At 44.3% G+C, this 57,671-nt stretch carries 30 protein-coding genes (1 of these 30 running past the window's edge); 18 read left to right on the top strand and 12 right to left on the bottom strand.

Annotated elements, in window-relative coordinates; all coding sequences use genetic code 11:
• The 7 genes from AAEO56_RS05895 to AAEO56_RS05865 all read right to left on the bottom strand — a co-directional run.
• Positions 1-4,132 carry the 5' portion of a T9SS type B sorting domain-containing protein gene (locus AAEO56_RS05895; protein WP_341696107.1) on the bottom strand. The gene continues 1,130 nt to the left of window position 1, outside the view, so 4,132 of the gene's 5,262 nt are visible here — the first part of the coding sequence; its start codon is at positions 4,130-4,132; its stop codon lies off the left edge, out of view.
• Between the two features lie 171 nt (positions 4,133-4,303).
• Entirely contained in the window at positions 4,304-10,036 is a 5,733-nt protein-coding gene (locus tag AAEO56_RS05890) for a T9SS sorting signal type C domain-containing protein (RefSeq protein ID WP_341696106.1), read from the bottom strand.
• A gap of 271 nt (positions 10,037-10,307) precedes the next feature.
• Positions 10,308-15,500 (bottom strand): GEVED domain-containing protein, encoded by a 5,193-nt coding sequence (locus AAEO56_RS05885; protein WP_341696105.1) that lies wholly within the window; start codon positions 15,498-15,500, stop codon positions 10,308-10,310.
• A 449-nt stretch (positions 15,501-15,949) separates the two neighbouring features.
• Positions 15,950-18,967, bottom strand: a complete 3,018-nt coding sequence (locus AAEO56_RS05880) for a T9SS sorting signal type C domain-containing protein (RefSeq protein ID WP_341696104.1) — start codon at positions 18,965-18,967, stop codon at positions 15,950-15,952.
• A gap of 315 nt (positions 18,968-19,282) precedes the next feature.
• On the bottom strand, positions 19,283-33,208 hold the full coding sequence (locus AAEO56_RS05875; protein ID WP_341696103.1) for a GEVED domain-containing protein: 13,926 nt from the start codon (positions 33,206-33,208) through the stop codon (positions 19,283-19,285).
• A gap of 341 nt (positions 33,209-33,549) precedes the next feature.
• Positions 33,550-34,041: a 6,7-dimethyl-8-ribityllumazine synthase gene (gene ribH / locus AAEO56_RS05870; protein ID WP_341696102.1), complete on the bottom strand. Its 492-nt coding sequence runs from the start codon at positions 34,039-34,041 to the stop codon at positions 33,550-33,552.
• A gap of 1 nt (position 34,042) precedes the next feature.
• Positions 34,043-34,825, bottom strand: a complete 783-nt coding sequence (locus tag AAEO56_RS05865) for a tetratricopeptide repeat protein (RefSeq protein ID WP_341696101.1) — start codon at positions 34,823-34,825, stop codon at positions 34,043-34,045.
• A 146-nt stretch (positions 34,826-34,971) separates the two neighbouring features.
• Here AAEO56_RS05865 and recF point away from each other — a divergent pair, with 146 nt between their 5' ends.
• The 8 genes from recF to AAEO56_RS05825 all read left to right on the top strand — a co-directional run bounded on the left by recF (position 34,972) and on the right by AAEO56_RS05825 (position 43,093).
• Positions 34,972-36,051 carry a DNA replication/repair protein RecF gene (gene recF / locus AAEO56_RS05860; protein ID WP_341696100.1) on the top strand — a complete coding sequence of 360 codons (1,080 nt, stop codon included), beginning with the start codon at positions 34,972-34,974 and terminating at the stop codon, positions 36,049-36,051.
• Between the two features lie 62 nt (positions 36,052-36,113).
• Positions 36,114-36,779: a DUF2461 domain-containing protein gene (locus AAEO56_RS05855; protein ID WP_341696099.1), complete on the top strand. Its 666-nt coding sequence runs from the start codon at positions 36,114-36,116 to the stop codon at positions 36,777-36,779.
• Positions 36,780-36,910: 131 nt separating this feature from the next.
• Positions 36,911-37,924, top strand: a complete 1,014-nt coding sequence (gene murB / locus AAEO56_RS05850) for a UDP-N-acetylmuramate dehydrogenase (RefSeq protein WP_341696098.1) — start codon at positions 36,911-36,913, stop codon at positions 37,922-37,924.
• 264 nt (positions 37,925-38,188) lie between these two features.
• Positions 38,189-38,860, top strand: coding sequence for a hypothetical protein (locus tag AAEO56_RS05845; protein ID WP_341696097.1), 672 nt, complete (start codon positions 38,189-38,191; stop codon positions 38,858-38,860).
• Positions 38,857-40,326 carry a LytTR family transcriptional regulator DNA-binding domain-containing protein gene (locus tag AAEO56_RS05840; protein ID WP_341696096.1) on the top strand — a complete coding sequence of 490 codons (1,470 nt, stop codon included), beginning with the start codon at positions 38,857-38,859 and terminating at the stop codon, positions 40,324-40,326. The genes AAEO56_RS05845 and AAEO56_RS05840 overlap by 4 nt, the downstream gene beginning before the upstream one ends.
• Before the next feature lie 115 nt (positions 40,327-40,441).
• The gene (locus AAEO56_RS05835; RefSeq protein WP_341696524.1) at positions 40,442-41,548 is read left to right on the top strand and encodes a glycosyltransferase; all 1,107 of its coding nucleotides are present in this window, start codon (positions 40,442-40,444) and stop codon (positions 41,546-41,548) included.
• A complete protein-coding gene (locus AAEO56_RS05830) occupies positions 41,539-42,102 on the top strand; it encodes an RNA polymerase sigma factor (protein WP_341696095.1) in 564 nt (187 codons plus the stop codon). Before AAEO56_RS05835 ends, AAEO56_RS05830 begins: the two co-directional genes overlap by 10 nt.
• A gap of 154 nt (positions 42,103-42,256) precedes the next feature.
• Positions 42,257-43,093 (top strand): energy transducer TonB, encoded by an 837-nt coding sequence (locus tag AAEO56_RS05825; RefSeq protein ID WP_341696094.1) that lies wholly within the window; start codon positions 42,257-42,259, stop codon positions 43,091-43,093.
• Positions 43,094-43,124: 31 nt separating this feature from the next.
• Here AAEO56_RS05825 and AAEO56_RS05820 read toward each other — a convergent pair whose 3' ends face one another.
• Positions 43,125-43,595: a protease complex subunit PrcB family protein gene (locus AAEO56_RS05820; protein ID WP_341696093.1), complete on the bottom strand. Its 471-nt coding sequence runs from the start codon at positions 43,593-43,595 to the stop codon at positions 43,125-43,127.
• A gap of 145 nt (positions 43,596-43,740) precedes the next feature.
• Between AAEO56_RS05820 and lipA the strand changes: the two genes are divergently transcribed.
• Positions 43,741-44,631 (top strand): lipoyl synthase, encoded by an 891-nt coding sequence (lipA, locus tag AAEO56_RS05815; protein WP_341696092.1) that lies wholly within the window; start codon positions 43,741-43,743, stop codon positions 44,629-44,631.
• A gap of 151 nt (positions 44,632-44,782) precedes the next feature.
• Here lipA and AAEO56_RS05810 read toward each other — a convergent pair whose 3' ends face one another.
• The gene (locus AAEO56_RS05810; RefSeq protein ID WP_341696091.1) at positions 44,783-45,304 is read right to left on the bottom strand and encodes an ankyrin repeat domain-containing protein; all 522 of its coding nucleotides are present in this window, start codon (positions 45,302-45,304) and stop codon (positions 44,783-44,785) included.
• Between the two features lie 176 nt (positions 45,305-45,480).
• On the opposite strand from AAEO56_RS05810, the gene gap reads away from it, so the two are divergent.
• Entirely contained in the window at positions 45,481-46,479 is a 999-nt protein-coding gene (gap, locus tag AAEO56_RS05805) for a type I glyceraldehyde-3-phosphate dehydrogenase (protein ID WP_341696090.1), read from the top strand.
• A gap of 171 nt (positions 46,480-46,650) precedes the next feature.
• On the opposite strand, the gene AAEO56_RS05800 is transcribed toward gap, so the two are convergent.
• A complete protein-coding gene (locus AAEO56_RS05800) occupies positions 46,651-47,463 on the bottom strand; it encodes a purine-nucleoside phosphorylase (RefSeq protein WP_341696089.1) in 813 nt (270 codons plus the stop codon).
• Positions 47,435-48,460 carry a tetraacyldisaccharide 4'-kinase gene (lpxK, locus tag AAEO56_RS05795; protein ID WP_341696088.1) on the bottom strand — a complete coding sequence of 342 codons (1,026 nt, stop codon included), beginning with the start codon at positions 48,458-48,460 and terminating at the stop codon, positions 47,435-47,437. Before lpxK ends, AAEO56_RS05800 begins: the two co-directional genes overlap by 29 nt.
• 216 nt (positions 48,461-48,676) lie before the next feature.
• Between lpxK and AAEO56_RS05790 the strand changes: the two genes are divergently transcribed.
• The 4 genes from AAEO56_RS05790 to AAEO56_RS05775 all read left to right on the top strand — a co-directional run bounded on the left by AAEO56_RS05790 (position 48,677) and on the right by AAEO56_RS05775 (position 52,268).
• Positions 48,677-49,279 (top strand): hypothetical protein, encoded by a 603-nt coding sequence (locus AAEO56_RS05790; RefSeq protein WP_341696087.1) that lies wholly within the window; start codon positions 48,677-48,679, stop codon positions 49,277-49,279.
• 81 nt (positions 49,280-49,360) lie between these two features.
• The gene (locus AAEO56_RS05785; protein ID WP_341696086.1) at positions 49,361-50,455 is read left to right on the top strand and encodes a Nif3-like dinuclear metal center hexameric protein; all 1,095 of its coding nucleotides are present in this window, start codon (positions 49,361-49,363) and stop codon (positions 50,453-50,455) included.
• A 147-nt stretch (positions 50,456-50,602) separates the two neighbouring features.
• The gene (locus AAEO56_RS05780; RefSeq protein ID WP_341696085.1) at positions 50,603-51,382 is read left to right on the top strand and encodes a zinc ribbon domain-containing protein; all 780 of its coding nucleotides are present in this window, start codon (positions 50,603-50,605) and stop codon (positions 51,380-51,382) included.
• A 40-nt stretch (positions 51,383-51,422) separates the two neighbouring features.
• A complete protein-coding gene (locus AAEO56_RS05775; RefSeq protein WP_341696084.1) occupies positions 51,423-52,268 on the top strand; it encodes an alpha/beta fold hydrolase in 846 nt (281 codons plus the stop codon).
• Positions 52,269-52,377: 109 nt separating this feature from the next.
• Here the strand turns inward: AAEO56_RS05775 and AAEO56_RS05770 are convergent, their stop codons facing one another.
• Positions 52,378-54,042 (bottom strand): S8 family peptidase, encoded by a 1,665-nt coding sequence (locus AAEO56_RS05770; protein WP_341696083.1) that lies wholly within the window; start codon positions 54,040-54,042, stop codon positions 52,378-52,380.
• A gap of 103 nt (positions 54,043-54,145) precedes the next feature.
• On the opposite strand from AAEO56_RS05770, the gene rluF reads away from it, so the two are divergent.
• The 4 genes from rluF to AAEO56_RS05750 all read left to right on the top strand — a co-directional run bounded on the left by rluF (position 54,146) and on the right by AAEO56_RS05750 (position 57,402).
• Positions 54,146-55,006, top strand: a complete 861-nt coding sequence (gene rluF / locus AAEO56_RS05765; protein ID WP_341696082.1) for a 23S rRNA pseudouridine(2604) synthase RluF — start codon at positions 54,146-54,148, stop codon at positions 55,004-55,006.
• A gap of 2 nt (positions 55,007-55,008) precedes the next feature.
• The gene (locus tag AAEO56_RS05760) at positions 55,009-55,509 is read left to right on the top strand and encodes a hypothetical protein (protein WP_341696081.1); all 501 of its coding nucleotides are present in this window, start codon (positions 55,009-55,011) and stop codon (positions 55,507-55,509) included.
• Between the two features lie 74 nt (positions 55,510-55,583).
• Positions 55,584-56,474 (top strand): AraC family transcriptional regulator, encoded by an 891-nt coding sequence (locus AAEO56_RS05755; protein ID WP_341696080.1) that lies wholly within the window; start codon positions 55,584-55,586, stop codon positions 56,472-56,474.
• An 85-nt stretch (positions 56,475-56,559) separates the two neighbouring features.
• The gene (locus tag AAEO56_RS05750; RefSeq protein WP_341696079.1) at positions 56,560-57,402 is read left to right on the top strand and encodes an SDR family NAD(P)-dependent oxidoreductase; all 843 of its coding nucleotides are present in this window, start codon (positions 56,560-56,562) and stop codon (positions 57,400-57,402) included.
• The last annotated feature ends 269 nt before the right edge of the window (positions 57,403-57,671 follow it).

Raw genomic sequence — 57,671 nt, 5'->3', positions numbered from 1 at the left:
TTATCGTGCCTTTAGGATGGTCGCAATCGGGATTGACTACCGTTACCGATGCTACTGCCGGTATTGCCTGCGCAGGGTTAATAGTTACGCTTTTATTAGAAGTGCATCCATCGGCATTTTGTGCCGTAAGTACATAGGTTCCCGGGGCCACATTGGTAAATATATTGCTTGCCTGGAAGCCCGTACCGATACTATATGTCATCCCGGGAGTTGCCGGGGAGTTGACTGTTATCGTTCCCGTAGTCACAGAACAGAAAGGCTGCGTGATGCTCACCACCGGCATTGACGGTATTGCAGGTGAAGGATTAACTGTGTAAGGGCCGGATACTGATGTACAGCCCTCTGAAGTTTTAACTGTAACAGTATATGTGCCTGGCGAAACATTGGCAAAAGTAGCTGAAGACTGGAATGATGTTCCGTTGATGCTGTAGGTAAGCCCCGCGCCTAATGGAGACGTTATTACAATATTCGGCGGGGTAGTACAGCCTGCAGGGTTTACAAGTACTGCGGCAAGAAGAGGTGTTACAGGCTGGGTATTTATTGTGGCCATCTGCATATTGATACACCCATTGGGAGATTGCACGTATACCGTGTAGTTTCCGGCAGGCAGGTTTAAAAAATCACTGCCGGGGCCGAATGTCGTACCATCAATACTATAGGTCAGGGCATTCGCTATTGGTGATACTACCGAGATACTCCCGGTTGCCGAAGCACATGTGGTCTGGGTAACCGAAAGCACAGGCGCGCCCGGGCCTGCAAGTCCCGGTGTAATAGAATATGGCCCAGATGTAGCGGTACATCCACCCGAACTTTTTACCGTGAGTGTGTACGTGCCCGATGCCGGATTTGAAAAGACAGGGTTCGCCTGGAAATTTGTCCCGTTGAGGCTATACGTAAAACCTGTTCCTAATGGGGAAGTAACCGTTATAGTTCCCGGATCGCCGCATGATGGCTGCACCACTGTAGCAGTTGGTGCGGTTGGTATTACCGGCGCGGTATGGATGGCAACAGGCACTGTAATTGACGTACAGCCCAAAACATTCTTAACCGTCACACTATACGCAAAACCTCCGTTCAGCCCACTGAAAACCGTACCCTGCTGGAAATTGACACCGTCTATACTATAGGTATATTGCGATCCAAGAGGCGCAAGTACCGTAAGAGTGCCGGTGCTGGTGGTACAGTCCGGATGATGATCCTGAAGGGTAGCAACAGGTGGCGCAGCTGCAGCCGAACTTATTGTTGCAGGATATAGCTGCGAAACGCACCCGCCGACATTCTTAACATATACCGTATAATCGGCAGGTGCAAGGTTTGCAAATTCTGTCGATGCCTGGTAAGACGTGCCATTGATGCTATAGGTATAGCCGTTCCCGACAGGTGAGTTGATGCTTATGCTTCCGGTAGGTATTTCGCACACCGGCTGCACTATGGTTACATCTGCAACTTCGGGGATAGCCGGTTGGGCATTAATAGCTATCGGGTTAGTAGATGAAATACACCCGGCTGCATTTTTTGTCGTGATTGTATAAGCAGTATTGTCCGCCAAATTATTAAAAGCAACTGCCTGTTGGAAATTCGTACCGTCAATACTATAAGTGTAACTTCCTCCCAAAGGTGCCGTTACTGTAATTGTACCCGTAGCCGATGTACAATTGGGCTGTACAACGGTATAAGTTGCTACTGCCGGTGTAAATGGCGATGCATCGATCACAACATTGCTTAACGTAGCAACACAGCCGGAAGGGCTTTTTACACTTATAGTATAATTGCCCGCGCTGACTCCTGTAAACGCTGTGCCCGTTTGGTAATTGGCCCCATCGATGCTATAGGTAAATCCGGGATCGGTCGGGGATTCTACAGTAATAGACCCCATAGGTGTAGTGCAATCAGGCTGCTCTGTGCTTACATTTGGCACGTCCGGTATAACCGGTGCGGCATTGATGGTTACCGGGTTTGTTACTGAGGTACATCCTGAGGTGTTTTGTACCGTTATAATATAATCTGTCCCTCCGGCAAGGCCTGCAAAAGTAGTTCCCTGCTGGAAAGTTATACCATCTGTACTATAGGTATACTGTGCTCCTATTGGCGCTGTTATCGTTATCGTACCTGTAGATGAAGAACAGCTGGGCTGCACAACGCTGTAGGCTGCAACTGCCGGGGTAGTCATCGAGGCGTTTACAACGACATTATTATGCACAGCAGTACACCCTGCTGCATTTTGTATATATATATTATAATTGCCACCAACAAGGCCTGAAAAAATGGTTCCCGGCTGGTAATTCGAGCCATCAAGGCTATATAATAATCCTGTACCAACAGGCGCATCAACCGTAATACTGCCCGACGGGGTGCCGCACGTCGGCTGCGTTACCGTGATATCCGGTACTGCCGGCGTGTCATTAATAATGATATCAGCAGTACTGCTCCCCCCTATCCTACAGGTAGAAAGGTCTTCAATAATTTCATAGGTTACAGTATAGTTGCCCGGCGTACTTGCAGCCACATTGATCTCCCCGGTGGCAGGATCTATAGTAAGTCCCGCCGTGGAACTGAATTGCCCACCGCCGGTAAACCCTGCCGAAGTTGTTGGTATGATATTATCTGCGTCGTGACAGGTATCCGCAGGCAAGCTAAAGCCCGTTACAGGTGCTGTGGCCGTGTTTACGGTAACCGTAAGAGGCTCGGCTATACTTTCACAGCCATCCGCCGAGGTTTGGCTTACATAATATGTTGTAGTTCCCGTTGCTGCTGTTGATGGTGTTGGCGGGCCTCCTGCCCCGTCATCAGGGTACCAGTTGAGGGTATTGCCCGGCAATGCGTCCGCGGTTAACGGGTCGGCCTGCTGCCCCTGGCAATACGTTACATTAGCTATAACCGGAGACGGTGGCTCCTGTCCGGCAAAATTTATGGTGAGCGTACTCGTGCAGTAAGCCGTGTTCCAGTCGAAATGGTAAACACCCTGTGCCCCAAAGCCGGTAATGGTCGTATTGTTGCCCGATGCGTTCCCTATTACAGTTGATGTAGGGTTGTCGGCATGGGCTGTCCATGTACCGGTGCCGGCCGCCGCAATGTTTGCCGTCCCTGTGCCACATCCCATATTGAATGGATTTGACGAAAGGATGCCGTTATTTGCCGTAAATGATATCGCATCAAGATAGTTCCCCACGCTTGCTCCACCCACACTGGAAACCGACTGGAATATAAAACGTGTGGTTGTTTGGCCTGCCGGTACAGTATAGCTTCCGGTATAGTAGCCCCATGCCGTGTTTCCCGTTGTTGCGGTTTGTACCGAGGTGTACGGCCCGCCCGGAGGCCCTGCAAGCAGCTGGCAGGTATCGGTTCCCTGCCGTCCCCTGTGTGCAAAGCCATAATTAAATATCGTAGGCTGCGGGGTGGCATAGTCCTGGTAAACGCCCGATACAAGATTGGCATTCAGTTCTATGAATTGTGTACCATCATACGAAGGCACATTCTCATAGTTTGGCACTACCCAAAATTCCATCATCTGGTCAGAGGCGGTCGTTCTCCATCCCTGTACGGCATTGTGGTTTACAAATACCGGAAATGTTGTTGGCGCAGGGGGCGGTGGCGATTCAAAGCTATAATTTATAGTGGTTATAAGACAGTCGGTCTGGTTGCTGCTGGATGGTGCCGGCAGTGTATTCACACATATTGAAAATCCCGAATTATTGTTGGGTGAAGCCAGATTATAATAGGTTCGCAGCTTGTAGGTAATCCCGGGAACAAGCCCGTTAGCATTTATAACATTATTCACACTGCAATACAACTGGGTCAGTGTGGTACAGTCCCCTTCGTATAGAACGAGTACAGCAGGTTGGGCGGTTCCCGTAAAATTAGAAAGCGAAATACTATGTGCCGATGAGGTTGCTGTAAACTGGAACCATATATCACCGCCATTTTGTGCGGTACAGGTACTGCCCTGCGACGACACCGTAGCGGTAGCAAATGATGCTGGTGTTGAAGAGGTACATGACTGACCGGTATTGACCGTCAGCCATGCCGCGGAAGCACATTCATCATTTACAGGAGGGGCCGTTAAACCGGGAGAAGCATAGGATATAGTATAATGAAGGAACAATGAAATACAAAGCAGGGTAATGTTTTTCATAAGCTGGATTTTTTGCAGTTTAAAAATATGTTAATTTTTTGTAAAAAACAAACCCTATTTTGTGACAATTTTATGAATTACACACCGAAAATACAGTTTTACCAGTTATATTTAAAACAAAAACCCCTGCAACAATTAAGCTGCAGGGGTTTGTTATTTTGGATATTTCGCTTAGAAAATGATCTTTTTGCTTACATCGCCTTTAGTGGTTGCAATATTGATGATCAGCACCTGTTTCTCTGCCTGAAGGCCATTGATAACTGTGGTGGTGGCATTGATATCTTTTCCGCTGTAAAGCAGCCTGCCCCGTGTATCGTATACCGATACGCCTGTCATATCCACAGTACCGGAGTTGATGTTGATGCTGTTGCCTTCTTTATAAACAATTACGCTGTTGCTGTCCAGTACCGGGTTATCGGTACTAAGCGGCTGGGCATAAAGTATATTGAACCTGCCTGTGGTAATGCCTGCTTCTGTGGTAAATGCATACCCGCCCTGTTTCAGGTCGTGCGTGATGTTGAGCAGGTTATCCTGAAGGTAGATGTCCTGGCCCGCTTCAAACACACCATCCATGTGGTCAAGTGCGATGGTGTAGCTTCCTGCCGTTGTGGCCTGGTAGCCCATCGGTACAACATCAGACGCATCAAACGATGGCCTTGCCTGTATGCCCAGTGTCTCTTCTCCTGCAAGGGAGAACAGCGTCAGGTCGCCGTCGTTTACAAAGGCTTTTCCATCCCATCCGTAGTCAAGGCTTAAGGTGGTCATATCTGTATAGCCGATAGCTGCCTGAGAGAAGCTGTCCTGGCCTGAAAGGTTCAGCCAAAGCCTCGAAACAGCGATCTGGCTTTCATCCTGCGCTGTGCGGAAGATCTGACCATTGTTAACCGCAGTACGCATGCCGTTATTGAAATGTACTGTGCTGCCTGTAGCCTGCACAATAAAGCCCTGGCCCGGGTTGATCACCCATGTGTTGGGTGCGCCGTTAAAGGCGTTACCACCGGCATCGCCCCATGCATTGCCTGTATTGGCGGTATAGGCCAGCTTGGTTACCCTTGCATAGTAGCTTGTAGAGGCATCGTTTTTCTTTCTCCAGAAGTAGAGCGCCGAACCGTCTGCTATTGTGCCTGTATTGGCAGCATAGAAAGCAAAGATATTGATTGGTGATGGGTAAGGGTTACCTACCGCGTTATAGCCCTGGCTTACCCCCGACTGCTGCGGTGTAACGGCAACATCTACATCACCATTATTAGGTGTACCTGTAAAAGTACCCTGCCATGGGGTTCCCGGTGTCTGTGCATTTACAAAGGCCGGGTGGGTATTGGCAACACGTATAAGGTAGCCTGCGCCTTCGGCAAAGGTTGTTGTGCCTGGCATTGTAGCATACTCGTCACTTAGCGGGTTGTAACGGTAAAAACGGTTAGAGAGCGTTTGCGGTGATAAGCCGGCAAGCGTCTCCCCGCCTACTGGTGATGACCACATGGCATAGTCCAGCCTGAATAGCGGCGCACTGTTTTTCGCTACGGTTATCGCACCTGTATTGTCTACATCGTTTACCTGGAGTAGGTTTCCGTTGTTTTCTATTACAAAATTAGCTGCTCCTGCGTTGTTTACCACTTCGTTTTGAACGGTAAGGTTAGTACCCGATGCTATGGTAAAGATTCCTGAATTTAATACTAACTGGTTTGCGTTGAAAGTACCATTGGCTGAAGTATTGTAATTGCCTTGTATAATTGCATTATGGTTACTTGTCGGAGGCGTTCCGGCAGTCCATACCGTACCATTCCATACATTGGAAAGCTTTGCTATAGCGGTAATCACGTTTGAATTAGCCGATGTACTGTTAGGCCCTTTTGCCCTTACCCTATAGTAGTAGGTTGTCCCTGCAGTAAGGCCTGTAACATTTTTAGAAGTCGTATTCCCAACCGAAAGGTTATCGTAACCGGTAACAAAGGTTGAATAAGCGATCTTAAAGTTGTCCAGGTAAAAACGGTTGCTGTTTGTAGTCTGTATCCTAATCTTCGAGCTGGCTGTACCTCCGGTAATAGCAACTGTTTTTGAGCCACCTGTACCAACACTTATGTTTGATCCTACCTGCGTAAAAGTTGTACCGTTTGGAGCATGCAGCACCTGGATCGATGTATTATCTGTACCAAACTGTGATACATCGAAAGTTAAGGTCGCAGTGCCCCCATTACCTGAAAGGTCAATAGTAGGGGTAGTGATAACTCCGGCAGTTGAGCTAGCTGAAAGTTTCACGTTGCCCGGCCCTTCCCAAACAGAAGTACCCGTCCATCCGGCATTTTGCAGGTAGTTATTAAGGCTGCCTGCTATATTGGTACTCGTACCATTACCGTTACATCCTGAAAAATCTTCAGAGATCACAACTGCGCCAAAAGCTGTTGTTGTGGCCACATCCAGGAAATATTCTGTTGCAGCGGTACTTGCATTCCAGTTGGCTATAAATCCTGTTGTACCCGCAGTACCATCATAGGTAGCTGCTGTTGCAACCGGTGCGTTTACGGAATTTGTCGTAAATGTCACCTCATTGCCATAAGCAGTAGTTGTACCATTGGTAGCATATGCCCTTACATAATACGTTTTGTTATCAATAAGGCCCGTCATATTGGCAACAAAAGTTCCCGAACCTGTGCCTGCAGATACAACTGTATTGGCAAGTGTAGGGCTGGCTGTCGTTGCATAAACAACACCACGTGCTATAATTGCCGAACCTCCGTCATTGGTTATAGTACCTCCGGATGTCGCAGCATTATAAGTAAGGTTTGAGATCGCAGCCGTTGTTAGCACAGGCCTGGCACTTGCAACAATGACAATATTGTCTATTGCAAGTGGTATCCCGGAACCTGTGCTGGTATCGTTAACCCACCTGAATCGTAATTTCCTGATACCTCCTACGTATGGCGTAAGAAGTATCTCTTTATTCTGGAAAGCAGAAGAAGATCCAAAAAATTCTTTTGTCGAACTGATCAGAATATCCGCCCCTCCTGTATTTATATATACTTCGCCATAGTCATATATACTACCGCCCACAGTACCTTCCCCACCGCTCTTCCAGTCAAATGTAAGCGTAGCAGCAGTTGCAGATGTCAGGTCAACATAAATATCGGCATACGTATCAGCGGCCGAACCTGTAGTATAAGCATATGTTGAACCGTTACTTGAGATATATAACGACTTCGTACCGCCATTTTGGGTAGCTGTACCTATTACCCATTTGTTAGTACCGGCAGCACCAAAAGCAAAGTCAGTAGTAGCGGTTTCAAAGTTTTGGTTGTAAGGTAAAGTCACAGGAACGGTAGTGGTTGTAAAAGTACCCTGTGGTGAAGAATAAGTAGTACCTGCAGTATTAGTAGCATACGTCCTATAGTAATACGTAGTATTGATAGCCAATGATGACATCGTTACCGAAAAATTCCCTCCTGATATATTATTACCGGGATATTGTACGCCGGAACCCGGAGTAAAATTAAGTGTCTGGCTTATTTCTACCCCATATGCCGTAATAGCACCGCTGCATGCAGCTACTGATGCACTACCCGTAATTGTAGCTCCCTGCTGGGATACACCTGTAGCAGAGGCACCTGCACTTACGGTTGGGGCAAAGGAATTTACTACCTGGATGTTAAAGGCAGTTTCATCGGCAGTAGTAGCTGTGTATACGCGAATATAATAGGTAGTACCAGAAGTTAATGATGCAGCATTAAGTGTTTCACTACTTGAATTTACAGTAACAGCAGTACCTACGGTTGTGCTGTTTGTAGGGCAGGCATCCGCATATAATCCCATATCTATATCCTTAGTAGTACCTGTAACATTGATGGTATACGGACCTGTACAAGCTGCAACAAAAGTGTACCAAACATCTTTTTTGCTTGTAACTCCTGTAATGGTAGTATAAGTGGCCCCTACATTCGTTCCTGCTATTGCGGCTGCATTTACAGTCAGAGCTGTTGCGTTGCCACAAAGGTCATTTACCGGCGGTATAGAGAATGTATTCGAAGTTACACTTGTAAGTCCCGGCGATGTAAATTGTATCGTAGCTCCTGTAAGGCTTGTAGGTGTACTGGCTGTAAGCCCGCTGAAAGTTGCAGTACCTGCCGTGGCGCTTATTGTAACAGTACCGCCAAGTGTCCATGTGGCCGCAGTGGCCGTGGCAGTGATCGATGCCGTACTTGTGGTAGGGTTACCATACTGATCCCTTACTACAACTACAGGCTGTGCCGTTAGTGTACCTCCGTTAACAGAAGGCGCTGTAGGCTGTGTTGTAAGCGCAAGCCTTGCAGCTGCACCTGCACCAATAGCCTGAGACAGGGCCGGTGTAGCGGTATAATTCGTTGAATTTATAATGATAGATCTCGTTGCTGCGGTTTGCAGCAATGCCGCCGGACTGGATGCCGAAGGCGTGAATGTAATTTGCCCTGCAACTGTTTTATCATAAGCACCAGCTGCAAGCGTAGTACCATCAATGGTTATGCTTGTAATACCATTCCTCCACGCTGCATTTTCCGTAAAAGTAATTACAAACGGTGCATCAACAGTTGCGCCCACAGCTGCTGTAAGTGCAGGAGGTGTACCTGTTGTGGTAAATGTGGAAAGATTACTGTACGTATACGTCGTTCCATCATAAAAATAAGACTTATAGTTGTAGGTTGTTTCAGCAGTAAGGCTGGACACCGGAAGCGAGAAATCGCCGATAGTGGTTACACCTGCAACAGCTGTTTTGGTTACACCTGTACCGCCAACGGCAGGATTATTATTATCTGAAGCCTTTGCAAAAACAAAGCCTTTCTCTATAGTTGTAGGACAAACGCCAAATTTATATACATATGATTTTATTGTCGCAGAAGATGCAGTTTTATCTTGTGCAGCTAAAACCTGGAAATCGGCGGCTACAGGCGTAGTTCCCGTACCTGTAAGGTTGATAGTTCCCGAAACCGCATTGGTTGTTGTGCTCGAAGCCGTAAAGGTTGCCGTTTTAGAGCCTGATGTTGCCGGTGAGAAAGTTCCTGTAAAGGTAGCCGTACCGCCATTAGCCGCTATAGTTGTAGAAGAAAGCCCGGTTACTACAAAATCAGCATTGTTCGTACCACTTGATACAACGCTCACTCCTGAGGCCGCAACCGTGCCGCTGTTCGTTATCGTATATGTTATAGGTGTTGCAGCAACAGTTGGACAGGTAGAACCATGTCCGGATGTACCGGTAATCGCAAGGATCGGCGCACTGGATACAGTACCTGTTACTTTGAAATCGTCAACCACCCATCTTTCACTTGTTGCATTATTCAGCAACGTTATCCTTACCCTTAGGCTGCTTACAGCAGGAAGCCCGGTCACTTTGACTGTGGAATATCCATTCGTTGTCTGTGCTCCGGTAGTTGTAGGTGCAAAATCTACCGGTGTAGCATTACCATCATAAGCAGTACTTGCGATCCCTGTACCTGAAGCAAAACCCCAATAGCTATTCGGCCCAGAACCTCCGCCTACACGTACTGTACTCCACCAGTTGGTCCCTCCATCAGGGCTCACTTCTACAGTTACAAAGTCGTTAGAATCAAGACCATTAGTAGTGCTGCCTATACTGAAGGCCGCAAGCCTGAAAGACATCTCGATCCCAGCATAAGCTGAAGTATTGATGTTCCCAGATGTAAGCGTCGCAGTGGCGTTGCTTACACCATATGCTGCTGTTCCTTCAGAATACTGAGCGACAGAAGAAGGACGGTCGCTTGTAGTTGTACTGGTATTATAAAAAGCTCCTCCGGCTACTGTTAGCAGCGTACCAGAGCCGTTCAATCCATCGGAAGCTATCTGCCCCCATGAGTTTAATCCCACCAGCATGGCTGCGAAGAGCAGCACTTTCGTAAAATGTGATAGTAGCAATTTTTGCATAATTTAGATAATCGTAGTTAAATTTTGATTTTTTTAGCCTGCAAAGATATATTAATTTTTCATTAATGAATTGTAAATAAATAGCAGATATATGATAATTATACTTTTAGACTCACAAAACACATCACAACGCCACTAGTTAAAAATTATTTTAAAGTAATTCAAAAAGCGAATAATTTAGCATGTACGAGTCGATTTGCAGAATTATAAAACAAAAAAATCCCCGGCCTTAACGACCGGGGATTCTCACAAATTGTATTATTGAACTGTTTTAGAAAATGATCTTTTTGCTTACATCGCCTTTAGTGGTTGCAATATTGATGATCAGCACCTGTTTCTCTGCCTGAAGGCCATTGATAACTGTGGTGGTGGCATTGATATCTTTTCCGCTGTAAAGCAGCCTCCCCCTTGTATCGTATACCGATACGCCTGTCATATCTGCAGTGCCGGAGTTGATGTTGATGCTGTTGCCTTCTTTGTAAACAATTACACTGTTGCTGTCCAGTACCGGGTTATCGGTACTAAGCGGCTGGGCATAAAGTATATTGAACCTGCCTGTGGTAACACCTGCTTCTGTTGTAAACTCATACGCTCCTTGATTCAGGTCGTGCGTGATGTTGAGAAGGTTATCCTGAAGGTAAACATCCTGGCCTGTTTCGAACACGCCATCCATGTGGTCAATCGCAATGGTGTAGCTTCCTGCTGTTGTGGCCTGGTAGCCCATCGGCACAATATCAGACACATCAAACGATGGCCTTGCCTGTATACCTAGTGTTTCTTCTCCTGCAAGGGAGAACAGCGTCAGGTCGCCGTCGTTTACGAAGGCTTTACCATCCCATCCGTAGTCAAGGCCTAAGGTGGTCATGTCTGTATAGCCGATAGCTGCCTGCGAGAAGCTGTCCTGGCCCGAAAGGTTCAGCCAAAGCCTTGAAACAGCGATCTGGCTTTCATCCTGCGCCGTGCGGAAGATCTGACCATTGTTCACCGCAGTACGCATGCCGTTGTTGAAATGTACTGTGCTGCCTGTAGCCTGTACGATAAAGCCCTGGCCCGGGTTGATCACCCATGTATTGGGTGCGCCGTTAAAGGCGCTACCACCTGCATCGCCCCATGCATTGCCTGTATTGGCGGTATAGGCCAGTTTGGTTACCCTTGCATAGTAGCTTGTAGAGGCATCGTTTTTCTTTCTCCAGAAGTAGAGTGCCGAACCGTCGGCTATTGTGCCTGTATTGGCAGCATAGAAAGCAAAGATATTTATTGGTGACGGGTAAGGGTTACCTACAGCGTTATAGCCCTGGCTTACACCCGACTGCTGCGGTGTAACGGCAACATTTACATCACCATTATTAGGTGTACCTGTAAAAGTACCCTGCCATGGCGTTCCAGGAGTTTCAGCATTCACAAAATCAGGGTGGTTATTCGCCACACGGATAAGGTAGCCTGCGCCTTCGGCAAAGGTTGTTGTGCCCGGCATTGTGGCATACTCATCACTTAGCGGGTTGTAACGGTAAAAACGGTTAGAGAGCGTTTGCGGTGAGAATCCGGCAAGCGTCTCCCCGCCTACTGGTGATGACCACATGGCATAGTCCAGCCTGAATAGCGGCGCACTGTTTTTCGCTACGGTTACTGCACCTGTATTGTCTACATCGTTTATCTGGAGCAGGTTTCCGTTGTTTTCTATTACAAAATTAGAGGCTCCTGCGTTGTTTACTACTTCATTTTGAACGGTAAGGTTAGTACCTGATGCTATGGTAAATATCCCTGAATTTAATACTAACTGGCTTGCATTGAAAGTACCATTGGCTGAAGTATTGTAATTACCCTCTATAATAGCTTTATCAATGTTTGTTGGCGCCGTTCCGGCTGTCCACACTGTACCATTCCAGGTATTTGATTTACCAGTTGTTACTGATATTTCATTCGAATTTAGCGATACAGGTGTAACCGCCCTCACTACATAACGATATAGTGTATTCGAAGCAGCACCTGTTACATCATGGCTGATAATGCCATTGACTGCCGTAGCATTCACCGTTTTGTCTTGATAGCCTGTCAGGTAAGTATTTGTAGTAGTGCTGTATGTTACTGTAAGGTCATCGAATGCAATGTTACCTGAGTTTTTGGTATATGTAAACCTGAATTTAACTAACCCTGAAGGTAATGCAGGGCTTGAAGATGCATTATATGTTTTGATCGCACCCGTTGTAGGGAATCCTGTATAACTGTTGACAGTAACCCATGATGTACCGTTATAACCCTCAATAAGCAGGATACTGTTAGTACCTCCATTGGCTCTCACATAGAAACTAAGTGAAGTGGCAGCGCCAGGATAAGTAGCGGTTTCCAAAACATCCCCGGTATTATCTATTTGTAAAGATGGTGATGCAACACCATAATTTCCTGCTGAAGTGTATGTACCATTAACTGTTGTTGACCAGCCACTTGGAACGTTAAAGCCGGAGTTAAACGGCTCGGTAGTTGTTGCGGTAGATCCTGTAGACTGGTATACATCCAACCTGTATGATGTAGCGCCTACAACTTCATTCCAGCGTGCTGTGAATCCTGATATACCTGTATTTGTTGCCGAAAGAGCTACCGGTGCCGCAGTACCTGCACCTATATTAAGGGTATAATCTTCCACTTCCCCATACGTACTTGCACCACATGAGTTTGCTGTTTCGCCTGACGAAGTATCGAAAAGCCTTATCCTCATACGCACAGTGCCTACAAAAGCATCACTTGGAATTGAAATGGTACCCGAATAAGGCCCCACACCTACCCCACTGGTAAGCGAAACACTTTCATTAGTATCTTCAAAATCGCCATCTTTGTTCCAGTCAACATACAATAGGCCTTTATCAGTAACATAACCTCCGCCATTATTGCCATCGAGGGTAATAGTAATTGGATAGCTCAGGTTGCGCTCTACCTGAAATATTGTAGAAGTAAAGTTTGTGTATGATGAAGAGCCTGAAGTATTGGTAACACCATTTACATTGACCGATGCAATATACTCGTCAATATTTGTTGCAGAAGCAGCACAGTATTGCACCACCGGAACATCGCTTATTGAAACCCCTGAACTCCAGCTGGAGCCTTTGCGGGTAAATACTTTAAAATAATAGGTTGAACCGTTTGTTAGCCCTGTTACTGTAACTGTAGCCGCCGAACCTTTGTAAACTACATATTCGTCGGTAGCAATTGCAGTACCTGAACCAAATGCTGCATTGGCCGTGTAAGCCGATCCCGTTCCTGAAGGCGTTGCCGTTACTGAACCTGAAAGTTTTGCAACAACAAGAACTTCGTCAAAACAGCTGCTGTTTGTCCATGTCAGTGCAATTTGCCAGGATGCAGGGGCTGTTGTTGCAAGCGAAGTCACATTTACAGGAGTTAAACATACTGTAGTGAATGTTCCCTGTGCAGTATAAACGGTACCACCGCTATTAGTAGCAAAGGCTTTATAATAATAAGTTGTTGCAGGTGCAAGAGAACTTACATTTATGATGAATACTCCTGTACCGAATGAGCCGGTTTCCGAAACTTTTATACCGTCGATAATAGCAAAACCATTGGTAGTGCTGTAATATATACCGCGTTCGGTAACAGCGCTACATCCTATTGCAGTTGCATTACCGCCCAATACTGCCGTTGATGCTGTAACAGAGGCGCTGGTTGGGGCTGAAATCGTTGGCGCAGTGTTTACACCGGCGCCTGTAACAGGTTTGTTAAAGCTGGTATTGACACCAACTCCTGATATTACGATATTTCCGTTGTAGGACTGAACAGCCAACGGTGAGAATTTTACAAATATTGTTTGAGAAACAGCGCCGCCTGCATGGCTAAAGCTCAATGTTGGCGTATAAGTGCCTCCGGTTGTAGTAGCATACGTATAACCATCCAAAGCTGCAAGGCTGATATTTCCTGCTTTCGCGTTTCCTGTCAATGCGAAGCTCGAAGCGCCTGAGGTGGTGTTAATACACTGGTTGCCCAAAGCAAGCGTACCGGCAGAAATAAAAGCTTCGGCTACTGCCGTTATAGTTATATTACCCGAAGTAATAGGATCTCCGGCAGTCAGGTGTGATCCCGGTATAGCAATATTTAATGTCGTTACGCTGGTATCAAAATCAGTATCATTATAAGATAGTATAGCTGTAGCCTGCGTATTCGAAACCCTGGTTACCGATGCAAGGCTAACACCCGTTGGCGCATTATTTAATACAAATCCTGTTCCTGCGAACGAACCCGCATCTACAAAAGTTTCCCCATTTAAAGTTATAGTAAATGAAGCATTGTTAAGCGTGCCCTCATTCAACGTTCCTGAAAGTGTCGCTGTTGGGTTTGTTGTAGTAAATGTCCTTACCGTACCATACGTATAGGTAGTACCGTCATAAACATACGACGTAAAGCTGTAATCTGTATTTGGCGTAAGGTTCGTAAGCCCTAAAGTATAGGCACCTGTTGCAATGCTGCCAACACTTGTTTTAGTTACGCCACTGCCTCCCACCTGCGGATTAGCATTTGCTGAAGTAAGTGAATACACAAATCCTTTTTCAGTACTGCCCGGACATACACCCAATGTTGTAACGTTACCATTAAGGGTAGCTGTAGTGGCGCCTACCGGACTGGCTGCAGATGAAGTGACCGCCTGTGTTACTGTCGTTGAAGTTGTACCTGTTAATGAACTTGTGGGAGAATTACTTCCCGAAGTTGTACTTGCCACAGTAATAGTTGCTGACTGTGGTGTTGTGCCCGTTGGTGTAAAAGTAACTTTATAAGTAGCTGTGCCATTCGCCGCAATAGTAGTTGACGACAAGTTGCTCACAACAAACTGTGAATTATTTGAAACCACTGTAATGCCTGATGCCGAAGTACCTGTATTTGTAATTGTATAGGTAACTCCTGTTGCCGCAGTATTTTGGCATACAGGGCCATGAGCTGTAGGTGTACCAGTAATGGCGAAGATTGGAGCAGATGTATATGCTGTCCAGGATATATCGTCAATAATAATTTGATTACCACTCGTTCTCAATTCAAGTACAACATTGCCAGAAACATTTATATTACCTGAATACGACTGAACAGTACTATTTGAAGCATTCACAGTAATCGTTGAACCTATTTTAACACTATTAACATAAACATCGATCGATCGTGCTCCTGTTCCTGTAAAACCCCTTACATAATTAAACTGTAAAGTCCCCATACCTCCGGAATAGGTGGGTGAGGTCACTGTACCGCTTCCATTTGTACAGATAGCTTTACCATTTAAAGTTTGATCAGTTCGCGCCGAAGTAGCTGTCCAGGTAACTCCATTTGTTCCGGTCCAACTTCTACTTGCATAACTTGATGCACTGGCAGGTATATTAGAAAAATTCTCACTTCCCTGTCCCCATAAATTTAGTCCCGTCACCATCGTCGCGAGGAGCAGCACTTTTCCTAAATGTAATTGTAACAATTTTCGCATAAACAGCATTTTTTTATTTAATTAGTAGCTTTTTGTGGGTGTTCTAACAAAGTGCAAATTTATGGTTTTTTTTTCGAGTAATTATATACGTGGATACTGAAATACAAATAAATAAACCCTTTATTAACATTAAAGTCAAATAGATAGCAAATCATTAGGTGTTTTGTTACGGCAATGTAAAATCACAGTTACCATAATATTTAGCGGGTAAATCTACCCTCAATAAATACTATTTTAAATAAAAAACCCTTCATCCTAAAAGGACGAAGGGAAGCCATTAAACCACACCTTACTTTAATTTAAATGGCTTTTTTTATCTTTAGGGACATTAGGAATACAACCAATTATTGCCCTATATACGAAACAGGAATGGTTATGGTTTTTTTTTCAATAAAAAAATCCCTTACCGGGTTGATAAGGGATTTAGTTTAATATTAGATATAAGTACATCAGTATACAAACTTCCTGCTTACATCACCTTTAGTGGTTGCAATATTGATGATCAGCACCTGTTTCTCTGCCGTCAGGCCATTGATAACCGTGGTGGCGGCATTGATATCTTTTGCACTGTAAAGCAGCCTGCCCCGTGTATCGTATACCGATAGGCCTGTCATATCAACAGTACCTGAGTTGATGTTGATGCTGTTGCCTTCTTTGTAAACAATTACGCTGTTGCTGTCCAGTACCGGGTTATCGGTACTAAGCGGCTGGGCATAAAGTATATTGAACCTGCCTGTGGTAATGCCTGCTTCTGTGGTAAATGCATATCCGCCCTGTTTCAGGTCGTGCGTGATGTTGAGAAGGGTATCCTGTAGGTAAACATCCTGGCCTGTTTCGAACACGCCATCCATGTGGTCAATCGCAATGGTGTAACTTCCTGCCGTTGTGGCCTGGTAGCCCATCGGTACAACATCAGACGCATCAAACGATGGCCTTGCCTGTATGCCCAGTGTCTCTTCTCCTGCAAGGGAGAACAGCGTCAGGTCGCCGTCGTTTACGAAGGCTTTACCATCCCATCCGTAGTCAAGCCCTAAAGTGGTCATGTCTGTATAGCCGATAGCTGCCTGAGAGAAGCTGTCCTGGCCCGAAAGGTTAAGCCAAAGCCTTGAAACAGCGATCTGGCTTTCATCCTGCGCTGTGCGGAAGATCTGACCATTGTTCACCGCAGTACGCATACCGTTGTTAAAATGAACGGTGCTGCCTGTAGCCTGCACAATAAAGCCCTGGCCCGGGTTGATCACCCATGTATTGGGTGCGCCGTTAAAGGCGGTACCACCGGCATCGCCCCATGCATTGCCTGTATTGGCGGTATAGGCCAGCTTGGTTACCCTTGCATAGTAGCTTGTGGAGGCATCGTTTTTCTTTCTCCAGAAATAGAGGGCCGAACCGTCGGCTATTGTGCCTGTATTGGCAGCATAGAAAGCAAAGATATTTATTGGTGACGGGTAAGGGTTACCTACAGCGTTATAGCCCTGGCTTACCCCCGACTGCTGCGGTGTAACGGCAACATTTACATCACCATTGTTAGGTGTACCTGTAAAAGTACCCTGCCATGAAGTTCCCGGTGTCTGTGCATTTACAAAGGCTGGGTGGGTATTGGCCACACGTATAAGGTAGCCTGCACCTTCGGCAAAGGTTGTTGTACCCGGCATTGTGGCATACTCGTCGCTTAGCGGGTTGTAACGGTAAAAACGGTTAGAGAGCGTTTGAGGTGAGAAGCCGGCAAGCGTCTCCCCGCCCACAGGCGATGACCACATGGCATAGTCCAGCCTGAATAGCGGCGCGCTGTTTTTCGCTACGGTTATCGCGCCTGTATTGTCTACATCGTTTACCTGGAGCAGGTTTCCGTTGTTTTCTATTGTCAACGACCCTTCCTCTTCTACAACGACGTCATTAGTTACTATAAGGTTGCTTCCTGACCTTACCACTACGTCGGCTCCGTCAAGTATAGTAAGGCTTGCGGCTGAAGCTGTACTATTTCCTGAGATGTCCGGTTGACTGCTTGCGGCAGTTATCACTGCATTTTCAAATTCTGTTGGCACTTCGCCGCACGACCAGTTACCTGCATCATTCCAATCGGAATTTCCGGCTGCACCATTCCATACATTATCATTCAATATCACTACAACAGAACCTGATGTTGCTTCGGGGCAGTTACCGCTTTTTACTATAGCCCGGTAGTAAGTAGTTTGTGCTATATCTGTAAAATTTAAAGTAGTACCTGTATTGCTAATATCAGAGATGGCAGCGCTAAAATCGGATACTGCAGAAGATTGCCATTTAACTATACTTCCCGTATGCCCGGATAATGTCAGTGTACCGCTATTATCCATCGTACAAAATTCGTAATTCCCTGATACCTGACCACCTGCTGATGGAGGATTTACAGTAATGGTTGCAACTGATGAATTCGCTGAAGCGCAAACCCCGCTTGTAACCACCGCCCTAAAATAGGTGGTAGCCGTTAACGCCCCAACAGAAGCTCCCGTAAGTGTCGTTGTAGTATTGGAAATATCAGTAACCCCTGATGTAAAATCGGATGAGGTGGAACGCTGCCATTTGGTTACACTACCGGTATGGCCGCTTAGTGTAAGGTCTGCTGGCGTGCTGCCGCTGCAAAGCGTCTGGTTTCCTGATATGCTTCCTCCCGCCGATGCCGGACTAACTGTGATGGTTGCAACTGATGAATTTGCCGAAGAGCAAACTCCGCTTGTAACCACCGCCCTGAAATAGGTGGTAGCCGTTAACGCCCCAACAGAAGCTCCCGTAAGTGTCGTTGTAGTATTGGAAATATCGGTAACCCCAGATGTAAAATCGGATGAGGTAGAACGCTGCCATTTGGTTACACTGCCGGTATGGCCGCTTAGCACAAGGTTTGTTGGACTACTGCCGCTGCAAAGCGTCTGGTTTCCTGATATGCTTCCTCCTGCTGATGCAGCGCTTATTGTAAAATATGCTTTGTAGTTGGCTCCGTTATTACCAGCATATACGGTACCTCCGCTACACGTAACCGTAGCATCGGAATATACTTCCATTGTGTAATTTCCCGCGCCAAGGCCAGCGAGCAGATTGGTATTATAACCAACGTTTGACCACATTTGATCCTGACCTCCACAACCATTATTAAAACCACTGGTATAACCTATAGTATTCGAGACGAAATTTCCGGGAGTTGTACCGTTGAGGTAGATCCTGTAATAAAGGCGCGTACTTGTGAGATCGCATCCGCCACATTTATAAATATTGTGCTCCGCTCCCTTAAACACCATTCCGTTTGCAGAACCCTGGCAAAATGTACCAATGGTAGCGTTATTAAAATCGTAATTTGATGTATTGCCATTAAGGTCGTAATACAAATTTCCGTTACCATTTATACTAAATACAATAAACGTATTATTAAAGCCTGCACTTTGTGCGAAAATACCATTTGCTGCAAACAAAATAAGTAATAATAATATTTTTTTCATATCCTTGAAAATTAAGGCATTAGTAACCTAATGCACAGTCTATGAAACAAAATTACATCTATTTTATAAATAACATCAATATGTTAATTTTAACAGTTTTACTATAACGTTTGCGTGTTAATAAGTTTTATTTTTTTCAGTAAACCATCAATATTTTGCTTGATTCAATAGTTTTCATGTGTTCTTTTTATGAAATCAAAAAATGCGATGTTGACAATGTAAGTTATTTATTAAATAAAAAAACCTCCCCACCTTTTTACAGGTGGGGAGGTTTGCCAACAGGTGTTGGCTTATTAAGGGGGTTTTAATTATAGGCTAGTAAATAATCCTTTTGGTTACTCTTCCCTTTTCAGTATTTATCTGTATGATAAGTACCTGCTGGTCTGAATGAAGGTTGCTGATCACAGTTTCGGTAGCGTTTATGCCATCTTTACTGTATAGTATCCTGCCCCTTGTATCATAAATGGTAACGTCGGTCATTTCCAAAACTCCTGCATTAATGTTTATAGAAGTGCCTTGTTTGTACACTATCACATTATTAGCATCAAGTACAGGGTTATTGGTACCAAGAGCCTCAGCATATACAACCTCGAACCTTGAAGTGAAAAGTCCCGCTTCAGTTTCGAAAGTATAGTTGCCTGCTTTAAGGTCGTGGGTTATACCTCCAAGAAGGTTGTCTTTAAGGAAGATATCCTGGTCTCCGGAGAACACTCCGTCCATGTGGTCAAGTGTAATCGTATAAGTACCCGGTGTATCAACCCTGAAGCCCATTGGAACAACGTCCGCAGGATCAAATTCAGACCTTGCCTGGATGCCCAGTGGTTCTTCACCAACAAGGGAGAATAGCGATGCAGTGCCATCATTTACGAAGGCTTTTCCATCCCATCCGTAGTCAATGCCCATAGTTGTAATATCGGTATAACCAATAGCAGCCTGTGCAAATTGTCCTTCGGAGCCTGTAACGTTCAGCCAAAGCCTTGAAATTACAGCATCTTCCTCATTTTGTGCCGTCCTGAAGAACTGTTGGTTGTTCAAGCCAACACGCATAGCATTGTTAAAGTGAAGCGTACCGCCGGTAGACTGTACAATGAAGCCCTGTCCAGGGTTTATCACCCAAGAAGATGGTGCGCCATTGAAAGCAGTACCTCCTGTGTCTCCCCATGCATTACCAGTATTGGCAGTATAAGCAAGCTTGGTTACCCTCGCATAGTATCCTGTAGAAGCATCATTTTTCTTCCTCCAGAAGTAAAGCGCAGAACCATCTACTATTGTATTAGTATTAGCAGCATAGAATGCGAAAATATTGATCGGTGATGGATAAGGGTTACCCACTGCGTTGTATCCGTTAAGCGTATTGCTCATTGGCACATCAATATTACCACTTCTTGGCTTACCGGAGAACTCTCCCTGCCAAGGCGTACCAGGAGCATTCGTAGTAGCGTTATAAGCAGGATGTGTGTTTTCAACACGGATCAGGTATCCTCTACCTTCAGCCATGTTCGTGTTCACAGGATCTGCTATTGTAGCATACTCGTCTGTAAGCTCGTTGTAGATATAGAAACGGTTGTTGAGCGTCTCTGGCGAGAAGTCTTTCAGTTTCTGGTTCTCTACAGGAGATGACCACATTGTGTAATCCAGCCTGTACATTGGTGAACTTAGCCTGAAAACATCTATGTTACCACTGTTAGGGTTTGTAGTTACGCTACTTCCCTGAAGAAGGTGTGCATAGTTATCAAGTGTAAGGCTTCCTGTAGGAGCTACAGTAACAGCATTTGTGATATTAAGCACGCTACCGCCCTGTACTTCTAATGTAGCACCGTCAGCAACAGTAAGGTTATTACCTACTACTGTTACGTTTCCTGAAACAATCGGCTGGTTGGTAACGTCAGCGATAACAACGTTATCGAGAGCTGTAGGCACCTGCCCACCACACCAGTTGGCCGGGTCATTCCAGTCGGCACTTGTACCACCGATCCATGATTTCGGATTCACCGTGATATCTGCACTACTGCTTGAAGAACAACCGCTGCCATTATTTACTGTAGCAGTATAGGTTGTTGTAGTACCAGGTTTTGCATAAACTGTTCTGGCGTATGTACCTGTATAGGCCACTGTAGCTGCAGCATCAGTATAAAGGCCTGTTGTTGGAGCCCATGTTGCACCTGAATTGGTAAATACAAATGTCATGTTTGGCCTGGATGTACTCGTAGCTACCACTCCGGCAGTTGCAGCGTCAAATCCGGCAATGCCTCCTGACACTGAATCCTGCATCCTAAAGTAGGAACAGTTGAACGATGTTACAGAATAAAGCGTATTCGAACCAGATCCGTTACCGCCGTTTCCAGCATTATGAACTGTTTCTACGATAATATTCGATGTTCCATCCCATGTAAATGGCGTTGTCAATGTAAAGGTAACTAATCCGGTACCAGACGGTGTGAAGGTAGCCGGCCCATAAACAGCCGAGGTTCCTGTCGCAAAACCGCTTGTTAAGTCGGTAGCGCTTGTCGATCCCATTCTGATGGTAAAATCAGTACAGGCGCTGGCTGCAAATGTTCCAAGATTGAAGGTGATAGCATTTATTTTGCTTCCTGCCTGCATGTTTTGAGCACTCAACTCACTTGCCCTGAACATCATTTGCGCTTTTTGCCCTCCATAATAACCGCTCAATGGATTTGGACGTGTGGTATCGGTATTGCCTGAAACCGTGGTTCCTGTACCAAATATGCCTGTACCTCCTATTGCACCGCTAATTGTAAGCGCCTGTATCTGTCCGCTGCACATCTCTGCAGTTGCAGGAGTAACAGGATAAACAGGGTTTGGTTTAACTGTAACAGTAAACGTAGCGCTCCTTGCACATGTTCCGCCTGATTGTGTTCCGGCAATAGTATATACCGTATTCACAGTAGGGCTAAATGTATAACCTGTAGCCGCGTTTCCGGAATATGGAGCACCCGCCGGTACTGATGTAACTGTAAAGGTATCATATGAAGATCCTCCTGCAGTTAGCGTTATAACATTTGATGATTCACCGGCACAAATACTACCCGTAGCAGCGCTAAGCGTTACCGCTGGCGGTGCCGTAACCGAGAAGTTTGATGATGTAGCCGTTCCACCAGGTGTTGTTATAACAACAGCACCCGAAATACCCGCATTCACCGTAGCAGTAAGTTGCGTACCGGCAGCATTTACAACAACCGGAGTTACCGCTGTACCGCCAATAGTTAATGCACCACCGGTAAGATTAGTACCTGTTATGGTTATCACACCTGTATCGGCACAATAAGAATCTGGGGTAAAGCTTGTTATAGCAGGCCCCGCAGGCTGTGCAATGGTAACAATATAGTCTACCGTTGTACCCCTTGCATAAGTTGTACATACACTACCCTGGGTCATTGTCTGGTTCCTAACGTTCCTTACCCTCATCCTTCTGCTACCTGTGGTAGCATTTGCAGGGATGTTCATAGTAATAGTACCTGTAGCAGTGCTGGCTATAGATGCTGCTCCTAAGAATTCGTTGGTATCAGCAAAATCACCATCATTGTTAAAGTCGATCCAGATACCTACACCTTCCGGATTCGCATTTCCGCTTAATACTGTTACACTTGCAGTATAAGAGTATGCCTGGAAGAATGTAGCAGTATTGTTGCTTCCTGTAAGGAGTGCATAGTAATTGTTAGCTGCATTTCCAACAAGGCCCGGAGTTGAGTTTAATGACGTTGTAGCAACCGAAATTGCGGTCATATAATCTGTTGTATGAGCATTTGTTACTGTTCCTACACAGTAGTCTGTCACTGTAAGCTGTGCTCCTGCTGATGTAACTGTACATCCTCCTGAAGTCACAACAACACGATAGTAGTATCCTGTTCCTACAGCAGTTGTAGCTGCATTAACAGTAAGTGTTGCAGACTGGTCACCACTATAGGTAGTGCCTGCCGGCGTACTGTCAGCTACGTTACTGTAAGTGCCTCCCAACGTAGTTGAGAATTGCCACTGGTATGTTGGCGCCGGCGCAGCAGTAGTAACACTGAAAGTAGCGCTATTACTCCTTACCACTGTAGTGGCAGCAGGTGGAGCCGAAATTGCCGGTGCATTGATCGTAAGTGTCGCAGGGTTTGATGTTACTGTTCCACATGGCGCAGTTCCTGTAATTACCACACGGTAATAGTAGGTAGGCACAACAGGTGTATTTGTAGCATTTGTTACTGCAAGCGTATTTGTTGTTGCGCCTGCATAAGTAACTCCAAGCGGTGTTGCATTGGTAACATTGCTATATGCACCACCAGCGCTTGTAGCATATTGCCACTGATAAGTAAGCCCTGTACCGGATGCGTCAACTACAAAGTTACTTGTAGTACCTGTTGAACAGGCAACCTGGTTTGCAGGCTGCGTATTGATCACAGCTGCACTGTTAACTGTAAGTGTCGCAGGGTTAGACAACGCTGTAGCGCCACCATCCTGAACAAATGCACGGTACCTGAATGCGTTGTTAGCAGCAGTAAGGCCTGATAAGCTCAAAGTATTGGTATCAGCACCACTGTATGTAACGCTACCTACAGTTCCATTGGCTAAAGGAAGCCATGTACCTGTACCAGCATCCTGCTGCCATTCAAAAGTAAGGTTAGACCCTGTAGTAGCAACGCTAAAGTTTGCTGTACCAGCACCCGAATCACAAAGTGTTACATTCGAAGGCTGCGACGTGATGCCTATGTCACTGATGGTAAGCGTAGCAGCACCTGATGTAACCGAGCCGCATGGTGCAGTTCCGGAAACAACAACATGGTACTTATACTGGTTCATACCTGTGGTAGCCTCGTTAATTGTTAGTGTGGCAGTTGTTGTACCATCATAGGTAACACCGTCAGTTACCGGGGTGAAGTTCACTCCGTCCGCAGCTACTTCCCACTGATACGTAAGGTTTGTACCTGTAGCAGTTACACTAAAGGCAAGCGTGCTGTTTGGCGTTACAGTTTCAGAGGCCGGCTGTATCGTAATATTTGCTGGCTGGTTGAAAGTAACCGTGGTTGTTTTTGTTGTAGTACATCCTGTTGTCGTTACGCCATAGCTTATTGTAACTGTACCAGCGGTAACCGGTGTAACAAGGCCTGTACTGCTAACGGTAGCGATATTAGTATCAGAGCTTGACCATGTTCCGCCTGTAGTAGTACTGGAAAGCTGTAGCGTATTCGGCATACATACTGAAACCCCACCGCCTGTAATATCATTTACAGTAGGATACTGATTAACAGTAAGCGATCCCGTACTTGTTCCTGTTCCGTCGGCAGAAGTAACAGAAATGGTTCCTGTAGCGGCTGCTGCAGGTACAACCGCAGTTATAGAAGTAGCGCTCACAACGTTGAACGATGCTGCGTCTGTTCCGTTAAATTTAACAGCGGTAGCTCCGGTAAAATAGTTACCTGTTATGGTTACTGTATCACCAGCTCCCACACACACCGCTGTTGGTGTGAACGAAGTGATTTTTGGTGCAGATGGTATTACCGTAAAGGTATAATCTTCTGCTTCACCATATTGTATAGCACCACATGCACTTGGGTTTGTGCTATAATAGTCAATTCTTACCCTCATCCTGTGATTACCTATAATAGCTCCCATAGGCACAGCAAAGCTTGATGACGCCGAAGCAACATAGGCTGCCGAATTATACATACGCTCACTTGTATCGAAGGTAAGGTCATCATTCCAGTCTACCCATATCGCAATACCATAGGTATAAGTACCATTAAATGGTGTTACTGTAAAGTTCACGTTATTCCCTTCAGACTGGCTTACAGCCATAGCTGTAAAGTTACCGTAGCCGCCTGTAGAAAGGGCGCTTGTACTATTCGAAATGTTCGAAGCACCTCCCGTGGTAGCGAATGAAGAAATATAATATCCTGTACTTGTAGATGCAGCACTACAATAGCCTTGCAGGAACTGGAGCGTTGTCCAGTCACTATAGCCATTAGCATCACAATTGCTGCGAACATGAAGATAATATGTTGTATCCAATGTAAGACCGCTATATCCAGGAACCGATGTTGCTGTTGTTGCTGTTCCGCTGGCAGGCGGTGTGGCAGATGTAGTAACAGCATATTCGTAGCCTGATGGTACCGGAGCCGTTGCCGGAGCCGACCATGAGAGGTTAGCTGTCGTATATGTGGCGGTTGCCGCACTAAGGCCGGCTGGCACGTAACAAGTAGGTACAGGCACAACTTTAAAGATATAATCTTCCGTTTCACCTTCTGTAGTAGTGCCACAAGCCGGAACAGGGTATTCATCATAATCGATACGAACCCTCATTCGGTAATTCCCAACCGGGGTACCCGCTGGCACAGTAATACTTCCTGACAACAAACTATAGTCATCAAATACCATTTCATTGGCATCATCAAAATCAAAGTCATTGTTCCAGTCTACATAAACTCTTGCCTCAAAGCCATCTCCCCAGTAATCGTAAGCATCACCGGTAAAATTAACCTGCTGGCCTTGCGACTGTGATACAGACAATGTGGTAAAGTTACTGTATCCGCCTGTTGTAAAGGTTGATGTATTATTAATATTGGTATAGCCACCATCAGTAACGAAAGAGGTAATATATATAGTATCATCATCAGTAGCCGGGGCGAGACAATAACCCGAATAGAATGATGTGGTTAACCAGTCACTGTAAACTCCTTCACCACACACCGACCTTACATGAAGGTAATATGAAGTATTAGGAGTAACTGTAATACCTGATACTGACAAACCTGCTGCTGCCGTTCCTGAAGAAGGCGGTGTTGCAGATGTTGTTACTGCATATTCATATCCGGTAGGAGTACCTGCCAAAGGCAATGTCCAGCTTGCGTTAATTGACGTAGCGCTAGCCATTGCTGTAGCACTTGTCTGTGGTTTGCCACATGCAGGGATAGTATCGATCTTGAAATCATCTAATGCAAGATAATAATCACCTGATGACCAGTTTCCTGTAACCCGTATTTTCACTAATGATCCTGCATAAGCAGAAAGATCGCGGGTATACTCTTTCCATCCCAAAGTTCCATCGTTCGCTACGGTTCCTATATCGGTATAAGTTACACCATAGTCTGTCGATACTGCTACAACTATGTTACCAGCACCTGCAGCAGGCGACGTTGACTGGTCACCATAATTAGCATAATAATATTTGAGGGTTAACTGCTGGCTGGCTGGCAGTGTGCCAACATTTATTGTAGTAACATTTGCTGTTGGAACAGTCACGTAAAGGTTTCTGTAAATACCAATGTTGGTGTTACCTGCAACAATTGTTCCTACTGTCCAGTTCGCAGCAACCCATCCTGCCGGTACTGTCGATGCGACAGCAAATCCTTCCGTCCAAGGTGCCGTTGTAATATATTGCGTAGTGGCGGTGAGGGAAGTTGAGTTAGCACTGTAACAAACAGTACCACTAAGCGCTCTTACCCTTATATAATATGTTGTACCCTGTGTTAAACCTGTAATATTTGCAGATACTGCAGATCCTACATTCAATGCCTGGTAACCCGGCACAAAAGCCGTGAAGCCTGCATTTGTCGCCACATCGATCTCGTATGTTACGCCAGCAGTAGAAGACGCTGTCCACTGTGTATTCAAAGTTGTTCCTGTAGACGATACAACTGCCGGTGTGCCAGGAGTACCTGTAGCCGTAGCACAAGTTGTAACCGATTGCACTAACGGAGACGTAATATTATAAATCGGACCATAACAGCCAGTGTTATTATAGCTGTATACATAATATTGATATGTATTGGCGCCTGTTAAACCTGTCTGGGTAAATGTAGTGCCTGTACCGTTGTACACTACTGTACCGGTATTGGCACCTGTACCAAGTGTTGCGTTTACAGCATATACCGTATTTGCAACCGGGTCGGTTATAGTAACAGCTCCCGGAGTCGTGTTATAACGAACCACAAGATAATGGCTTGTGGTTGGCGCCGGGGTAGTCGCGGCAGCGGTAAAACTAGCCGTAAGGGTTGTATTTGTAATTGAAGACGCTACAAATGCGGTAGGCTGGTTCGCCGGTACGTCGCATGGGTTAAGATCCCCGAATGCAAAATATCCTTTGTAATCAGCGCCAACCAGTGCCGTTGCTGTTGTAAGTATGCCTGTTGCATAGTTTGTTACCGATGCTACAGGAGCATATTCACCTGCAGCCGATGACGATTGTACGATCTTGTTGGTTGCAGCAATGCTATCATCCCTTAAGCGTACGAATGCATTTGTAAAGTTGGCGGCACCATTTGTAATATACGTTTCCCACCTGCGTGGAGAAAGTGTGGTAACCCCTACTCCCTGAGTACCTGAGTTTGTAGTGAATGCCTGTGCAACAAATGTTACGGCACCACCAGCGGTAGTTGTAGGGTCAACGTTGATAGCCTGGTAGCCGGCTGAAGTTCCGACAGGGAATGTCGTAGCAACACCGTATGAACCTGAAGCAGTCCTGCTGGCACCAAATGTCCTTGCAAAAGGCCCATTAATATAAGCTGTAGCCGAACCTATGTTGTTTAATGTACCGGCAGCTGTAGCCGTACCAAGCGTTAGCAGGTTTGTTGTAGTAGTATTTATTATACCCGATGTAAGGGTGAACGTACCACTCATTGTAAGCGGGTTGTTTAGCGTAACTCCTGTAGCATTACTGTTATTAACAGTGAATGATGTGAGGTTTGCCGTAGCAGCGCCTGCAACGTTTTCGATAGTACCTGCATAGGTAATTGTCTGGGCAGCTGTGTTTACTGCTGATGTAGTACCAGATGGTAATGCCAGCGTCAATGTACCGTTAGCAGTATATTTACTTGTAGCATCAATGTTAATATTGCCTGCTACTATAAGCTCCACACCTGCGTGTGAAAATTCTGCACTATTCTGAAGTGTAAAATTACCTTTCACACCAAATCCTGTTCCAAGTTTCACAACGCGGTTAGTAGCTGTTGCGGTTCCTGCAGCAGGCCCATTTACAACAACGTTACCGGCATTCAGCCTTCCTGTAGAATTGTATACATAGAATCCTATAGCATTACCACCTGCCGTAGATGAAGCTGCATCACCAAACCTAAGGGTATGTGAAGCAGAAGATTCTGACACGGTAGCATTAGAATAATATACTGAATAATGGAAAGCCGATGTAGAAGCCGGAGGATCAACAAGGGTAATTGTACCTCCAGTCCAGTTTACAGGAGCTGTAAGGTTCAGTGTATAATCTGAAGATGTAGATGAGTTTCCAGCCACACCTGCAGCATTCGGGTCGATATTAATAGCACCACCGCTATGGTTGAACGCAGTGCCTGAGTGGGCAAGGTTACCATTAATGTTTAATGTACCACCAGCAACAGTTAAAGTACCCGCATTTGTAAACTTGCGGTTACTACCACCTGCTGCACCGATAGTAACGGTACCGCTATTAAGGGTAAATACTGCACCTGAAGGGTTGCTTATACCTGTTCCTGAAGCACCTGTAACATTTACAGTTGCACCTGAAACCGTTACTGTTCCTGAGTTGGCTATAGTTGTTGCTCCAAGAGTACCGCCAGCTACGTTGATCACAGCTGTTGCAGCATTTGTAACTGCATTAGTAACTGTTAATGAATTAGCACTAACTGCCAATGTACCACCGGCATTTACGTTAAGTGCACTTGCAACTGCAGCTGTGGCGCTAACAGTGTTATCTACTGTTACCGTGTGGCCTGTAGATATTGTAACAATATCTGTAGCTGTAGGAACGGTACCTTTATTCCATGTAGTACCATCGTTCCAGTTACCGTTTTGTACAGATAAGAAAGGTATATCACTGCTGTTGATACCCATATAGAAATCCTGTCCTGTAAGCATTGCCAATGTAAGGTCGGTCCTTTGTGCATGAGGTAACGTTGTACCTGCCTGGAAAGTGCCTATAGCAGCGCTGTCGGTTACTAACCTTGCAACTGCTGTAGCCGGAGAAGAACCAAATATTGTTGTTCCTGATACAGCCAGTTTATAGGTTGTAGCAGCCATATCTGTTCCCAATACACTTACGCTCCATTTACCGTTTGAGCGGGTATCCACTGTGTAAGCACCATCGGTAATCGATACAGGAGATGTTCCTGCGGCTGCCGTATACATCATAGAGATGATACCTGCATCTGTAGGAGATACGCGTTCGATCCATGCATGCCTTGCATTACCGTTCTCATCTATCAGTGGGAATTGTGATCCTGTTCCAGTAGGCACCGAACCACCGGTTAAACCGGTACCTGTCTGTGCTGTATTCCAGCCGCGGCCATAAGCACTGCCCGGAACCATACCTCCTGAAGTAACTACTAGTGAACCGCTTCCAGGAGTTGCCAAAGTACCGTAAAGAAGAGTTTTACCACCTGTAGTACTGGCTTTACCATCAAAGGTTAAATTGTTGCGTACACTTGCAGCAACAGCAGCATTAGCCACAACCTGGTTTAACGGGTTGATAGTAACACCTGTAGCCGATGTATTTTTGAACGTTATACTGTCAAAGTTGCCTGTAGGCGTGGTAGCAAGGTTTTGTATTGCACCTGTACCGTTTACAGTTACCGACTGCGCAACAGTCTGCGCATTAACAGTTGTACCGGAGATCAATGCAAAATGTGTAGTACCATTGGCTACATAAATACCGCCGCTATTAACAACTATATTACCGCCAATGTATGTTATTGCACCGCCCTGTGTGTACGTACCTGATGTAACAGTAAAATTACCTGTCATACCTGTAGTAGTAACCTGTGTTACTATCCTAGATGCCACAGCGCCGGGATTGTTTACCGTTACCGAGCCTAAATTCATCCTACCTGAACCCACAAAAAGGTTGTAGTAGAAACCGCTTGCGTTGCCACCTGCCTGTGTTGACGTTCCGTCACCAAACTGAAGCGTGTGGTTAGGTGAAGCTGTAAAGGCAACACCCGAAGCAAAATTACCATACAATGCATAAGCGCTTGTATTGGTTGTTGCAGTATGAGGGTCAACAATTGTAAGTGTACCTCCGTTAAGTGTTACGGTACCCGTGGCAAAATTGGCTAACGTTGTACCAAAAGCAAGCAATGGAGTTCCTGATGCTACTGATGATGCAGGGGTATTGTTGTTATTACCATCAATTGTAATATTACCTGCACTTTGGATAAAGGTACTGCCGGTATTATTTACTATACTTCCATTGACAGCCAGTGTGCCTCCTGATACATTTATTGTACCCGAATTGTCAATGTAGCTGTCATTGTTTGTACATCCTACTGTAAGGGTTCCTCCGCTAACATTAAGCGCACCACCACTGGCAATTTCAAGTTGTCCTGAGGTGATTGTACCGGAGGATACTGTCATTGTAATACCAGACGGTATCTGCGACAACTGCCCACAAACCGGGCCTGTTCCATTAGACCAGTTAGAACCTACAGCAAAATCTCCGGAAGCAATTGCCCTTACCGGCGCTGTGTCTACAGTGATATCATCTACATATAGATAGTATCCGTCTGCTCCTCCCGAAGGTACGTGTATAGCGATATATACAGTTCCTGTATAGGGTGTAAGATCTATCCAGCTGATTGGTGTTTGGGTAGTGTTACTTACGGTTGTGAGAGGTCTTAGAACCGTGGTAAAGCTTGCAGGGTTAGTATTCGTTGTAGAAAGTACAACCCTGTAGTCATTTGGCTCACCTGATGACCTTGCCGCTACCGAAAACCTTAGCCTTTGGTTGCCAGTCAGCGTCATCGCAGGCAGGATAAGGTAATCATTATTTGCACCGGAATTAAGATCAGTATATAAACCGGCACAGTTGCTGCTTCCGGTTCCGTAGGTACTATAGCTAATCCATTTATCACCATCACCATTTACATCATTCGACACATAGCACGAAGGCAGTGCAGGCGTAGTAACACTATTAAAATTCTCTGTATAAGGGAACGTTGTCAATGGTGTACAAGGGGTTGTGAACGACGAACCAGCGGACCATGAACTATATGTTCCGCTGCAATTTGTGCGTACATATAATGTATAGGTTGTGTTTCCGCTTAATGTAGCACTATAGCTAATTGTTCCGGCCGACGTTGTTGTGCCATTATCGATACGTCCTGTAGCGCCGCTACCCGCCGCGCCACTGGTCCTTAACTCCCATTCGTATCCCGTAGGCGTGCCGTTAACCGGCGCTACCCAGGTAGCAGTACCTGCATTAAAAGCAGTGGCTGCACCAACAATTGATGAAGGGATGCCGCAAGCAGGAGGCGTAGTCATAACCATTTGAACCTGAGGTACGGTATTTTGAGTAGTACCTGTTCCAGGAGTTGCCGCAGTAGGATTAACAGTGTCGCTCCTCACATAAATACCACGATTGGTGGCGGTAAACGCCTGCCATGCAGTACCTGTTGAATCTGAATTTGTGTAGCTGTCGGCATTTTCGTCGACTGCAATTACAAGGTTGCTTGTGCCATCCCAAAGGAAAGGTGTACTAAGGGTAATTTCGACCCATGCACCATTGGTTAAAGTAGCTATCGTACCCGAAAAAACCTGTGTTAAATCTGTCGAAGCTACCCAGTCGGTAGTACTGCTAAAGCTGGTCTTTGCAGTATTTCCTATATATATAGTCCAGTTATTATAAGTTGACAAAGGTGTTTGTACCGAAGAAGGCAAAAACCGGACTTTTGTAATATACGTATTACCCGGAGTACCTGTAGCATTAATTTCCGTAGCAAGATATAGTTGCTGTGTATAGCTATAGCCGAAATAAGAACTTACAGGCATCGTTGCTGTTGTGGTTCCTGTACCGCCACCTACCTGGCCTGATGCTAATGGTGCAAAACTACTTACCGTTGAAGAGTAGGTTGTACCGCCGCCATTGGTTGCATACGCCCTATAATAATAAGTAGTGCCTGCTGTCAATGCTGATAACGAAGCAGAAAAAGTGCCACCGGCAATTCCGCTGAAACCTGTACCGGCAACCTGAGTACCTGTACCGCCTGTAAAACCGGAAGTAGTACTGTATTCAATACCATATGCTGTTACCGCTGTACATCCTAATGAATTTATTGTTGCACCGGTAATTGTTGCATCGGTCATACTAACTGTCGTTGCATTACCGTTGGCACTTACTCCAGGCGCTGTATTGACACCTGTTCCCGAAGCAGCAACGTTGACTGTTGCAGCAAGCCCTCCCCCTGTAAGAGGAATGTTGCCGTTATATGTAGTTAAGGCTGTTGGTGTTAATTTTACAAAAACCGAAACAGCCGAAAGGCTACCCGATGTAGGTGTAAGTGTAAGTGTAGAAGTATATGTACCTCCTGTAGTTGCTGAATAGGTATATCCCGTTAATGCACCTACCGTAACGTCTCCTGTTAAGTTACCCCCGGTAACGGTAAAGGAATTGGCATTAGATGTAACATCTTTACACACGTTGCCAAATGCTGTAAGCGTGGTAGCTGTCACAAATGGGTCTGTTGGGGCTGTAAATGTATAGGTAAGACCGGATGCAGGCTTAACTGTTGATGTACCTGCCATAGTAGCGGCATTTGTACCTCCGGCAGTTGTCGCTGTCCAGTCTGTAGTAGTTGTCCTTGTATTAAAATCTGTAGCAGCACTTCCGCGCAATCCAACCTGCATAGGGCCAGTAGCTACTGCTGTATTTGTAGTTGTAAAAGTACCGTATATGATTTCAATCTTATTTGTTCCCTCATAAAGCCTAATTTGGGCATTAAGGTTCTCGCCAGTACCCACTGCATAACGATATGCAGAAGACCATTGGCAAACATAAACCCTGTTGGGCGCTGTACCTATAACTTCCGATCTTATTGTGGAATTTAAATCCCTTGCCATTGCTGAAATAGCAAAGTTGGTGGTACCCGAAGATAATGGTGTATACTGGGAAGTTGAAGGCGCGCTTCCTCCCAGTACTAAAAAGCCATTAGATGTAGGCCTTGCTACCGTATACCCCGTACCATTGTACGTAAATGTAAATGGCAGCGTAAAACTGTAGTTATTGTTATCAATAGCTGTGCCGTGCAACGTTCCGCCGGTAATGGCAGTATAAGTACCATTACTTTGCGCAAAGGTATAGCTTGACACCTGTGCGAATGAACTTTGCGTTACGCCTAACAGCATAAACAAAAATAAAACCAACTGCATGCTGCAGTTTTTCACGATACCGGAAGCAAGCCTCGTTCGCGTGCTTCCCCTATCGGGCTTGAGCGTCCGTAACAGTCTCATACCATTAAAAGACGAATTGTAGTTTTGAATCATATTTTCAACATTTTAGATGCTAAAAATAAGTCAATTAACAGTTGGTTAATGTTTTTCGTATTTATTTATTAAATATTCAGCGAAATACTATTTATGTTATAGTTATTCTCAAAATAGAATGTTAATAATATCTTAATATTAACAATACAGCAATAATATGTTAAGAGATGAATGTGTTGTCTATAGCTTTTTTCCTACATTAACACTGATTTTTAGTCAATTACCGACTCTTTATACTGTTCATCGACAAAAAACAAACAGAGTGATAAGGGTTTTGTTATTTATGTAACAAAAAAAGCCTTCCCTAACAGGAAGGCTTTACTTTATTTGAAAAATTATTTTTATGCAGTCTGTTTTTTCAATTGCGCCATCCGTATGGCCACAATAGCGGCCTCGGTACCTTTGTTACCATGAATGCCACCGCTACGGTCTATAGCCTGCTGTAACGTATTATCGGTCAGCACACAAAATACAACCGGGACATCTGTTAGTACATTAAGGTCTTTTATCCCCTGGGCAACTGCCTCGCACACAAAGTCAAAATGCTTGGTCTCTCCCTGTATCACGCTTCCTATTGCAATAACGGCATCTACATTTTGTGTGTCTATCATCCTTTTGCAGCCATATATAAGCTCAAAGCTTCCCGGCACATCCCATGTAATAATAGTATCAGCTACAGCGCCATTTTCTATGAGCGCCTGTAGTGCACCTTTATAAAGGCCCGAAGTTATATTTTCGTTCCATTCTGAAACAACAATCCCAAACCGAAAATCTTTCGCGTTTGGGACTGTGTTTTTATCGTATTGTGATAAATTCTTATTTATTGTAGCCATATTATTCAGCCAGTGCTATATGTGCATCAATACTAATACCTTCCGGTGATGATTCGTATTTCTCTTTGATCTCAGTAAAATATTTCAGCGCTTCTGCTTTTTTCTTCATTGTAAGCGAAAGCTGCCCTGCTTTGAAAAGGAAGCGTGGCGAAGTAAGTTCGTTCTCGCTCGCTTTGATAGCCTTCTCATAATATTCCAGTGCCGAATTGTTATCACCTGTTTGTGCAAAGGCATCTCCGGTTGCGCCAAGGGCAGTTGCCTTCAGTACATCATCTTCTGTTTTGAATTCTTCAAGGTGTGTTACAGCCTCTTTATATTTTCCGGTATTCAGGTAAGCCATCCCCGCGAAGTAATGCGAAAGGTTAGCAGCATCAGTTCCTGAGTAATTTTCTATTATTTTCAGGAAGCCCATTTTACCCTCACCACCGTTAAGTGCAAGATTGTATAATGAGTCGTTTGCTGTCTGGGCATCTACAGCCTGCGTAAAATATTGCTCGGCCTGGAACATCTCACTTGCAGCCTCTTCTTCTTTAGGGCTCTCAAGGAATTTGTCATATAACATATAACCGATTATCGCAAATGCAATAACACCGATGACGATGAATATCATCTTTTGGTTCCTTTGCACCCACTCTTCAGTTTTCGAAGCGCCTGCATCTAATGAATTAAATACTTCGGCAGTTGTACTCTTGCCATCAAAAACCTCTTCCTGTTCGATAACTTCGTCCTTTACTTCCGGTTCAGGTTTTGGTGCTTTGTACCCTCTTTTGTTATATGTTGCCATTTATCTTATTTTAATGAGCCGCAAAAATAAAATTTTTATTGAAATTTAAAATATCTTTTTGTTGTTATTTTTCGATAATTTGCAGCTTCTTTAAAAAAGAGGCCAATTTTATACAAGGCGCTCACAATCAGGAAATCTATTTGCAGATGTACTTAAAGAATTTATCGCTGCTCAATTACAAGAATATCGCCGAAGCAAATTATGACTTTGACCTCAAGATCAACTGTTTTACCGGCAGGAATGGTGTAGGCAAAACCAATGTGCTGGATGCCATTTACCATCTTGCCTACGGAAAAAGCTATTTTAACCCGCTGGCATTGCAAAACATAAAACACGGCGAAGAGTTTTTTGTGATAGACGGTACATTTGAAAAAGACGGCAGGAAAGAGCAAATTGTATGCAGCCTTAAAAAAGGGCAGAAAAAAGTACTCAAGCGCAACGGCAGGATATATGATAAATTCTCGGAGCACGTGGGATTTATCCCTTTGGTCATCATCTCCCCATCCGACAACGACCTTATTACCGAAGGCAGCGAGACGCGCAGGAAATTTATAGACAGTGTGATATCGCAGCTGGATGCGGCCTACCTTCAGGAACTCATCAATTACCAGAAAGTGCTGGCACAGCGAAATGCCCTTTTAAAGTATTTTGCGCTCAACCATACTTTCGAACGCGACACCTTATATATATATAATGAGCAGCTCGATACAATGGGGCATGCCCTGTTTGAAAAAAGGAAGCAGTTCCTGCAAGATTTTATTCCGATTTTTACAAAACACCACAGCACCATAACCGACAGTGCCGAAAATGTAAACCTTGGCTACGAAAGCCAGCTGCATGAAAAAAGGCTGTCGGCACTTTTTGAAGAGAGCCTAAGCCGCGACCGCGTGTTGCAATATACCAGCATGGGCATCCATAAAGACGATCTTTCGTTTGAGATTGACGGCTATCCTATAAAAAAATTCGGCTCGCAGGGACAGCAAAAGTCTTTTTTGATAGCGCTCAAACTTGCCCAATTTGAATTTATAAAGAAACAGAGCGGCGTGCTGCCAATACTCTTGTTCGATGACATTTTTGATAAACTGGACGAGACCCGTGTAGCCAAAATAGTAAAGATGATAGATGACAAGGTATTCGGGCAGCTATTTATATCGGATACGCATGCTGAACGTACCGAAACTATTATAAAAGCAACCCACCAAAGCTATAAGATCTTCAATTTGTAATTTTCTATTGATTATTGCCCGGCACTTTTGTAATTTGGCTACTGCAATCCGGATTTAAAAATATGATATCACAAACCTCCCTCCTGTTTCTCGATGACCTGAAAAATAACAACTACCGCGACTGGTTTCAGGCCAACCAAAAACGGTATGATGCTTATAAAAAAGAATATAAGCAGCTTGCGGAAGCCTTTATTGCCGAAATGAGTACGGGCGACAGTAGCCTGAGCCATCTTGAAGCTAAAAATTGTACCTTCCGCATCAACAGGGATATCCGTTTTTCAAAAGATAAATCGCCATACAAGACCAATATGGGCATCTGGATGAGCGCCGGCAATAAGAATTTTAACCTTGCCGGTTATTATATCCATATTGAGAAAGGGGCATCTTTCATAGCAGCCGGCCTGCACCAGCCGGAACCATTGGAACTAAAAAAAATACGCCGTGAAATAGACGGTTTTTATGAAGACCTTGACGCAATAGTAAATGATGCGGAATTCAAAAAACTGTATGGCGACCTGGACAGGGAAAACATCCTGAAAACAATGCCAAAGGGCTATGAAAAAGACAATCCAGCCATTGAATTCCTGAAGCTCAAGAGCTTTACAGCAACTGCAAAACTGAGCGACAAGGACATTGCCGATAAGGATTTTGTAAAAAAAACGTCTAAAAAACTGCTGGTGCTAAAGCCGCTTGTTGAATTTTTAAACCGGGCGCTTACAACGGAATAAATATTTCAGATTGTGGATTTCAGATTGAGCTGCACTCAAGCCGAATTGAAGTCTGTAAATATATAAATTTGAAACAGGTTTCGTGGCAAATATCTCCTTAAAACCTTATTTTTGCATTTCAAATAACATCCATGGAGATCTCTTCCCACTACCCGCTTAAAAATCATAACACGTTCGGAATAAATGCTTTTGCAAAAGAGTTTGTGCAGGTGCATAACGAAGACGAGCTCGCAGAAGTTTTAAAAACTACAACCGGCAAAAAGCTTTTTATCCTTGGCGGTGGTAGTAATATGCTTCTTACACAAGATATTGAAGCCCTCGTGATACATATCGATAGTAAAGGCAAAGAGGTAGTATGGCAGGATGAAAATACGGCACATGTAAAGGCAATGGCGGGCGAAAACTGGCATGAATTCGTGCTGTATTGCATTGAAAATGGATTCGGAGGGCTGGAAAATCTGTCACTTATACCTGGAAATGTAGGTACAACCCCTATACAGAATATTGGCGCCTACGGCACAGAGATAAAAGACACCTTTGTATCCTGCCGGGCCATGGATATCGCCACACAGGAGGTAAGGACATTTACCAAAGAAGAATGCGAATTTGGGTATCGTGAGAGCATATTTAAGGGTGCGCTTAAGGATAAATATGTCATAACTTCGGTGACCTTCGAACTTACAAAAACACATCATAAGATCAATACTTCGTATGGTGATATCGCTGCGGAATTGACAAAAAATGGGGTAACTATTCCTACCATAAAAGATGTGAGTAATGCAGTAACAGCCATTCGCAAAAGTAAACTTCCTGACCCTAAAGAACTTGGCAATAGCGGCAGTTTCTTTAAAAACCCTATAATCAGTTCGGAAGCGTATGAAAAAGCGGCTATACTGCATCCGCAAATGCCGCATTATATTTTATCCGATACCGAAGTAAAAGTACCGGCGGGATGGCTTATCGAGCAGAGCGGTTTCAAAGGAAAACGTTTTGGAGATGCGGGCATTCATGCAAAACAAGCACTTGTATTGGTAAATTACGGAAATGCAACCGGAAAAGAACTGCTAGACTTATCCAAAAAAATACAGGAAACGGTATATGAGAATTTTGGCATCCGTATTGAAGCCGAAGTAAACATCATCTAAAATATAGCCTCACTAAAATCAGTCAGAAGTCCTGCTAACACTTTTTTACTTAGAAAAAAGTGCATTGCTCTATTTTATTTCTTACATTTAGTATGTTAATTCTTAATAAAATTTGGTGCTGTTCGCGCTGTTTTTTATGCATTTCACGACATTTTTTTTTGTAATGCCTTTATTTATTGTTGTTTTGGATGCAGGAATTAATTTGGCCTCTTCAACAAGGCTGACAAATTCCCAACCAGTTCTAAACCTTAAAAACCAACATTTATGAAATTTCGTTACCTACTCCCCTTGTACGTTTTGCTGATAGCGGTGTCTTTTTGCTGCCGGAAAATATCCAGTGACAAAGAAGAAGCTGCAAAAAACGAGAAAGCGATAACCACTGAAGCGATGGCTGCTCCCGAAACCATAACAGGTACACTTGAACTTGACGATGCCACCGGAATGATCTATGCTGACCTTTGGATTGGTGTTTCAAGCAATGATTTTAAATTTCCCGGCGACTTTATGGTGCTCCAGACGGGGTCAGGCTATAAAGGGCTTTCGTTTCGCTACTACGATGCCGTTCACAACACGCACAACACGGGCAACGACACGATACCGCTGCATGTAGTATTCAGCTTTAAAAATGACAAAAAATGGGCTGTGAATGATTCTATAAGGGTAATGAGCCTTGATGAGGACAAAGAATCGACTTTTAAAGGCCTGCAACCTTATTTTTCGGCCAGAATGGATTACTTTAAAAACATGCCTGCCTCTTATACAGCGCTTCTTAAATTTAATGACGATTGGAATAAAAAGTATCCCGACAACCCTGTGACTACGGGAAAAGGAGATGCGATACCTGTGAAGGGTGACACGGAAGGAACGAAGAAAAAACTCTTTACGCCAAGGTTAACCCGCGACGACAGCATCCTGTCGCTGAAATTGAAGAAATGAAAAAACTCCTGATTTTACTGCTCCTCGCAGGCCCTGCGCTATACGCCCAAAAGCTGGATGCATGGCTTACACGCGAAGCAGAAGAAGACCCGCAGGGGTATTTGCTTAAAGCCGCAAAAAAGATCCCGGCTACACCTGCAGAGGCAGCCGGGAACTTTTTTGTGCTCGGCAAATGCTACCACAACCTGAACCGTGAAGACCTTGCACTGAAATATTACCTGCTCTCCAAAGCTGAATTTGAAAAGCTGCGCCTCCAGGAACCGGCAAAGGACCTCGCGCTTGAAATTCACAGGGTTATTTCTTCGCAGGAACATTACGAGAAATACGGTACTACTTTTCTTGATGAGTATTATGCCTACGCGAAAAAAACGGGATCGAAAGACAGGCTCGCCTATGCCCTGAACGAGTATGGGAAAAACGCCTACTCCCTTTTCGATTTTGAAAAACGCAGCAATATGGCTGTACTGGACAGTGCGAAGGCCATCTTTGTTAAAGGCATGAACTACGCCAACCAAACAGATGATAATGTTGCAAAGGCCAAGTTGTACTCTAACCTGGGCGCACTTGAAGGCACCCGAAAAAACTTTTCGGCGGCGCGCAAACATCTTGATGAAGCACGCCTGTTTATTCTTGGGTCCGGAGATACCTATGATCTTTTTGCCAATTATTTTAATTATGGCAATAACTACTTCCTCGAGGGAAATTTCCGCGAGGCTATTACCTGGTTTCGTAGCGCAGAGATAATACAAATACCGAAATACAAGGCAAAAGCCACAAGGGTACTCTATAAAAAAATGATGGAAGCCTATGATGCCCTAAACGACCAGGCGGAGCGGCGAAAATATCAGGAAATGTACCTTGAGCTTGACCTTAAAATAAAAGATGAAGAGCAAAACATAGCGATACATGACATTAATGTAAAATACCAGGTTGCACAAAAAGACAAACAAATATCTGCCCTGGAAAAGTTTAAAGGCAGGTTTTATAAAAACAGGATTATATTCGGTATCTTATTATTCCTTGTATTCCTGCTGGCGTTGTATTCTTTTGTCCGATGGAAAAAACTGGACTATAGTAAGAAGAAGCTTGAGGCAGAAAAACAGGAGATACAGGCCGAAAAGGAAGAAATTGAGGAAATTCACAGTAAAACAGTAGAAGAACTGGAAAAGGTAAAAAACATTGTTACAGAAGGCTTTATACTCCTGAAAGACAAAACAAAGCTATACCTGAACGACCTCATGTATATTAAATCCGAAGATCACTACCTTCATGCTTTCAGTACTGATGGCACAAGCCACTTTGTAAGGGGGAAACTAACGCAAATACTTTCTGAGCTTCCGCCGAACTTCGTTAAATGCCATCGTTCCTACATTGTTAATGCCAATTATATCCAATCGGTGCAGCAGGGATTTTTAACCTTAAAAAACAAAGAAGATATCCCGACTTCAAGAAGTTTTAAACTATAAGAGCCCTATTTACAAGTATTTACATATTAACACATGTTTATAATAGTTTCGGGAATGATAAACCCGACAGTTTTCATTAATTTTGCGGTCAAATTCTAACGAAGAAGAAGCCTATATGCTAAACATTATTTTCTGTGTCTTTGCCGGAGTTGCAGTACTGCAGCTTGTATATTACCTGGCAATACTGGGGAAATTTGCTTTTGCAACTGCCCATTCAACGAACCCTAAACGCATACCGGTGTCGGTTATCGTCTGTGCCAAAAATGAAGCTGAGAAGGTAAGAAAGTTCGTCCCGTTACTTGCAGAACAGGATTATCCTGATTTTGAGATCGTGCTTATTGACGACGCTTCGAGCGATGAAACACTTGATATTTTTGAGGAATTCGAAAAGCAGTATACCAATGTACGATTGGTAAAAGTTGCCAATAATGAAGCCTTTTGGGGCAATAAAAAATATGCGCTTACCCTTGGTATAAAAGCAGCCAGAAAAGAGTACCTCCTGTTTACCGATGCTGATTGCTATCCCGCGTCAAAAAACTGGATCACCCAGATGAGTTCACAATTTACGCTAAAAAAGACTATAGTCCTTGGCTATGGCGCTTATGAAAAAGTAAAGGGCTCTTTCCTGAATAAAATCATCCGTTTTGATGGTATGCTTACCGCTGCACAGTATTTTTCCTGGGCGAAGGCTGGCAGGCCTTATGCGGGTGAAGGCCGTAATATGGGTTATAAAAAGGATGAATTTTTCAAAGTAAACGGATATGTTGACCACATGAGCATCCGGACAGGTGAAGACTCACTTTTTATCAACCAGTCGGCAACAAAAAATAATACCACTATATGCTTTACCCCAGAAAGCTTTACCTACAGTGAGCCAAAACATTCTTTTGCGGCATGGCGCCTGCAAAAAAGAAGAGAGGTTTTTACAATGGCTTATTTCCGCCCGTTTGATAAATTCCACATACGTTTTTTTCATTGCTCGCAGCTGGCATTCGTAGTCTTAGCAATTGTACTGGCAGCACTACAATTTAACTGGATGTTTTTGGTGCCGGTTGTAGCTGTACGTTACCTTGTTACGTGGCTGGTAATGGGCTACAGTGCATCGAAATTGCAGGAAAAAGATGTGGCATGGTGGTATCCTGTTATCGAAATTATCCTTATCTTCACACAGGTAAATGTATTTCTAACAAATATTTTTTCAAAACCTGTGCATTGGAAGTAACCCCTGCATCCATACAACTAAACATAGAAAAAGCGAAAAAGGGCGACCAGGTTGCCTTTACTTTTTTATTGGATCATTTTTGGAACGAAGTGTATGGCTTTATGCTGAAACGAACCCAAAATGAAACCGATACGGAAGATATTGCCATAGAAACTTTCGTTAAGGCATTCGACAGGATTGCTACTTACAATCCGGAATACGGCTTTAATACCTGGCTTATTGCCATTGCCAAAAACGTGCATATCGACCTGTTACGGAAAAAGAAATCATCCTTATTCATAGAAATAACCGATGAAGAAGACCAACAGGCCTACCGGGTTGCCGACAGCACTCCTACCGTGGAAGACCAACTGATAAAAGAGCAGAACCTCTCGAGCCTTTTAAACTGCATCAAACAGCTCAAGCCACAATACCAGGAAGTAATACAGCTGCGCTATTTCCAGGAAATGACTTATCAGGAAATTGCCGACCAGCTTGGCGAACCACTCAACAACGTGAAGGTAAAACTGCTACGCGCAAAAAAACTTCTCGCAGATATTATTACGAAGAAGTAGGTTCTGAGAAACTTAGGTTCTTAGGACTCTAAGACCCTTAGCAACTAAGAACCTCAGCACCTTCCTAAATATTTAAGACTATTTTTACAATAATCCGAAACACTATATCGTTTTAGTAGTATAATTCTATTACAAACCCAAAATCACCATTATTATGTCTAAAGTTAGTGTTTTCAATGATGGATGGATCGACCTCGTATTTGAGGGACGGAACCAGAGTTATGGTGCGTACCAGTTGCGCAAAGAAGACTCAAGGACTACGATTTTAGCCCTTATTACAGGAATTGCCCTTATGGGTACATTGGTATCAATTCCTGTAATTGTAAATTATTTCAAGCCTGACCCTATAATAGGCGACGGGATTATAACTTGTCCCATTGCGCCTGTCACTTTGGTAGATGCTACTACGTTGGAGCCAGAAAAACCTAAGCCAGTTGTTGAGAAAACCCAGGCTGCAGCGCCACCTGCAAGTAGTACGGCAACAACCGCACACAATACTTTGGTCGCCACAAGCCTGCCTGTTACAACACCAATCCCTACGACAGCCACATTACTTACCACTAACCCCGGCGCTACTACAACACCAGCAACCGTTGGCGGAACAACTACAGGAATACCGGGAGGACAACCCGGCGGAACTGGCACTGCCCCTGCTAATAACGCCACCGGCACCGGCATAGAAAACTCTATGACAGTAGACGCAATGCCTGTATTCCCAGGTGGTATGGAGGCATTTTATGACCAGGTGAGCCGTAAATTCAGGATTCCGGAAACAGATAGTGCCAGAACCTTAAAGGTATATGTATCTTTTGTTGTAGAGCTTGATGGAAGCATGTCGAACATCAAAGTAGGCCGCGACCCTGGTTACGGTATGGCGAACGAAGCTATAAGGGTATTAAAATCAATAAAAACCAAGTGGGAACCGGGCAAAAAGAAAGGGCAGCCCGTAAGGACAGCCTACAATCTTCCGATAACTATAAATGTAAAGTAACAAAAAGGCCCTCAACGGGCCTTTTTTAGTGCTATTCGAATACTACAGGTAAATCTGTATTTGGGATTTTAATGATATGGAAAGGTTGCGTCATTACAGTAGTCACATTCGCTTCCGTTGGATTGGAATTCTCTACATCTACGACCAACTGCCCGTCATTGTCCGTTATTGAGGCAATTGTAATGTCATAACCCCCGGAAGTGCGCAGCTCATCGATAACCGCAATTACTTTGTACGCAGAAAAGTCAATATCCGTCTCCGTAAAATATTGCGAGTACGGATTAAACAGATCCATTTGCGTTTTTAGCGCATTCCAGTCGGCTTCATTGTCAATTACAAGATTAGAACCCGTAATGTTTTCATCACCCATCAGCTCACCATCACCTATTAATGTAAATCCTACAGCAATTGGATCATTCCCGCTGGTGAGCGGCTGGCCTTCATCACTTTGGCAGCTCACAATAAACGCAGCAAGCATAGCCGTTAACATAATTTTTTTCATAGCTTTTATTATTTTTTTATTAATACCGGCTAATTTAATAAAAAAAATACCACAAAATACGTTACTTACTACTCCATTTTGAGATAGCCAATGCGTGCATTGGATACATAAATAAATAGTATCTTTGTACCCTAAAGTTTTTACTATGGAAACTGTTTTAGATACCCTACGGCCTACTGCCTCAGGCGGGCTACTTACACCAAAGCCAAAATGGCTTCGCGTAAAGCTGCCAACGGGCCAAAAATATACCGAACTCCGCGGGCTTGTAGACAAATACAAGCTGCACACGATATGCACTTCGGGCAGCTGTCCCAACATGGGCGAATGCTGGGGTGAAGGCACTGCAACTTTTATGATACTGGGCAATACCTGTACTCGTTCCTGCGGCTTTTGCGGCGTAAAGACCGGAAGGCCCGAAACGGTGGACTGGGATGAACCCGAGAAGGTAGCGCGTTCAATCAAATTGATGAACATTAAACATGCCGTAATTACAAGCGTAGACCGTGACGACCTTAAAGACGGCGGCTCAATCATCTGGGGCGAGACGGTTAAGGCTATCCGCAGGATGAACCCAACAACCACGCTTGAAACCCTTATCCCTGACTTCCAGGGTATAGAACGCAATATCGACCGCATTATACAGGTAGCCCCGGAAGTAGTTTCCCACAATATGGAAACCGTAAAAAGGCTGACCCGCGAAGTGCGCATACAGGCAAAATATGAACGCAGCCTTGAAGTACTCCGCTATTTGAAAGATAATGGCATAAACCGCACAAAAACAGGCATCATGCTTGGGCTTGGCGAAAGGGAAGAAGAAGTAATCCAGACCATGTATGACCTGCGTGACGTTAAGCTTGATGTATTGACGATAGGCCAGTACCTGCAGCCAAGCAAAAGGCACCTTCCTGTAAAAGAATTCATCACGCCGGAGCAGTTCGAAAAATATGAGAAAATAGGCCTTGAGCTTGGCTTCCGCCATGTAGAAAGCGGGCCATTGGTACGTTCATCATATAAAGCGCAGAAGCATATTCTTTAATTTAGTTTAAAGTTTCAGGTTTAAAGTTTTTTGAGAGTTCTTTTTCGAAAAGGGATAGCAGAAAAAACTTTATGCCTTTAAAAAATAAAATACCCCGGAATCATTGATATCCCGGGGTATTTTTTATGGATTATTTCTGCAAAAGGATATGCTAAAATAATTCTGCAATTTCGTTATGGCCCTGTGCAGCCGCAATTTCTTTAAGCGTTTGTCCATTAGTATTTTTAAACATTTTATCCGCTCCGTTTTTTAGCAAAAGCAGTACCATATCTCTTGCGTTCCTATACACGGCAAGGTGAAGAGAACTCTTATATACACCGTTAAATGTTGTCTCAATTTTTGCTCCATTGTCAATTAGGAATTGCGCGCGGGCTAACTGTTCGTTATAAGAAAAATGCCCGGGTTGATGATGGTAAATCAATTCATATAATGCCGTATCTCCATACATATTTACTTCATTAATATCTGCCCCATATTCAATTAAAACTTTCGCTACTTCCAAAGAATTCTCATTAACTGTTACAGAGGTATTTATCAAAGGAGTTGACTGTAATTCGTCATCTTTAACGTTAGGGTTTGCACCGCTTTTGATAAGGTTTATTGCGCTCTCTGCAACTCCCGGATGTCCAAAACTAGAGTAGGTTGATAAATCGTCCTGATTCCATTCGCTCATAAATATATTGTATTATTGGTTGTTACTATTTCTGTAATTAATTATCGTGGTTTATATTTTAATAATACGGAAAATTCCGGTCACATTAATTCTAAACTTCCCGGATTTATCTCACCAAAAATACAAAAACAAAGCACAAAGATTTAGTACCTTTGGCTACTTATTTTTTTAAGGAAATGAAAAAAACAAAAATTGCCATAAACGGTTTTGGGCGTATAGGCCGCAACCTTTTCAGGCTATTACTGGACCACCCAACCATCGAAGTGGCCGCTATAAATGATATCGCTGATAGCCGCACAATGGCGCACCTGATAAAGTATGACAGCATACACGGCATACTACCTTACGAAGTTTCGCATACGGATGATTCGCTCATCATAAACGGAAAACCCTACCCTTATTTTAGCAAAAAGAATGTTGAGGGGCTTGACTGGAAAGCTTTGGATATTGATATTGTTGTAGAATCTACAGGGAAATTCAAGACACTTGAAGATGCAGAGCAGCACATTGCGGCTGGTGCCAAAAGGGTGATCTTATCTGCCCCACCCGAAGATGACCGCATCAAGACGGTAGTGTTGGGCGTTAATGAGCATATCCTGGATGGCACAGAAACTGTGATATCCAATGCCAGTTGCACCACCAACAATGCCGCCCCAATGATGAAAGTCATTAACGAGTTGTGCGGTATTGAACAGGCTTATATCACCACGGTCCACTCTTACACTACCGACCAAAGCCTCCACGACCAGCCGCACAAAGACCTGCGCAGGGCAAGGGCAGCATCGCAATCTATAGTACCTACAACAACCGGGGCTGCAAAAGCACTGACCAAAATATTCCCGGAATTTTTAGGCAAAATAGGCGGCGGCGGCATACGCGTACCGGTGCCGGACGGCTCCCTGACTGATATTACCTGCTATGTAAAGCGCGAAGTGAGCATTGAAGAGATCAACGCGGCCTTTAAAGCTGCTGCTGAAGGCGAACTGAAAGGCATATTGGCTTATACGGAAGACCCGATAGTATCGGTTGATATCATTGGTAACCGTAATTCGTGCCTGTTCGATTCGCTACTGACATCCGTTATCAATAAAATGGTAAAAGTAGTGGGATGGTATGATAACGAGATCGGGTATTCTTCTAGGATAATTGATCTGATCGTTTATCTGGAGCGCTGAGAAAGGAACACGGATGACGCGGCTTGAGCGGATTTTCACGGATTTTTTTAATTCCATTATTCCATTTCAACGATTGTAGAAATCTTGCGTATTGAAATATTGAGATTTCTCCTATTGTCGAAATGGAACAAACGGTCCGGACTGAAAACTGTGACTGCGACTGAAAACTGATTAATCCTTAATAATCAGTTCCCTTATCAATCCCCGTACTTTAGGTTCGGCATTTTTTGCAGCGATCAGTACCTCGTCGTGGTTTACATTATCAATGCTGTCTTCCTGGCCCATATCGGTGATCACAGAAATGCCGAACACTTCCATATTCATGTGCCTTGCCACGATAACTTCGGGAACGGTCGACATCCCTACACAGTCGGCACCCAGAACTTTTACCATACGGTATTCGGATAGTGTTTCGAACGTCGGTCCCTGTAAGCCTAAGTAAATCCCGTCCTTTACATCAATGCCTTGTGCAATTGCAATCTCTTTGGCCTTATTGATCATCTTGCGGCTGTACGGCTCACCCATATTGACGAACCTAGGCCCAAAACGCTCATCATTTTTCCCTCTTAGCGGATGTTCGGGCATCATATTGATATGGTCGTAAATAAGCACGATATCGCCTACCTTGTAGAACGGGTTCACCCCACCGGAAGCATTCGAAACGATCAATTTCTCTACTCCCAGGTATTTCATTACCCGTACCGGAAAGGTTACCTCCTGCATGCTGTAGCCTTCGTAGTAATGAAAACGCCCCTGCATAGCCACGACATTGTTGCCACCAATCTTTCCGAAAATAAGCGCGCCTTTATGGCCTTCCACTGTCGAAACAGGGAAGTTCGGGATCTCATTGTAAGGCAACGTAAATTCCACCTCAATGTCTTCGGTAAAACCACCAAGGCCGGAGCCTAAAATAACGCCATAGCGCGGTGTGAAGTTTGTCTTATCAGTAATGTACTTAACGGTTTGCTGTACTTTTTCCCACATAATCGAGTAGTGTTTTATCAAAATCATCCCCACCGTCTAAAAAGCGGCTTTTAATGGGCAGGTAGAAGAGCTTCTTTTTCGGGAGCCTGCCTTTGAGCCGCATAAAATCCTTTTCGGTAGTGATGATGAGTTTATCTTTTGTTTGTTTGTTTATATCTTCAATTTCTTTTTGCGTAAAATCATGATGGTCCGGAAAGGTTAGCGCCGTATCATCTTTTCCCTGCAAATGGTTAAAGAAAGGGTTAGGCTTTGCTATACCCGCAACGAGCACTTTGGATTCATCCTTAATCGATTCCAGACTTCTCTCTCCTTCTTCCGAATGTACGGCATTATCGTAGTCGATGCAAGTAAAATATACTTTTTGTCCGGGCTTTGGTTTCAGCTTTTCCCGAATAACTATCTGGTTTTGCTGAGAAAGATCAGGCGGGCATTTGGTTACTATGATTACATTTGCCCTGGCGGCCCTGCTCCTTCCTTCCCTGAGGTTTCCTGCCGGGAGAATAAAATCATCTGAATACAAGTCACCATAAGCTGTGAGTAGTATGTAAAATCCTGCTTTCACACGGCGGTGCTGGTAGGCATCGTCAAGTAATATAATTTCAGGCCCTGGCGATAGCGAAAGCAGGTTCTCTATTCCGTTTTTCCTGTCGGCATCAACAGCCACGCGAATGTTTGGAAATTTAGTATGGAACTGGTAGGGCTCATCGCCAAGTATATCGGCATTGCTGTTGGTGTCTGCCAGGACAAAACCTTTTGATTTCCTTTTATAACCCCGGCTAAGCGTTGCAACCCTGTATCTGCCCGAAAGCAGCCGTACAAGGTACTCCGTTTGTGGTGTTTTTCCTGTACCGCCGGTACTAAGGTTGCCAATGGCAATTACAGGAACAGGAAAGCCATAAGATGTAAAGATGCCTTTATTGTATAAAAAATTCCTTACTGCCGTTACAGCCCAATAGATAAGGGAAAAAGGGAATAAAATTTTTCTCAAAAAATTCATGTGACGAAGATACGATTTTCAATGAACTCCTCTGTGGAGAGCTGCCAAATATTCTGATTTGCGGGTAAAATACGAAAACTTCAGTGGTTTGGTATTACCGGAGATAATACTAACAATTTTTATTCGATAAAAAATAATGTTTAACGCTTTTATTTTAGGTTTTTAGAAAGTTTTTTCATTTTTTTGCTCCACGCAAAACATATAATGCTCATAAACATGAAAAAATTAATACTATCTATAGCTATTTTGGCAGTAATGACATTCGCAGCGTGCTCTGACGATGAGAAGGACTATACTCCACATTATTTAGGTTGCCAGCATTGCGACATTACCGATGAAGAGGGCTATGAAGTATGTACAGGCGATAACGGCGACGCTTATGTTGGCAATGCCGACACAGGAATCGAGGTTGCCCATTACTACGAGCTTTTTTGCGATAACGAGCCTGAAGACTTTACTACCCCTGGTGGTGGCGGTGCCACATATACCAACTGCGTAATGTGCATATCGGATGAGCATCCTGATGGTGAAAAAATATGCAAAGGGTCTAATGGTAATGCCTTTACATTTGTTGGCAATACAGGAACCGATACAGGAGAAGTATACGCAACGTATTTAGCAGCACAGAATTGCACCAGTATAGAGGAAATACCTGTTGAAGGATTAACGCAATGTGTAACATGCATGTCTTCGGGAATGAATGTTGGAGATATTTGCAAGGGTCCGAATGGACATGCCTACGACGGAAACACAGATACAGGACAGCCTTACCAGGCTTATATAGATTTTCTTGAAACTGCAGGCGCGACTTGCGAGTAGCACAATATATTTATACGAACCGCTCTTTTCAGGGCGGTTTTTTTTTGAATTGTTTTAACTTTGGAAAGCTAAATTTTTACAATGAAAGTAAAGGACATCATCGAAATATTAGAAGAAATGGCGCCTTTGGCGTATGCTGAGGATTTTGATAATGTGGGACTGCTAACCGGCAATGCTGAGGATAAAGCAACGGGGATACTTGTGTGCCATGATGCATTGGAAAATGTTATTGACGAGGCTATTGCCAAAAATTGCAATGTTGTAGTCTGCTTCCACCCTATTTTATTTTCGGGGCTGAAAAAAATTACGGGTAAAAATTATGTGGAGCGCGCCGTAATAAAAGCGATAAAAAATGATATTGCAATCTACGCAGTCCACACCGCGCTTGATAATCATAAGTACGGTGTGAACAAAATATTCTGCAATGCACTTGGACTAGTAAATACCAAAATATTGGAACCAAAAGAAGGTTTTATCCGTAAGCTGGTAACCTACACTATACCCGAAAACCTGGAAAAACTTCGTAACGCACTCTTTGATGCGGGCGCAGGTAGTATAGGCAATTACGAGAATTGCAGTTTTAACAGCCAGGGGCTGGGCACCTACCAGGGCAATGCCGATAGCAATCCCGAGATCGGGGAGCCGGGCGAATTTGTAGAAGCACAGGAGATAAAGGTCGAAGTGACATTTGAGAAGCACCTTGAAGGCAGGATACTCAAAGCGCTTTTTAGTAACCACGTGTATGAGGAAGTTGCTTATGAAATTTACAGCCTTGAAAACAGGCACCAAAACATTGGCCTCGGTATGACCGGCGAACTCGAAACACCACTACCCGAGAAAGAGTTTCTGGCATTCGTGAAAGACAAAATGCAGGCCGAAGGCATCCGCCACAGCGCCTTTACCGGACGCACTGTAAAGAAAGTAGCCGTGTTGGGCGGTTCCGGGAGTTTTGCCATAAAAAGCGCTATAGCGGCCGGCGCCGACGTTTTCCTGACAGCCGACCTGAAATACCACCAGTTTTATGAGGCTGAAGGCAGATTGCTCTTAGCAGATATAGGCCATTTTGAAAGTGAGCGCTTTACAAAAAATTATATGGCTGGTTTTCTTTCGGAAAGGGTAACAGAAATTCCTGTAGTACTATCGGGAGAGAATACCAACCCGGTATATTACTTGTAGCATTTTGATCTAAAATAGCGGGCAGACACGGCTTTCTCAGGGCATTGGGACAAAAAAAAATTTAGTTGCCTATCTTACGAAAAAAATCCCTAATTTTGCAATCATTTTACCGAAAGAGAATACAAATCCAGTTAAGTACTTATAAATATGGCGAATATCAAGGAACTAAGTGTTGAAGACAAATTAAGGGCACTTTATGATCTGCAATTGATCGACTCTAGAATAGACGAGATCAGGAATGTGAGAGGCGAACTTCCTCTTGAAGTGGAAGATCTGGAAGATGAAGTTGCCGGACTAAGCACAAGGCTTGAGAAACTTAAAAGCGACCTTGAATCTATCGAGGTGCAGATAAAAGAGAAAAAAAGCGCTATTGAAGAGCACACCGCTGCCATCAAAAAATACACAGAGCAGCAAAAGAACGTACGCAACAACCGGGAATTCAACTCACTTAGTAAAGAGATCGAATTTCAGGAACTTGAAATACAGCTTGCTGAAAAACAGATAAGGGAAATGAAGGCATCTATCGAGCATAAGACAGATACCATCACCCAGTCTTCGGAAAGGCTTGAGGCAAAATCTTCACACCTTGGCCACAAAAAAGCAGAGCTTGATGCTATTATGACCGAAACTGAAAAAGAAGAGAATTTCCTTCTTGAAAAATCGGCTGAATACGAGGGAATGATCGAAGAGAGGCTTCTTAATGCTTATAAAAGGATAAGGACCAGCGTAAGGAACGGCCTTGCAGTAGTTTCTATTGAAAGGGGCGCATCGGCAGGTTCTTTCTTTACCATCCCGCCGCAAACCCAAATGGAGATCGCTGCCCGCAAAAAGATCATCACTGATGAGCACAGTGGAAGGATTCTCGTTGACAGCGCACTTGCTGACGAAGAGAAAGAGAAAATGGAACAATTATTTTCAAAAATATAATGACTAAGCCCCCGCACACCGGGGGCTTTTTTAATTACCAATGCAGAAAGCCTTAACGTATATCATTACCAAACTGTTTGGTTTATACATCAATATCCTTGGCTACATTTCCCCAAAAAAAGCTACAAAGCTGGCGTATCGTTTTTTTAGCGAACCCCGCAGCGGAAGGCTGGTAAAGGAACAATTGCCGGATGTACTGCAACAGGCACATGCAGAAATGGTAACGCATGGCGACTTTATTTTCCCGATGTACACATGGGAGGGTAATGACAATAAAGTTTTGCTGGTACACGGCTGGGAAAGCAATGCATCCCGCTGGGAAGAATTAATCACGCACCTGAAACGTTCCGGAAGTACTATAATAGCGCTTGATGCACCTGCACACGGGCTTTCATCGGGCATAGAATTCAACATACCACGCTATGCGGAATTTATCGATGTTGTTGTTAAGAAATTCAGGCCCAATTACATGGTAGGCCATTCAGTAGGTGGGGCAACAATATTGTATTACCAATCGCATTATACTAATGATGCCATCGAAAAGATGGTGGTACTCGGCGCACCATGTGACCTCAATACATTGCTGACTAATTATGCCGGCATGCTAAACCTCAACAGCAACGCATTCCTGTTGCTTAAAAACCACTTCTTTGAGCGATTCAGGATTAAGGCTGATGAATTTTCAGGAAGCCTTTTCGCTTCTAAGATAAAAGTGAAAGGACTGCTTGCGCATGATTTGAATGACACTGTAGTATCCTATAGTGAAGGCAAAAAAATAGCGGAGGCATGGCCCGCTGCAGAGTTTATAACAACAAAGGGGCTTGGGCACAGTATGCACGACGAAAAGCTGTACAACCGTATTTATAGCTTCCTTTTCGATAAATAAAAAAAGGAACACAGATAAGACGGATTTTATTGATTTACACAGATTTGATTTAAAATCTTCAATTACCTGTGGTCCTCCTCTAAATCCTGTTATCCGTGTTCCCTTAAAATTACTTCTTGATCACCCTTTTCGAAACAGTTGTTTCACCATCGGTAACTTTTACAATATAAATGCCTTTCGAAAAATTGCTAAAATCGATCTGCTGGCCGTTTCCTTCAATAACAACGCTATTTACCAACTGGCCCAGCGAGTTGTAAACTTCTGCCTTAGCAGTACCCGAAAAGCCATTTGAGGTAAGGGTTAGCCTGTCCTGAACTGGGTTGGGATATACAGAAAAAGATGCTTTGCTTACAGTGGGCGTACCAAGCATATTGGCTATTTCGGCAATAGCATTTTCCATACTAGGGATAGGCCCTATGTGTGTGTCCTCAGTGGCGCTTCCCTGCGGCGTACCGGTAGCTATAAGCAGTTCCCTCATTTGAGGCCCGGTGAGGTATTCGCCGGTAAGGCCATGATAATAGGATTGCAGCACCGCTACACATGACGCTACGATAGGTGTAGCAGAGCTGGTCCCGGAAAACATAGTATAAGACTGGTTAAAGTCGCCTCCAACCTGGGCCACATCGCCATAGCCAGAAGAGTACACACCCTGACCCCAGGCATGAACGTCTACCCTGCTGCCATAGGTACTGAAATCCAAACGATTGTGCTGCGCATTGTTTGTACCGGCACCAACAATTATAGCACCGCTGTTTCCTCTATTCCTGTAGGACTGGTATAACGGGTCGTCAAGGTCTTCGTGACCATTACCGGCTGCCGCAACGATAACAATGCCTACATCCGTAGCTGCTTTGGTAAGGTTCCATACCACGTGGTCATACTCCGCAGGGCAATAATCGCCCAGTGCGCCTGTCATCTGCAATTCATAAATAATGAGGTCGCCTTCTGTAGAATTTCCAATGGCCTGGGTTATAGCATTGATCCTGTTATAGCCGGTGGAAGGGTATTCTGTAAAAAGGATCATCTCATTGGCACCATGTGCCATACCCGAAATGCCATAACTGCCTTTATCGGCATATACGATCCCAAATACGGCCGTTCCATGCTCTGTAAAGTCATTACTTGCGTCCGGGGATATCTCCATGAAGTGGCTGACGTTCCTCTCATTTAGTTCTTCGTGGTCAAGGTTTACGCCATACTCTACATCCCTTATATTGATATTTTGCCCGTTAAGTCCCATGTCCCATGCATAGATCATATTGACCCCGGCCGAGCTGTTAAGGTAAGTCTGCAAAGGCTGCCTGTTTGGCGTTACAGGCGCTATATCATAGGGAGGTTTTACAGGCTCTGCCGATGTAAGGCTGCAATAGTCAACGCCATCCAGTTTTTCAAGCGCAGCAGCCACTTCAAGCACCCTTTCGTTGGTTGGGTTGGCAATGGAAAGCTCAAAAATATTCCTCAGTTTTGCAACGGACTCCCCGCTGCCTGTATTTTTTATAGCCAAAGCTTCAAGCTTCTGTAATTTTTCTTCAGTAATCGTAATTGCTTTTGCAGGGATGATAGAATACTCAGCAGCAAGCTTTGCAAAACCCGGAACAGCAGCCGCAATTGCCTGTGTATAGTTTTGACTCGCAGCTACCGGAGCTTTTAGCGAAACATAAAGCCTGTGCTGTGTACTGCCTTTTTCAATGTGAAAATCCCCTTTCCCGCTTTGGGCGAAAGAAGTCCCGCACAACAGCAAAGAAAGTGCAATAAGGGTAATTTTAATTTTCATGATTTTTAGTATAATTAAGTCATTTATAGCAATTTTCATATAAAGCAAATATACAATATTGAGTGTATGGTTGTGCCTCGCTAAAATATTTTACTTTTGCAGTATGGAAGAAGAACTGAAACGGCTGAATAAATTTATATCCGAAACCGGCTACTGCTCGCGCAGGGAAGCCGATAAGCTTATTGAGGAAGGCCGCGTAACTATAAACGGCATCGTACCCGAAATGGGCACCAAAGTGACCCATAATGATGAAGTGCGCATAGACGGGAAGCTGATAAAAGAAAAAACAGGAAAGCAGGTCTACCTCGCGTTTAATAAACCTGCCGGCATCGAATGTACTACCAACCAGGAGGTAAGGGACAACATTGTCGATTACATCAATTACCCGAAACGCATTTTCCCGATCGGGAGGCTTGACAAGGCCAGCGAAGGGCTTATTTTTATGACCGATGACGGCGATATTGTAAACAAAATTCTTCGCGCCCGCAACAACCATGAGAAGGAATATATCGTTACGGTAAACAAGCCTATAACCGACCGATTTATACAGCGCATGGGGAATGGTATTCCTATTCTTGACACAGTAACCCGCGAATGCAAAGTTGAACAGATAAGTAAATATATCTTCCGTATCGTGCTTACACAGGGCCTCAACCGCCAGATACGCCGTATGTGCGAATACCTCGACTACGAAGTGACAGCACTGAAACGAGTCCGCATCATTAATATTTCACTGGACGTTCCCGTAGGTCGCTATAGGGAACTTACCCCTGCCGAGGTAAAGGAACTAAATACCCTTATTGAGCCGTCGAGCAAAACCGAGGAGGCGAGTTTGCCGAAGAATGCAGGACCTCTAAACCCTAATGGGGGAACAGCTACAGGTAGGCCTGCAAATACTAGAAATAATCCGAGGAATTTTGGTCAAAAGCCAAATGACAGGCTGGGAAGTGGCCGGAGGAAATAACTATGACAAAAATTACTTTAACAGCAGTAACAGCGATACTGGTTTTATCGTGTACAAATCCTAAAAAGGAAAATGCACCTGCTATTACAGCAGCTAAGATTATTGAGAAAGATACTGCCGATCATGGTTATAACGAACTTGCTGGCGACAGGGATATGACATTGACGGTATCTGATTATAATACCGACAATCCTGATATCCATATTGACAGACCAGATAAAAGCACCGTTGAAACTACTTTGGATACAACACTGCTTTTCGAAACATGGACTTTAGATAATGAAGGCCCACATGCCGATTTTGTATTTTCACCAAAAAGCTTTTTTGTAGTCGATTATGACGGCAACGGCGATATGCCTTATGAGCTTAAGGGAAACCGCCTGAAAATATATTATAATGACTTCCTACAGGAGGGTGAGATACTTTCTGTGAGTAAAGATTCCCTCAGGATCAGGTGGAGAGATGCTGATACTGCTTCCTATGTGAAGTGGAAGGACAATTGAACATTCTAATATACTATCTGTGCAACGATATTGCGAAAATCATTACCTTTGTTTGATTTTTACAATGTCAGAATATGGAAAGGGAAACGTTACAGGCTTTTTACAAGCATAAATTCGATATGATACCCGAGGAGCAACCGGGCGCAGGGCATTTTAATGTGTTTCGCTTGGAAGACTGCATGAAGCAGGGAATACCAATCTATTCGCGGAAGGACTTTTATAAGATCGTGCTTATCCGCGGTACTAACCGTTACCATTACGCCGACAAGAGCCTCGAAATGAGCGGCCCGAACCTGATGTTCCTCAATCCGCAGGTGCCTTATACATGGGAAGCTATCAATGGTGAGATCACCGGATATTTCTGCATTTTTACCGCTGCTTATGTTACTGCAAAAATGCGTGGCAACCTCAACGACCTGCCGATGTTCGTACCCGGGGGAAAACCTTCTTATCCGCTGAATGAAACACAGGATGCGGCTGTTTCAGCGCTGTTCGAGAAAATGCTTGAAGAAATACAATCAGATTACGTGTTTAAATACGACCTGGTTTTCAATTACCTCAACGAACTTATTCACTTGGCACTAAAGACCGAGCCAGCCGAAAGCCTGTATGAGCACCCCAATGCCAACTCGCGTATTACGGCTGTATTCAATGAACTGCTGGAAAGGCAGTTCCCTATAGAAACACCCGTGCAGCGATTCACCATGCGTTCGGCAAGTGATTATGCCAACAGCCTCGCCATGCATGTAAACCACCTGAACCGTGCGGTGAAATCGACAACAGGAAAGACTACCAGTACCCTTATAGGCGAACGCATTGTGGCTGAGGCCAAAGCGCTCCTGAAGCATACCGACTGGAATATCTCCGAAATAAGCAATAGCCTCGGTTTTGAGGAAGCATCGCATTTCAATAACTTTTTCAGGAAACTTACCTCATTGACACCCTCCAAATTCAGGGCTGTTTGATTTTTGCAAGTATTGGTTTGAAGCCTGTAATAACCAAACTGTGAAGCCTGCCTAATTTTGTCCTGTAAATAATAACACAGTACAAATGGAAACTTCAAACAAAACATGGTTCATCACCGGCGCCTCAAAAGGCTTCGGGCTGCTGTTCATTCAGCAATTATTAGAGAAAGGTGACAATGTTGCTGCAACATCACGCAGCATATCACAACTGAAAGGTGCCGCCGCGACCGATCATAAAAACTTCCTACCACTGGAAATGCAGATCACCGACGAAGGAAGCGTTGCAAAAGCTATCGATGCTACTATCGCGAAATTCGGCCGAATTGATAATGTGGTAAACAATGCCGGATATGGCGTAATTGGCGCGATCGAGGAATTAAGCGATGCAGAGTCAAGGCAGAACTTTGATGTAAATGTCTTCGGCTCGCTGAACGTTATCCGCCAGGTATTGCCGCACCTTCGTAAACAGGGCTCGGGACACATCTTCAATATTTCGTCTATCGGCGGGTTTACCGGCAACTTCCCCGGTTTTGGGATCTATTGCGCTACGAAATTTGCCGTAGCAGGATTTACAGAAGCGCTTTCGGTTGAGGCCAAGCCGTTCGGCATTAATGTTACGTTGGTGCTGCCGGGCTATTTCAGGACTAACTTTTTGGAATCCGACTCCCTTTCCGTGCCTAAAAACCCAATGGATGCTTATACCGATGTAAGGGCCGTGCAGGAAGCACACCAACAGCAGATCAACGGCAACCAGCCCGGCGATCCTGCAAAAGGTGTTGCTGAAATGATCAAGATTGCCGAAACAGAGAACCCGCCGCTGTACCTGTTCTTAGGTAAAGATTCGGTAGCAATGGCCGAGCAAAAGACTGCATTCCTGCAAAATGAAATTGACGCATGGCGTGGCGTGAGTGAGTCGACAGACTTTTAATTGACCGGAATTTAAATTGAAGAAACCTCCTGATGGGAGGTTTTCTTGTTTAATATAATTGGGGATATTTTTAATTTAAACCTACAAGGTTTTTGAAACCTTGCAGGTTGTTAACGTCCACGGTTTGGCATCCTGCAAGGTCTTTGAGACATAGGTGTTCGGAAGACAAAAGTTCATTGAAATATTTTCATATATTAGATTTATAAACTTGATTATGCCAAAGAAAATAAGCGTAAGTTCTTTGTTGAAACTAATAGACAAAGATGTTT

Source organism: Flavobacterium arundinis, assembly GCF_038289855.1.
Taxonomy (GTDB): domain Bacteria; phylum Bacteroidota; class Bacteroidia; order Flavobacteriales; family Flavobacteriaceae; genus Flavobacterium; species Flavobacterium arundinis.
Note: the sequence above shows the minus strand (reverse complement) of the source record. Positions and strands in the feature narration are given on the sequence as shown.

Coding starts and splice junctions, on each gene's coding strand:
- AAEO56_RS05890 (WP_341696106.1), bottom strand. CDS start 10,036: ATGCAAAAATTGCTACTATCACATTTTACGAAAGTGCTGCTCTTCGCA.
- AAEO56_RS05885 (WP_341696105.1), bottom strand. CDS start 15,500: ATGCGAAAATTGTTACAATTACATTTAGGAAAAGTGCTGCTCCTCGCG.
- AAEO56_RS05880 (WP_341696104.1), bottom strand. CDS start 18,967: ATGAAAAAAATATTATTATTACTTATTTTGTTTGCAGCAAATGGTATT.
- AAEO56_RS05875 (WP_341696103.1), bottom strand. CDS start 33,208: ATGATTCAAAACTACAATTCGTCTTTTAATGGTATGAGACTGTTACGG.
- ribH (WP_341696102.1), bottom strand. CDS start 34,041: ATGGCTACAATAAATAAGAATTTATCACAATACGATAAAAACACAGTC.
- AAEO56_RS05865 (WP_341696101.1), bottom strand. CDS start 34,825: ATGGCAACATATAACAAAAGAGGGTACAAAGCACCAAAACCTGAACCG.
- recF (WP_341696100.1), top strand. CDS start 34,972: ATGTACTTAAAGAATTTATCGCTGCTCAATTACAAGAATATCGCCGAA.
- AAEO56_RS05855 (WP_341696099.1), top strand. CDS start 36,114: ATGATATCACAAACCTCCCTCCTGTTTCTCGATGACCTGAAAAATAAC.
- murB (WP_341696098.1), top strand. CDS start 36,911: ATGGAGATCTCTTCCCACTACCCGCTTAAAAATCATAACACGTTCGGA.
- AAEO56_RS05845 (WP_341696097.1), top strand. CDS start 38,189: ATGAAATTTCGTTACCTACTCCCCTTGTACGTTTTGCTGATAGCGGTG.
- AAEO56_RS05840 (WP_341696096.1), top strand. CDS start 38,857: ATGAAAAAACTCCTGATTTTACTGCTCCTCGCAGGCCCTGCGCTATAC.
- AAEO56_RS05835 (WP_341696524.1), top strand. CDS start 40,442: ATGCTAAACATTATTTTCTGTGTCTTTGCCGGAGTTGCAGTACTGCAG.
- AAEO56_RS05825 (WP_341696094.1), top strand. CDS start 42,257: ATGTCTAAAGTTAGTGTTTTCAATGATGGATGGATCGACCTCGTATTT.
- AAEO56_RS05820 (WP_341696093.1), bottom strand. CDS start 43,595: ATGAAAAAAATTATGTTAACGGCTATGCTTGCTGCGTTTATTGTGAGC.
- lipA (WP_341696092.1), top strand. CDS start 43,741: ATGGAAACTGTTTTAGATACCCTACGGCCTACTGCCTCAGGCGGGCTA.
- AAEO56_RS05810 (WP_341696091.1), bottom strand. CDS start 45,304: ATGAGCGAATGGAATCAGGACGATTTATCAACCTACTCTAGTTTTGGA.
- gap (WP_341696090.1), top strand. CDS start 45,481: ATGAAAAAAACAAAAATTGCCATAAACGGTTTTGGGCGTATAGGCCGC.
- AAEO56_RS05800 (WP_341696089.1), bottom strand. CDS start 47,463: ATGTGGGAAAAAGTACAGCAAACCGTTAAGTACATTACTGATAAGACA.
- lpxK (WP_341696088.1), bottom strand. CDS start 48,460: ATGAATTTTTTGAGAAAAATTTTATTCCCTTTTTCCCTTATCTATTGG.
- AAEO56_RS05790 (WP_341696087.1), top strand. CDS start 48,677: ATGAAAAAATTAATACTATCTATAGCTATTTTGGCAGTAATGACATTC.
- AAEO56_RS05785 (WP_341696086.1), top strand. CDS start 49,361: ATGAAAGTAAAGGACATCATCGAAATATTAGAAGAAATGGCGCCTTTG.
- AAEO56_RS05780 (WP_341696085.1), top strand. CDS start 50,603: ATGGCGAATATCAAGGAACTAAGTGTTGAAGACAAATTAAGGGCACTT.
- AAEO56_RS05775 (WP_341696084.1), top strand. CDS start 51,423: ATGCAGAAAGCCTTAACGTATATCATTACCAAACTGTTTGGTTTATAC.
- AAEO56_RS05770 (WP_341696083.1), bottom strand. CDS start 54,042: ATGAAAATTAAAATTACCCTTATTGCACTTTCTTTGCTGTTGTGCGGG.
- rluF (WP_341696082.1), top strand. CDS start 54,146: ATGGAAGAAGAACTGAAACGGCTGAATAAATTTATATCCGAAACCGGC.
- AAEO56_RS05760 (WP_341696081.1), top strand. CDS start 55,009: ATGACAAAAATTACTTTAACAGCAGTAACAGCGATACTGGTTTTATCG.
- AAEO56_RS05755 (WP_341696080.1), top strand. CDS start 55,584: ATGGAAAGGGAAACGTTACAGGCTTTTTACAAGCATAAATTCGATATG.
- AAEO56_RS05750 (WP_341696079.1), top strand. CDS start 56,560: ATGGAAACTTCAAACAAAACATGGTTCATCACCGGCGCCTCAAAAGGC.